Source organism: Bacillus sp. FAU20, assembly GCF_056033865.1.
In genome coordinates this window covers 1-41,561 of sequence record NZ_JBVYHY010000014.1, presented here as the reverse complement: position 1 = coordinate 41,561, position 41,561 = coordinate 1, and the positions used below count along the sequence as shown (strand labels likewise).

Genomic DNA, 41,561 nt, shown 5'->3' with positions numbered 1-41,561 from the left:
GCCGACACAAAGTGTTGAAGGGGCTCGAAGAAGTTTTGAAATAGATAGTGAGTTGACAAAGAACCTTAATAGAATTGCAAAAGAAAATGGGGTTACCATGTATATGCTTCTGTTAGCTGGATATACAACTTTACTTTCAAGATATACGGGTCAAGATGATATTGTGGTAGGATCTCCAATTGCAGGAAGAAGCCATCATGATTTTGAAAATATTGTCGGAATGTTTGTGAATACCCTTGCGATGAGAAATTATCCAAATGAAGATAAAACATTTCGTAATTATTTAAGAGAAGTAAAAGAAAATGCATTAAAGGCTTATGAAAATCAAGATTATCCTTTGGATGAACTGGTTGAAAAGTTGGACTTACAAAGAGATATGAGTAGAAGTGCATTATTTGATACGATGTTTGTGCTACAAAACTTAGATACCTCTAATGAAGAGATTAAAGGGTTAAGTTTTGAAACATATGATAGTGAACTTAATATAGCAAATTTTGATTTAACATTATCAGCAGTAGAAACTAATAACATCATAAAATTTGATTTAGAATATTGTACAAAATTGTTTAAGAAAGAGACAATAGCTAAAATATCAGAGCACTTTGTTAGTATTTTAAGAGAAATTACTAATAATCAGGAAGTTTGTTTAGGTCAAATAGATATGCTTTCGGGAGAAGAAAAGCACATTCTTTTGAATGAATTTAATGAAACTTATATGGATTATCCAAAGAATAAAACCATTTATCAATTATTTGAGGAGCAGGTAGAGAGAACTCCAAACAAGGTTGCCGTAGAATTTGAGGGGCAACAAGTTACTTATAAGGAGCTCAATGAAAAATCCAATCAAGTAGCTAGAGTACTTTATGATAAGGGTGTTCATCCAGAAATGATTGTAGGAATTATGGTGGAACGTTCTTTAGATATGATTGTCGGTATCATGGGTATATTAAAATCAGGGGCAGCGTATTTACCAATAGACCCTGAATATCCTGAAGAGCGAATTAAATATATGGTAGAAGATAGTAACGCAAAATTCGTATTAACGCAGACTCATTTATACGATAAACTTCATTTTATCAATAATGAATGTATAACTAAAATCTCAATTAATGATGAAACAATAAAAAATCAAGAGCAAATTAATATGGAAAGGCGTAATAATAGAAATGATTTAGCCTATGTCATTTATACGTCTGGTTCCACGGGTTTACCAAAAGGGGTGTTAGTGGAACATCATTCCTTAGTCAATTTATGTAATTGGTATGTAGATTTTCATAAAATAACAGAAAGAGATCGAATTACAAACTATTTGAAAGTCTCATTTGATGCATCTATTGGAGAAATTTTCCCTTGTTTAATCACCGGAGCTACTTTGCACGTTTTAGGCAAAGATATGAGGCTTGATCTAGATAAATTAAATGAATATATGAATAGTAAAGACATAACAGTTGCAACATTCCCATCTAAGGTAAGTGAACAATTTATATTACAAGATAATCATTCTTTAAGAATGTTAGTATCCGGTGGCGAAAAGTTAATTTTAAATAAGAATACTCGCTATCAACTTGTAAATGCCTACGGTCCAACCGAAAATACAGTAGTAACTACAAGTTTCTTAATGAATAAAAATGATGATAATATTCCAATTGGAAAACCGGTGTATAATACTAAAGTTTATATAGTAAATAAGTATAATCAGCTTTGTCCAATTGGAGTAACAGGAGAGTTATGTATATCTGGAGTTGGATTGGCAAGAGGTTATTTAAATAATCCAGCCTTAACTGCCGAGAAATTTGTGGGAAATCCTTTCGTCAGTGGAGAAAAAATGTATCGTACAGGTGATCTTGTAAGATGGATGCCCGATGGAAATGTTGAATTCATAGGAAGAATTGACCATCAAGTAAAAATACGCGGGTATAGAATAGAACTTGGTGAAATAGAGAGCCAGTTGTTAAAACATCAAGATATAAAAGAGGTCGTAGTAGTAGCAAAAGAGGATAAGAAAAATCATACGTATATAAGTGCTTATATTGTGTCTGAAAAAGCAATATCTTCAGCCAAGATAAGAGAATTTTTAGAAAAGGAACTTCCTGATTACATGATTCCCTCTTATTTTGTTCAACTTGACCAGTTACCACTTACATCAAACGATAAAGTGGATCGAAAAGCACTTCTAGAACCAGATAGAAGTAGTCAATCAGGGGTAGAATATGAGGCACCAAGAAATGAAGTTGAAACACATCTTGTTGAGATTTGGAGGGATATCCTAGGCATAGAGGATATAGGGATAAATCATCATTTCTTTGTATCAGGTGGAGATTCTATTAAGGCTCTGCAAATTGTGTCCAGATTGTCTAGAATAAATCTTAAGTTAGAAGTGAAAGATCTATTTGCAAACCCTAAAATTAAAGATCTTAGTAAGTATGTAAAAAAGCAAAACAAACGGTTAAAACCTTATGAAATAGTTACAGGAGAAGTAATATTATCTCCAATTCAAAAATGGTATTTTGAGAAAAATAAAGAAGAACTAGATCATTTTAATCAATCATTTATGCTGTTTAGGGAAGATGGATTTGATCAAAAGAGAATAGAGAGAGTCTTTAATAAGATATTAGAGCAGCATGATGCCCTGAGAATGATTTATAGAGAAAATGATGGAGAGATCATTCAGTATAATAGAGGCTATAAGGATAACCTCTTTGATTTATACGTTCATGATGTTGAGGGAGTAGAGAATAAGGAAGAGAAAATATATGAATTAGCGACAAATATCCAAAAGAAATCTTCCATCAAAAATGGTAAACTCGTTAATCTTTGTTTATTTAAAACGAATCAAGGTGATCATCTGCTTATTACCATTCATCATCTTGTAGTAGATGGAGTATCATGGAGAATAATATTAGAAGATTTTGAAACTCTATATTCTCAGGATTTAAGAGGTGAGAAGTTAGACGTTGGATTCAAGACTGAATCCTTTAAAGAATTTTCCTCTAAGCTGAGGGAGTATGCTAGTAGCAATAAATTATTAAAGGAAAAAGAGTATTGGCAAGAGATAGCAAATACTGAGGTTGCATTTATACCTAGAAAAAAAGAGCTCAAAAGTGACACATTCGAAAATAGTAAAACAGTTAGTATTTCTTTAAATAAGGAAAAGACTATAAGTTTATTAAGAAAATCCAATAGAGCATACAATACAGAAATAAATGATATATTGTTAACTTCCTTATTATTAGGTGCTAGAGAGATAACAAGTGAAAATTGTATAAAAATAAATATGGAGGGACATGGAAGAGAAGATATCTTAGAAAATGTAGATATTAGTAGGACTGTAGGTTGGTTTACAACTATGTATCCAGTACTTATAGATTTAGGCAATGAGACCGATCTTGCTACTAATATAAAAATGGTAAAAGAAACTTTAAGGAAAATTCCTAACAAGGGAATCGGATTTGGTATACTAAAATATTTATCAAAAGAGAAGTATCTATTAAATGAACAAAAAGCACCAATTTCATTTAACTATTTAGGTGAAATGGATAATGATGTTAACAGAAATGAATTTTCTGAATCAAAATTTTCTTATGGGGAAACAATTGGAGGAAAGATTTCAAGAAATAATTCGATAGAAATCAATTCGATAATTATTAATAATGAATTGGTTATAAATACTACCTTTAATGAGCTAGAGTTTGATGAACTAACAATCAGGAAATTAAATGATAAGTTTAAAGAAAGTCTTGAAACTATAATTGATCATTGTGTTAGTCAAATAGAGGTGGAAAAAACGCCTTATGACTATGGGGATACTAAATTAACTCTAAGTGAACTTAAGGATATTAAAGAAAAGTATAAAGATTTCGAAATTGAAAAGATTTACCCGTTAGCAAATATGCAAAAAGGAATGCTGTTCCATGCTTTGGAAAACAAAAATTCAAAAGCATATTTTGAACAAACTGTCATGGATATAACAGGATACATTGATGTAGAGATATTAAAAACAAGTTTTAATAAAATCATGCAAAGATACGAAATACTAAGAGCATCATTTGAATATGAAATAGTTGGGGAGCCTAGACAAATAATAATAGCGGATAGAGAAATAGGTGTTCAATATTGCGATATAAGTGAAAGAGGAACTATAGAAAAAGAGTTATTCATAAAAAATTATAGAGAAGAAGATACAGAAAAGGGATTTAACTTAAGTAAAGATACTTTAATGAGAGTATGTTTGATTAGAACAGATGAAAACTTATATAAATTGGTATGGAGTCATCACCATATTTTATTGGACGGTTGGTGTCTTGGAATCGTATTAGGTGAGTTATTCACTGTATATGGAAAATTAATAAATGGTGAAGAATATGAGTTAGAAGAAACGAAACCTTATAGCGATTATATAAAATGGCTGGAAGAGCAAGATAAAGAAGAAGGTAAAAGTTATTGGGAGCAATATTTAGATGGTTATGAAGAGAAAGCGCAAATACCAAAATTACAGATTACTAAGAATAATAGTGAGTATTTAAGAAGAGAAAAAGTAATTGAATTTTCGAACGAATTAACAAATAAGATTACACAGCTTGCTAATAGGAATAGCGTAACCTTTAATACAGTATTCCAGAGTATTTGGGGTATTATTTTGGCGAAGTATAATAATACAGACGAAGTAGTATTTGGAACTATTGTATCGGGAAGGGAAGCACCAGTAGACGGAATTGAAAAGATGATTGGTTTATTTATTAATGCCATTCCAACTAGAATAAACCTTGGAAAGAATCAGAAGTTTAAAGAGGTTTTAACGGTTGTACAGAGTGAAGCTATAGCTAGTAATAATTATAACTATATGAATTTAGCTGAAGTTCAAGCAATGAGTAAATTAAAGAATGATCTTATAGATCATATAATTGTGTTTGAGAACTATGCTGTTGATAAACGTATTGCCGGAAATGAAAAAATGGATATAGGTTTTGAGGTAGAAGATATACATGCAGAAGAGCAGAGCAATTATAGTTTTAGTATTGCTGCAACTCCAGGTGAGCGGTTAAATTTAGTTTTGACTTATGATGGAAATATTTATGATGACAAAATAATAGATAATATCGAAATGCACATTAAAAAAGTAACTGAACAAGTGATTGCAGATGAGAATAAGAAAATAAATGAAATAGACATAATTGCAGAAAAAGAAAGAACAACTTTATTGTATGAATTTAATGATACAAAAGTAGATTACCCAAAAGAGAAGACGATCCATCAATTGTTCCAAGAACAGGTAGAAAGGACACCTGAAAATATTGCAGTTGTGTTTGAAAATAAACAATTGACTTATTGGGAACTTAACGAAAAATCTAATCAAGTCGCTGCTCTGCTAAGAGAAAAAGGTGTGAAATCTAATACTGTGGTTGGTATTATGGTTGAACGTTCGATTGAAATGATAGTTGGTATGATGGCGATATTAAAAGCCGGGGGAGCATACCTTCCAATTGATCCTGAGTATCCAGAGGATAGAAGAAGATATATGTTGGAAGACAGTGGTATAGAAATATTGTTAAAACAAGAAAATAAACAAGTAGATTATGATTTAACTTGTATTGATATAAATGTACAAAAGATTAAGGATAGATTTACAGAAAACTTGCCTAGTCTAAATAAGTCCGCTGACATGGCTTATATAATATACACTTCAGGTTCAACTGGAAAACCAAAGGGTGTAATGGTGAATCATAAATCTATTCTCAATACGTTATGTTGGAGAATAGAATCATATCAATATAGTGACAGTGATATTACGTTACAGATGCCTTCTTTCTCTTTTGACAGCTCTGTTGAAGATATTTTTACTACTTTGCTTTCTGGAGGTAAATTAATTTTAATAGAAGATATAAGAATGAATTTCAGTAAATTTATAAATATTATTCAAAATAATAAAGTAACTAATTTGTTAGCCGTTCCAAGCTATTATAATAATCTATTAAACACTATTGATAAGCCTTTATTAGATTTGAGATTTGTGACAATTGCAGGTGAAGGTTTTAATGAAAATCTAATTACAAAACATTTTCAGAAAATACCTCACGTAAAATTGTTTAATGAATATGGTCCAACAGAAAATAGTGTTTGTTCTACAATATGTGAATTAAAACAGGAAGATCAGAAGGTACTTATTGGTAAACCAATAAGTAATAACAGGGTTTATATCCTTGATATGGAAAATAATTTAGTGCCATTAGGAGTTGCAGGTGAACTTTGTGTAAGTGGGGAAGGTTTGGCACGTGGTTATTTAAACAGACCAGAGCTCACAGCGGAGAAGTTTGTTCCAAATCCATTCATTCCAGGGGAAAGGATGTACCGGACAGGAGATCTTGCAAGGTTATTGCCTAATGGGAATATCGAATTTTTAGGTAGAATTGACCATCAAGTGAAAATTCGAGGTTTCAGGATTGAACTTGGTGAGGTAGAGAATCAACTTTTCAAACAGAAAGAGATTAAAGAAGCCGTTGTCATCGCAAGAGAGGATAATAATGGTCAACCATATTTATGTGCTTATTTTACGTCTGAAACACGTAAGAAAGAATCCAAATTACAAGAAATTCGGAAGGATTTGGCGCAAGAGCTTCCAGAGTATATGATTCCTGCGTTTTTCGTTCAGTTGGATAAACTACCACTTACAGCAAATGGAAAAGTGGACCGAAAGGCCTTACCAGAACCTGATGAAAGTGCAGTTGTGGGAGTAGAGTATGAGGCACCAAGGAATGAAGTCGAAGAAAGACTTGTATCCATTTGGCAGGAAATTTTAGGAGTAGAAAAAATCGGTATCAACCAGCACTTTTTTGAAATAGGAGGTCATTCTCTTAAAGCAACTACGATGGTTTCTAAAATCCATAAGGAACTTATGGTGGAGATACCTTTACGACAAATCTTCCAAACACCTACTATAAAAGGGATTGGAGAATTTATTGACTCTACAAAAGAAAGTGTATATGCATCGATCAAAAAAGTAGAAGAACAAGATTATTATCCACTTTCATCTGCACAAAAAAGACTTTATATTTTAAACAAAATAGAGGGTAACGGAGTATCTTACAATATACCGTTCGCCATGAAGATAAAAGGTGATTTGGATGTTCAGCAACTTGAGAAGGCTTTCCATAAATTAATCGAAAGACATGAAGCTTTAAGAACTTCTTTTGTAATGGTAGATGGTGAATCAGTTCAAAAGATTGAGAAAGACATAGATTTCCAAGTGACGTATAGAGAAATGGGTACCAATAAGCTAGATGATATAATCAATGGATTTGTTAAACCGTTTGATTTGGAGAAGGCTCCTCTTTTACGGGTTGAAATCATACATGTTACAGATGATGAGCACGTAATTGTATTAGATATGCACCATATCATATCAGATGGTGTATCAATGGGGATCTTTACACAGGAATTAGCTGAGTTATACAACGGGAAAGAATTATCTCCATTAAGCATTCAATATAAAGATTATTCTGTATGGCAAAGAGAATTGTTTACTCAAGAAGAAATGAAAAAACAAGAAGAGTATTGGATGCATGTATTTAAAGAAGAAGTACCAGTACTAAATATGCCAACAGATTATAAAAGACCGCCAATTCAAAGTACAGAAGGTGACCTTGTACATTTTGAAATCGATAGTGACATATATGTTAATCTTAAGAAGATGGCGAAGGAACATGGTGTGACGCTGTACATGCTTCTGTTAGCGGGATACACAACACTGCTTTCAAAATATACGGGGCAAGAAGAAATCGTAGTGGGATCTCCAATCGCAGGAAGACCTCATGATGATTTGAAACAGATTATGGGTATTTTTGTTAATACTCTTGCAATGAGAAATTATCCAAAACGAGACGTTTCATTCCAGGATTATTTAAAAGAAGTTAAAGACAATGCTTTAAAAGCTTATGAAAATCAGGATTATCCATTTGATGAATTAGTTGAAAAATTAGATTTAAAGAGAGATATGAGCAGAAGTGCTTTGTTTGATACAATGCTCGTCTTACAAAACTTTGACTATGATGATTTTGAAATACAAGGTTTAACTTTCTCACCATATCAAATGAAGGCGCATGTTTCTAAATTTGATTTAACACTTACCGCTGTTGAAGAAGAGCGTAGTATCAAATGTGTATTAAATTACAGAACTAAATTATTTAAGAAGGAAACTGTAGAAAGATTAGCTAAACATTTAATCCAGGTTTTTAAAGAAATTATTGAGAAGCCAGAACAAAGCATTCAGGATATTATGTTGCTTTCAGAAGAAGAAGTGCAGATGCTATTGCAGGATGATAAAGATACAAAAGCTGATTATCCGAAAGATAAAACAATTTCACAATTATTTGAGGAACAGGTGAAACGAACACCTCACCATGTAGCCGTGGTATTTAAAAATCAGAAACTTACGTATCTGGAACTGAATGAAAGAGCGAATCAAATGGCAAGGTTGCTTCAAGAAAAAGGAGCAAAGCCAGGGATAACAGTAGGTATGTTAGTGGAAGAATCTCTTGAAATGATTATTGGAATTATGGCCGTATTAAAAGCAGGAGCTACTTACTTACCAATAGATCCTGAACAACTGGATAAAAGAACGAATGTCATTTTAAAGGACAGTAATGCTAGCCTATTGATAGTAAAAGGAGAAAGGAAAGAAACTCTCCAATTTAATGCAGAAGTAATCTCCATGGAAGATGATTCTATAAAAGAGAGGGATACATCAAATTTATTAGTCAATTATAAATGGAATCATAATGCATATATCATCTATACATCAGGTTCGACTGGTACACCTAAAGGTGTATGTGTTCAGCATAACAACGTTGTAAACTACATGACTTGGTTTACAAAGGAAGCGAATCTAAAAGAAACAGATAAGGCAATGTTAGTATCTTCCTATGCATTTGACTTGGGCTATACAAGTCTATATTCATCACTTTTAAATGGATGTGAACTGCATCTCGTTACAAAAGAAGTATATACTAATGCTCAGAAAGCATTACAGTATATAGAAGAACAAGGGATTTCTTATTTGAAATTAACACCGTCTCTCTTTAACGTCTTGGTGAATGATCCGAGTTTCTCAAATAATCAGAGCTGTAAAACTTTGAGATTAGTCGTGTTAGGTGGAGAGAAAATCAATCCAATAGATGTTGAAACATTCTATACACATTACCCAAATCATGCGGTAATGAATCACTATGGACCTACAGAGGCGACAATTGGTTCGGTATATCAAGTTATTGAATATGATACAATGGCAGCTTTCAAAGAATGCCCTGTTATTGGAAGACCAATTCAGAATATGAAGGCTTACGTAGTGGATCAACAAATGAAACTTGTCCCAGAAGGTGTTTATGGTGAATTATGCTTATCAGGAGATGGCGTAGCAAGTGGATATTTAAACAGAGCAGATTTGACCGAAGAAAAATTTGTTCAAAATCCGTTTGAACCAAATAAAAAAATGTATCGGACAGGGGATCTTGCTCGAAGACTATCAGATGGTAGAATTGAGCTTGCAGGTAGGATTGACGGTCAAGTGAAAATAAGAGGTTATCGAATTGAAACAGAAGAGATTAAGCGTCATTTAGTTAAACACGAACAAATTAAAGAAGCATTCGTGATTGACCGAGAAGGTCAGGACGAAAGAAGATATCTATGTGCATATATTACATCCCAGAGGGACCTATCATTTGAAGAATTAAGAGCGTACTTAAAAGTAGAAATCCCTGAATACATGATTCCATCTTATTTTGTTCAAATGGAGCGTATTCCACTTACGGCAAATGGAAAAGTAGACGAAAAAGCTTTACCAGAGCCAGATGTGGGTAAGGGAGTAGATTATGAAAAACCAAGAAATCAGGTAGAAGAAAAACTTGTGAAGGTATGGGAAGATATATTAGGAGTCAAGTCAATTGGGATTAGCCATAACTTTTTTGCTTCGGGTGGAGATTCTATTAAAGCTTTACAAATTATCTCACGTTTATCACGAGAAGGTATCACGTTAGAGATGAAAGATCTATTTACCTATCCGGAAATCAAGTTTTTAAGCAACTATGTCAATATTGAGACAATACAAGAAGGCTCTTATGAAATTGAAACAGGAGATGTGTTGCTCACTCCAATTCAAAAAGCGTATTTTATGAATGGAAAAGAAGATGTAAATCATTATAATCATGCAGTTATGTTGTATAGGAAAGATGGATTCCGTGAGGAAATGATACAAGAAGTTATGGAAGCAATTTTTGTACATCATGACGCTTTACGAATGATTTATAAAGAGGAGAATAATGAAGTACTTCAATTCAATCGAGAAGTGGAAAAGAATCAATTTGGTTTTTATGTTTATGACGTTTCGAGAGAAGATAATCCAGATGTGAAAATTCAAGAACTTGCGACAATATTACAGAAGAAAATTGATATACAAGAAGGACCGCTTGTAAATGTAGCACAGTTTAAGACGAATGTTGGAGACCATCTGTTACTTATTATTCATCACCTTGTGGTGGATGGAATCTCTTGGAGAGTCCTATTTGAAGATTTTGCACTTGGATACAGCCAGCTAATGAAAGGAGAACCAATAGCGTTTTATCCAAAAACGACTTCTTATAAAGAGTATGCCACTCAGCTCAACGAGTATGCTAAGAGTGCAAAAATCCTTAGAGAAAAGCAATATTGGGTGAACACATTAAAGGATAATGTTAACTTTTTAGAGAAAAAAGAGGAAGTTGGACTATTCCGATATGAGGATAGTGATACTTTTAGTACCGCTCTCGGAATAGAGGAAACAAGCCGATTGTTAAGAGAAACAAATCAAGCATATCATACTGAAATCAATGATTTACTGATTAGTGCTCTTTTAATAGCTACAAGGAGAGTAACTGGTGAAAATAAAATTAGGATTAATCTAGAGGGCCATGGTAGAGAACAGATTATAAAAAATGTAGATATTAGCCGAACAGTTGGATGGTTTACAACCAAATATCCTGTATACATCAATTTAGGAGATGAAAAGGACCTTTCAATGACTATTAAAACAGTGAAAGAGTCTCTTAGAAGAATTCCGAATAAGGGAATAGGCTATGGGGTTTTAAAACAATTGAGTGGAGATTCAGATTTATGGAGTATTGAACAGCCACCTATTTTGTTTAATTACTTAGGTCAAATGGATGCAGATCTCAATAATACAATCTTTTCTTCTTCTTGGATATCGGCAGGAGAGTCGATTGGAGGTAAACATACAAGAGAAACACCTATAGAAATCAATGCTATTGTCTTAGATGGAAAGCTCACTATTGATACGACTTATAATACAAAAGTATATGCAGAGGATGTCGTAGTGGAGTTTACGGAAGCTTTCAAGGCTGCTCTTCTTGATGTAATCCACCATTGCATTTCTAAGGAACAGGCTGAAAAAACACCATTTGACTACGGAGACAAAGAATTAAGCTTCGAACAACTAGAGGAAATAAAGGCGAAAAATAGGTGGGGAGAAATAGAAAAGATTTATCCATTAGCTAATATGCAGCAGGGTATGCTATTCCATGCATTAGAAGATCCACAATCAGGTGCATACTTTGAACAACTTGTCATTGATGTCAAAGGGTTTATTGATGTCAACTTATTCGAGGAAAGCTTGAACGATATTATGAAAAGACATGAAATCCTTCGGACAGCAATTGAATATGAAATTACAGAAAAACCAAAAAATGTAATTATAAAAGGTCGAAAGATTGGCTTTAGATATCGAGATATTAGACAGCAAGGAATAGATCAGCAAAAAGAAAGTATAACAACCTACATTGAACAAGATCGAGAAAAAGGTTTTGATTTTAGTAAAGATGTCTTAATTAGACTGGAACTTATTCAAACTGATGATAAGGCTTATACAATTATATGGAGTAATCATCACATCTTGTTCGATGGATGGGGCAGAGGTATTATTTTGGGAGAATTGTTCCATATCTATGGAAACAAACAAGTAGGACAGTATCCTAATTTAGAAGAGCCAAGACCATATAGTGATTATATTAGATGGTTAGGAGAACAGGAAAAAGAAGAGGGAATTCAATATTGGAAACAATATTTAGCAGGATATCAAAAACCTGCGAAAGTTCCATCGTTCAAAATTGATAGTACAAGAGAGTACCATGGACAAGAGACGCTCATTGAATTTTCAAGGGAACTTACGAAAAAAATGACTGAATTGGCTAATCAAAATAATGTTACGTTAAACACTGTGCTACAAACTTTATGGGGGATTATTTTAGCCAAGTATAATCATACAGACGATGTTGTATTTGGTTCTGTCGTTTCTGGTAGAGATGCCAAAGTAGCTGGAATTGAAAAAATGGTTGGATTATTCATTAATGCAATTCCAACGAGAATTAATATAAAAGAACAGAAGAGCTTTAAAAATATTTTAAAAGAGGTACAGCAACAAGCAATAGAAAGCCAAGCATACAACTATATGAATCTTTCAGATATACAGTCTCTTAGTGATTTGAAAAGGGATTTAATTGATCATGTAATGATTTTTGAGAATTATGCACTTGATGAACGTTTACTTCAGGAAGAAGAAAGTAAGAGTAGTTTCGTGTTTAAGGATATTAAAGGGATTGAACAAACCAACTATGGATTTACAATAGTTGTCGTTCCAGGTGAACAGCTTGTTCTCAAAATATCATATGATGGAAATCTCTATTCAGAAAAACTCATCCAGAACATAGCAAATCATCTAAAAAATATTATGGACGAAGTTGTGCAAGATGAAAATAAAAATGTGAATCAATTAGAAATCCTTTCAAAAGAAGAAAAGCATTATTTCTTGAATGAGTTTAATGAAACAAAGGCAGAGTATCCAAAAGAAAAAACAATTCATCGCTTATTTGAAGAACAGGTAGAACGGACTCCAAATAAGGTAGCTGTGGTATTTGATAAGCAGCAACTTACTTATAAAGAACTTAATGAAAAATCTAACCAAATAGCTAGGCTACTCCAGAATAAAGGAGTTCAACCAGACACAGTTGTAGGTATCATGCTTGAACGTTCTCTAGAGATGATTATAGGAATTATGGGGATTTTAAAATCTGGAGCAGCATATTTACCAATAGATCCTGAATATCCTGAAGAGCGAATTAAATATATAGTAGAGGATAGTGGAACAAATATAATACTTACAAAAGGTAAAGATGCAGTGAGGTTAAGTAAAGAAATAGTATTTTTAGATGAAGAGTATAATCATTATTCTACTGAAAATATAAAAGTAACAAGTAATACTAACAATCTGGCTTATATGATTTATACTTCGGGTTCTACAGGTATGCCAAAGGGAACTATGCTTAAGCAACGAGGCCTAGTCAATTATATAACATGGGCGAATAAGGAATATGTCAAAGGAGAGGCCTTAGATTTTGCCTTGTATTCATCTTTCTCATTTGACCTTACAATTACATCATTATTCACACCATTAATTTCTGGAAATAAAATAGTTATTTACAATAATGATGGGGATGAACCAATTATAAGAAAAATCTTTAAGGATAATAGAGTAGGTATAGTAAAATTGACACCATCCCATTTAAGGTTGATAAGAGATATTGATAACAGCAATTCAAGTATAAAACGATTAATAGTGGGTGGAGAAGATTTAAAGACTGAGTTAGCAAGAGAGATTTTAAAAAGTTTCAATCATAATGTTGAAATCTATAATGAGTATGGTCCAACAGAAACAACAATTGGCTGTATGATTTATAAATATAGCCTTAATGACGATAAACACATATCGGTACCTATTGGGAAGCCAATTGATAATGTTCAAATTTATATATTGGATGATAATCAAAAGATATTACCAGTAGGAATAGAAGGAGAACTTTATATAAGTGGAGATGGTGTTGCTACAGGTTATTTAAATAGACCTGAATTGACAGCAGAAAAATTTATATCAAATCCATATGTACCTGGAGCAAAGATGTATCGAACAGGGGATCTTGCAAGATGGTTGCCTAGTGGAAATATCGAATTTATAGGCAGAACTGACCATCAAGTCAAAATTCGTGGTTATAGAATTGAATTAGGAGAAATAGAGAATCAAATTCTAAAATTAGATAATATAAAAGAAACAAAAGTTGTTGCAAGAATAGACGGTGAGGATAGTCAGTATCTTTGTGCATATGTTGTTTTAGAGAATAAAGAAAAAGCAATTACTGTTACAGAGATGAGAAGATATTTATCAAAAGAACTTCCAAATTATATGATACCGGCATTTTTTACACAGCTTAAGGAATTGCCGTTGACAACAAATGGTAAAATAGATATAAATTCATTACCAGCACCAGATGGAAATGTCCAATATGGATTAGAATACGAACCGCCAAGAAATGATTTAGAAGAAAAAATTGTTAGCATATGGGAAGAAATTTTAAATATCAAAAAAATAGGTATGAATACTAATTTATTTGATATCGGAGCGAATTCTTTAAACGTTATGACATTTGTTTCAAGGATAGTTGCAGAGTTAAACTTTAGAGTACCGTTTAAAGATGTATTTGATAAACCTACAGTCCGAAGTTTTTCAGCGTTCTTAGAAGGTGCAAAAGAAATGTTAAAGGATTATACAGAGGATTGTATTCAACTTAGTAGCTCAACAAGCACCAATAAAAAACTATTTTGTTTCCCACCTGCTGCTTCAATAGGAATAGCATATATGGGGCTAGCAAAGCATATTGAGTCATATTCGGTTTACAGTTTTAATTTTATTAAATCTGAAAATAGAATTGCACAATATGTTAAAATAATAAAAGATATTCAATCAGAAGGACCGTACACATTAGTGGGATATTCAGCTGGTGGAATTCTTGCATTCGATGTGGCAAAAGAATTGAATAGACAAGGTTTTGAAGTAGAAAATCTTATTCTTATTGATTCAAAATACCGTACGATTGTAGAACAGAATCTTTATACAGAGGAAGAGTGTAAGAGAGAACTTCATGAAAAATTCAATCTGAAAAAATATAAAGATTTAGAAAAATTAGCTAGTGATTATTTGATAGAATTAATTATGAAGTCTTATATGTATGTACAGAGTACAACAACAAATGGCAGTATTGATGGAAATATAAGTTATATAAAATCAGTAAAAGAAAAAGAAGATGAAAATAATTTACTGTGGGAGAATGCTACTACGAAGAATTTCAGGATAATTCAAGGGTACGGAACCCATATGGAAATGTTATCAAATTCAAAGCTAGATATTCTTAAAAAGAATGCTAATATAATAAACGACATATTGGCGTTTGAAACAGTTTAATTTTTGAGAATTGGCATTTCTTTAAAGAAATGCCAATTTTCTTATTTTGATGACTTGTAAATTAAAGAGAATAAGCGCAATAATTTTGGACATGTATAATAGAAATTATGAAAGCAGGTGTTATTTTGCGAGAAATTAGAATTCTTATAGCGGATGATGAAAAAGAAATTAGAGATTTATTAAAAAAATATATGGAGCGAGAATTATATAAGGTTGATGTTGCTATAGATGGCGAGCACGCTCTTTCGTTATTTAATAAAAACAAATATGATCTGTTTATATTAGATCTTATGATGCCAAAAATTGATGGGATTGAGGTCTGCAGAAAGTTAAGAGAAAAAACGAATGTTCCTATTCTAATGCTCACTGCTAAAAATCATGAAACTGATAAGATATTAGGTTTAAGTATGGGCGCAGATGATTATATTACAAAACCTTTTAGTATAAATGAGGTAGTAGCTAGAGTTAAAGCTCTTATGAGGAGATTTTTAGTTTTAGGAAGTGAGGCAGGGGATAGAGAACAAACACGTATAGAGTTTAAAGAAATCTCAATTGATATGAAAAAATATACTGTTTTCAAAGAGGGGAAAGAGATTCCTTTGACTGCAAAAGAGATGGAACTACTAAGGTTTTTTGCCTCAAATCCGGAGCAAGTGTTTACTAAATCTCAGTTATTCCGTAATGTTTGGGGGGACAACTATTTAGAAGATGATAATACTGTCATGGTCCATATTCGAAAACTTAGAAAAAAAATAGAAGTGGATCCCTCTAATCCTCAATTAATACAAACAGTTTGGGGAATAGGATATAAGTTTGTAGGTGACCAAAATGTATAGCGATAAAATTATCTTACTTAATATTCTTCAATTATTATGTATTATAGGACTTTTTTTTACAGATTTAAATAATCAGCTATTAGGAATAAATAAACTTGTTTTGTACATAGTACTATTTTTCTTTACGACTTTTCTCTTACTGATAAGGTTTCACTTCGTTAATCGTTTGAAAATAATGATTGAGGGGTTACAACGTGTAATTAAAGGGAATTTAACAACAAGGTTAATTGTAAATGAAGATAATGTATTTAATAAAATGATATTTTCTGTGAATGAATTAATTGAACAGTTAGAGAGAGTTCAAATCGAATCCATTAAATCTCAAAATGCGAGAAAAAGGCTCTTATCAAGTATTTCTCATGATATCAGAACTCCTCTTACATCTATTATAGGATATATTGATGCTTTAAAAGATGATATAGCTGTTTCTCGAGAAGAAAAAAAAGAGTATCTTGAAATTATTTCAAAAAAATCCAGCAACTTAAAGCAATTAATCAATGAAATATTTAATATGGCAAAGTTAGATGCAGATGAAGTTTTAATAAATCCTGAATTTCTAGAGTTAACTGAAATTACCAGAGAAGTATTAATTGAGTATTTGCCTGAAATCAAGAAGAATAATTTGGAGTTAAAGCTTAGTTTACCAAAAACAAAATGTTTTATCACGGCTGATTATCTAAGTATTATAAGAATTATAGATAACCTAATAAAAAATGCTATTATATATGGGAAAGAAGGAAAAGTACTTGGGATAGAACTCATGGAATCAAATCAAGAATTCCAATTGCTTGTTTGGGATAAAGGACAGGGAATCGCGGAACATGATTTAGATCATGTATTTGAACGAATGTATCGTGGTGACCAATCAAGAAATTCTATTAATGGAGGTAGTGGATTAGGGCTTGCTATTGCTAAATCCTTAGTAGAAAAAAATCAGGGCAGGATATGGGTTGAAAGTAGTCCATGGAATAAAACAGTTTTTGGTATCTCTTTTCCAAAAACAGAAAAGGTTTAATAAATATAGATAATATATGGTTTAAATTAAAATTTGTCCCAAACAATGTAGTAAAATTGTTATACAATACAGGTTTACGTATTAGTGATATTTTAAGTTGCAAAAATAGTACGAATAGGATTAAAAAATTTATATAGAAATGCAAGAAACCAAAATAAAAAAGAGCAGTTAGTTGTAATAACTGCTCTTTTTAATACAACTTGAGTAACAAACAGATTGTATTGTGATTATTAGTAGAATATTGGATTTTATTTAGTTCTTTAACAAAGTCCTAATCTAGTTAGAAATAAAAAGCGCCATAAAAAGTGCTCAATGACTACTCTGAGTTGCTCATAATTATTCTAATGTTAAAATGGAAATCACAAAGGAGTGCTAGAAATTATTTATAAAGGTAATGAATAGTAAATAAGACAAAATATACTCATTGTAAATGAAGAAGCCCTAGAGTTTAGGGCTCTAGGGCTTCTAGTGCACATGGTTTTATAAAAAGAAAAAACGTAATGAAGATAACACATGAATGTTTCATAAATGTATCAAAAAAGTGAACAATATAACTATATTGCTCACTTTTTTAATTGTATATTTCACAACAGCAAAAGAAAAACATGCTATATTATTGCGAACAAAGCCTATGTGTATGTGAAATAAAGAGGAGCCGTCCTATTGGATAGCTCTTCTTGTTTGATGAATTAATATTACTATTCAAATAGTTTATCCAATAAATTTTGAATTTCACGTCTGCTTTTTTCTGTTTCCTTTTTATCAATTGCATATTTATTAAACTCAATAATAAGAACATCACCTTTTTTTACAGTAGAAGGGAGTGTGAGCCTTGGTACTTCAATTGTTATGTTGTTAATTATAATAGATACAGCTCAGATATTGCTGAATTAGATACGAAATCATAATTCGACTATGAAATAAGCAACTTAAGAAATTTTAACATAATCTGGAATTAAAAGAATGTGTAATAGTGTGTTTTTAGCTTTTAATTGCTTTATTGGGTATAGAGAAACAACGTAAATAAAAGGGCATGCAGTCGTATCTGCAGCCCTTTTTAGGAGGAATTCAAGACACCATTAGGACACGTATTGGTAAACAGGTTCAAAAATAGTATGTGTGAAAAGAAAAAGTTCTATACCAAAAGTAGACAGGATCTTATCTTTTTTACATTTTAAAAAATGAAATTCTGTCCTTTTGAAATCAGTACAGCACACACTTGGTTTGAAATGAAATTAGAAAAAGTATACATGAAAATGGCAGACAAATATTTTATTGCCTGCCGGTGCCAGTGGGGTGAATGAGTTAGTCAATTCAATAAATTGTGCTATCCCATTACCAGAAGAGTGAAGCCGCTAGTTCAAACGGTTTAGACATAGTTTGTCTAATAAAGAAAAAATTATGAGTAGAAATTTTGTTTGCTCTATATGAAAAGATAAATAGATATTCATCAGACAAGGATAATTTAGCATATCTTGAATAGGGTGTAGGAACGAATTAAAGAAAGGGATATTTGTTTAGGAAGGGACTGACTCAGGAGTGGGACTTTCGGACAGGGTTTGGAGAGCGGTGATTGCCTTTGGCATTGCGACTAATATCGTTGCTTGTATAATGGCAGTATACATTCAAAAATATGAGCTAATGATAAATCATCTTACAAATATTTTATTTTTAATAATTATCTCTTTAACGTTTATAAAGATGAAAATTAACAGATGGGTGGCTTTAGGATTTACATTAGTTGTAATAGAGAAAGGTATTAAAGCGGGCTATGACTTCTACACACATAATTATTATAGTGTCAGTTGGAGTTTAGCTATCATTGTCTATTGCATATACGAGATGGAAAAGTATCATATTGAAATAAACGAATAGGCGCAACAAAAAGGTGTTAGTAGGTGGAATTCTTTTTAAAATACTATAAAAAAGACACTACAAGAGTGTCTTTTTTTTGAAAATACTCTATAATTAACTTTGGGGAAGGTAATGTTAGAGTATTCGTTTAGCATTATCTTTATATTTGATAAACCATGAAATCGAAAGATTTTGTGGTTTATTTTATGAACAATAGATATTACAGTATTGGCAGTGAGTTATTAATCATTTTAAGCATTAGGGGAGAATGGATTAAAAGTCTAACATCGAATAACGGTTCCGGAATATAGTGTTGCGAAATGATCTCCCATATCCCAAACGGTACTTGCCTGTATATAGCCCTTAAAGCCTTCTGAAGAATAATAAATCTCTTTTGGTATACTTTCTTTAGTTTGGAAATGTGCTTTAGAGTACTTTACATAATGGTTTTTAACAACTTTTGCTTCTGGAACAATAGTGTTTTTTTGTTCCAATTTTGGCCTAGCACTAGAAGGTGGTATGAATTTTACATTGTCTTGGTAATTAGGATCTAAGGTGTCAGCTTGTACACTGTGTGACGAAACAAAGGTGCTTAGACTACTTCCCGCGATTAAAGTTGCAAATACTAACTTTGAGAATTTTGTTAATCTACTCATTCTATAATCTCCTTTTTATTATTTTGTAAGGTATCTCCTTACACCTCACAGTCTATATCCACTACAAAAGGGTGTACATACATATTGATAGACAAAATTCTACAAAATACCGCATGTTTTTGGGATTTATGTATAATAATCCAATGTCTAATAATCTATCAAAAGTAAAAAGGTAGGTCTTATATAAAAGAAAATGAATAATTTATGCAGGTAATGTATATGGAATTATTGTTTAAATATTCTAAAATGAGTTGATAAAGATGTTGGTAGGTTTTTTGGAAAACAAATAATTCCCTAGGTGAAATTTGGAAGGAAGATTCTCTGTTAGAGTTTTTATAAGGGAATTCATTTTCGTAGATTCAAAATGTAAAAATAACTAAAAGAGCAAGTGTTTCAATGGGTAAAAAGCTATGTTGAGTCTTTTTTCTCTGTCGGTGGTCGTCTAATCAATGAAATGACGGATGCTTATGATAGTTTGTGTCTAGCAACATTCGTGTATAAACGAATGAATTAAGAAAAGGGTGAAATATTGGATAACTCGAAATGGATGCCTTTAAGTAATGTTGATGATGATGAGGAAATTTGGGTAGGAGCAAGAGTTAGGTCGTACAATGTTGGTATGAATAGAGAAGATAAAGAAAATAATTTCTATGAATATATTATTTCTTATATCTACGACAACACTAACTACTTACAACTAACTAATTTAACAACAGGAAAAGCAGGTTATATTATTTGTGTCATTGAAAAAGAATTACCAAATAATTATGCTTTGGGCAGAACATTAAAGCAAAGAATAGGTTTAGAAAATACCTATTTTAGATTTGAATAATCAACAAATAAGGGAAGCACCAACTCTAAGGTGTCTTCCCTTATTTAATACTTTTTATCAATAATCAATATTAACAGAGCCTAAATAAAAAAGTGAGAAAAATGATAAACACTCTTCTCACTTTCATCAATTAGGGTGGCATATACATAAATATGCATGTGGATTTTGGATGAAAAATCCACATGCATAGTATAACAAAAAAATTATGGCTTTTCGCATGTAATATTGCATATAAAAAAAGAGTAAAGTTTTTAAATTTTAATATTAAAAACTTATATATATATGTTACAATATAATTCTCTAATTTATTTTATTCTCCTATTTAGAATTTATGGTTTAGTGATTCAATAAAATAAAAGTGGTTGTAATGAATAGATAAAACGATGAAGTAATACAGTTAGAATGGTTAAAAGACAGTTAAATATAAGTATTTAAAGAAATAAATGTACTTAGTTATATTGAGTGAATGTATTATGGTAAGAATTTCATCCGATTGGATTAGCGCTAAACTAGATTTTTATCCAAACAAATCCAATAATTATTTTTAAATGAAGTATATGTTGCATCCAGTTTATTTGGAATAATTCGTAGTCTAATAATTGCTGAATCTAGAAAAATAACATATTCGAAAGGAGGACAGATAAAACTCTGCCTGTGAAATTTAAATCGTTAAATGTTAAAGTGAAGATAATAGGATGTAATTGTGGTTTCATTTCGAATGGTACCATAAATGAATGTGGAAAAATAAAGGAGAAAAATTTAAATAAACTATATAAGTAGTAAAAATGAAAAGGAGAAGTATCTAGTGTTTAATATAAAAGAAAGATTGGGACAAATAAAGCTTAAAACGAAGTTGTCTATGGCATTTATAGCAATATTAATTATACCAAGCCTTATCGTAGGAGTATCATCTTATAATAAAGCAAAAACAGATCTTAATGAAACAATTCTACAATCAGCAAAAGATAATATAAGTATTTTAGATAAGATTGTTGATGATGAATTAGAAAATAAGCATATAGATGTCACTCATTTTGCAAAGGTACTTACACAAGGGGATTATAATCCTGAACAATCGCAAAATGTACAGAGTAAATTTGATCAATATATACAGTTACATCCAGAGATAGAAACGATTTATACGGCATCCAGTAACAATCAATTTATTCATGCACCGGTTGGTAAAATACCAGAAGGGTTTAATCCGTTAGAAAGTAGTTGGTATAAGGATGCAGTAAAAGCAAATGGAGAGATTATTGTTTCATCTCCCTATAAATCAAAGTCTACAGGAAATATGGTAATTGCAATTGCAAAGCAAAATGCAGATAAAAGTGGTGTCATTGGCGTAGATTTGAATATTACAGATATCGTAAAAACATCCAAAATGATAAAAATTGGTAAACAAGGATTTGTATCTATAGTTAGTCAAGATAAAACTATAGTTGTTCATCCATCACTAAAGCCTGGAGAGAAATTAGAGAAAACTTTAGCGGATGAATTGTATAAGACAGAAGATGGAGTAATTACTTATAGCCTCAATGGCGAAGATCGAAACATAAGCTTTAAGACAAACAAAAAAATAGGTTGGAAAATAGCTGGCGTAATGCCTACGAAAGAAATTGAAGAAGCTACTAATCCTATTTTTTATAAAACGCTCACTATAATAGGGGCTTCATTATTGTTAGGTGGGATTGTAATTCTATTCATACTCAGATCTATAATTACTCCACTAAGACAATTAGTCATTTCAGCTCAAAGAATTAGTCAAGGAGATTTAACCGAGAAAATAGATATTCGTTCAAAGGATGAACTTGGTCAATTGGGTGGTAGTTTCAATACAATGGCAGAGTCGTTACGTAATATTATTTCTCAAATTAACACATCGGCAGGACATGTAGCTGCGTCTTCTGAGGAACTAACTGCTAGTGTAGAGCAAGCAAGTGTTGCGACAGAACAAATTACAAAAGAGATGGAAGAAATTTCGAACAGTGCAGAGGTTCAAAATAATGAAGTTGAGTCTGGAGCTGAATTAATTGGTGAGGTAACACGAAATATTCAATATGTAGCTGAGAATGCATCTGAAGTATCGGCTTCATCCATATACACAAAACAAAAAGCCAATGAAGGAGAACAATTAGTAGAACAAACTGTAGCACAAATGCAATCTATCCATCACTCTGTTTCTCAATCCGATAATGTAATAAAATTATTAGATAAGAAATCGCAACAAATTGGAAGTATATTAGAAGCGATTCAAAATATTGCGGAACAAACAAATTTATTAGCATTGAATGCAGCAATTGAAGCAGCTAGAGCAGGAGAACAGGGGCGAGGGTTTGCAATTGTTGCTGATGAAGTTAGGAAACTAGCAGAGCAATCATCCGAATCTTCAATGGAAATTGGAAGTTTAATTAAGGAAATACAAGCAGACGTACATGAGACTGTAAAAGCTATGAATGAAGTAGGCGTAGAAGTACAGTCGGGAATTAAGGTTGCGAATGATACAAAACAAAGTTTTTATGAGATTTCAAAATCTGCAAATGATATCGTATCAAAAGTGCAGGGTATGGTAGAACTATCAAATAAAATGACAACTGATGCAATGAAAGTTGATACATCGATTAATCAAATAGCTATGGCTGTAAAAGAAAATTCTTCAAGTATGCAAACGATAGCTGGTTCATCTGAGGAACAACATGCTTCTATGGAAGAGATAAATTCTTCAGCAATACAATTAGCACAGATGGCGGAAGAACTTCAAGAGTTAATTGGTGGATTTAAGATTTAAGTTGAGATTCTAGGAGAGAATGCTAGAATCTTGTTACAGAGTGGAAATGAAAAATCTTATAACATAGTAAATAAGTATAATATGTAATCTCTATGCGTATTGAACAGGCAGATAAGCCATTTAAAAACCCTCCATTTGGAGGGTTTTTAAATACATTTACATTAAATTTGTGGTGGCGCACCACCATAATCGCCAAAACTATATGAAGGAGCAGGATAATGCCCATGAGTAGCAAGCTGATCTGTTTTAGAAAACTGAAAAATTCCCACCGTTAATACCCCAATAAAAGCAATGCCTGATAATAATAAGCTAATTTTTTTCATTATTTTAACACTCCTTTTGCGATTGATTTTTGTCTTGCTTGATAACAAATATGGAAATAGTCACTTACTTTTTGGTGGTTCTCTAATTGTCTACATTTTGTGGCAAATAATTCGGCGTATTCGACAACATATTCCCATAACTCTTCTTCCTCAAAGTATAAGATTCCTTCTTGAATGATTTTTTCTAATTCTTCCAATGGAATATTTTCGTTTAATCTTTTTAAAATAGAGAAGTGGTGTGTGTATTCTTCGTTATGAATTTTTCTGCAAATCTGTAATCCCTTATCAATGAGTTGGTTGGCCGTTGATTGTTCTCCTAATTTATAATGTTCCTTAGCTTGTAGGAAGATGGCCTTGAAGTGTGTAGGGATTTTCTCTGTTACTTCTGAAAGATGACGAATAGCTAAAGTAGACATACTTTGATCAGAATACAACCAACCCATCGTATTTTTTACGTATAACAAGGAATCTTCTTCCCCATTTTTTTGTAGTAAATCAATTGCACAATGTAGATATTCTTCTGCTTGTTCGTACTGTTTTAAATAGATACAGCAACCACCTAGCAAACTATTACCAAAGGCTGTTTTTACTTCATAACCTTCATACTTTGAAAAGATTGCTCTCGATTTATTTGCGTATTCGATAGAAGCGAGATTGTTATAGGTATGGTGATAGAAAGTAGCAATTCTATAGTAAAATTCGGCGTGTTCAATTTCATCTGGTATAGCTACCAATATTTTTTCTGCTAGTTTATAATGTTCCTCTGCCTCAGTATAATTTGATATAAAAGTGGAATGAATGGATTTGAAAAAATGATAATAGAATTGTAGAAATTGATCTGTAGGCATATCATAATCGCTAATAGTATCAAAACTATTTTGTTGAATACCAAGGCTATCTGTTAAGACCTTGTAACGAAATTCGAGTAGTGAATAGTATAGTAACAAATTTTGATCCTGATGCTCTTGATCCGGTTCAATGCTTAACTTATTAATTTTTTCATCAATTTTCTTTTTTAGATTAGTAGCTTTTATAACTTGCTGAGATAGCATAGATCGATACCAGTCGTTCAATAGAGAGGTTAATTGCTCATTTCCTTTTACTGAGACACTCATAATATACGCCCCCATTTTCTAAAAAAATCCTAATCCAATTTAATTATAAACATCATAACAAAATAGAAGAAAAAATGGAGTGATATTACAATATTTTTCAAGAAAATTCATAAAAAACAATCAATTTGTGTCGAATATACGTAGAATAAAACATCCAAAAATAATCAAAAGATGATATGAGTCTTTATACGTTCTATTAGGTGAACTAAGAAACTGTGATTGAAGATTTATGAAATTTCCTTATATATAAATTTAATAATGATTGGGGATTTAGAAAGTTCCATGGAAAGTACATATCAACCTGATTGGAAGATTGGAAATTTAATAACTAGTGATACATTTTACTTAACGCAACATTTTGGTGCGCAAATGAAAATTTTTAAAGTCCACACAAATGGTACCCTAGAACGATTCCAAACAATAGAACCAGAATTAAAATAAAATTTTTGCAGGATCGATTAAATTCATTCCTTGTTATGCAAACACATTTTCAGCGGAAATAACTTCTTTACTATTTTGCGCTAGACAGACTTTATAAAAAATGGTTACATTTCCTGATCTTGAAATAATCCTTTCAAATTACAATCCTACTTTTTCTAAAAATTTTACTGCATCAACAATATTTGTAGAAGTAATTGCTAAAAAATTTTTTCAAATAAAATTTATAAAAGCTTGATAGGCGATACCAAATGAAAATACCGTAGCTACTATATGTGCAGTCCATTTAGGCATATTTAATTTCAATACGGTACTGTACAAGATTCCATATACGATACAAATGATTAATATGAATGCAATGAATTGAAGAACTAATAAAAATAGCGGTTGTTCCATTTATTCTCACTTCCTTTATTTAATATATTAATATAATTTATTTAAATGTGAAAGTTATATTTCTATGAATTTCCAAAAAATGTGATATGAAAGGCATAGTAGTAATCACAAGAATTACTGCAAAACTATAATGGAACTAAAAGTATTATGACGAGATCAGTAAAATAGTAAAGAAGGTCGCGATTCACGGCGACCTTCTTTACTATGCGTTATACCCAAATAATTTTAAATCTTCTCCTGAATCTGAAATGATTTTCTCAAATCGTAATCCTACTTTTTCTAAAAGCTTTCCTGAGGCGATGTTATCTACAGAAGTAATTGCTACAATTCGTTTCATGCCGAGCTTTTGTACACCGTATTCGATTGTCGCAGAAGCTGACTCGTAGCCATATCCTTTTGAACGGAATGTCTCTAAAAAGGCAAATCCGATATCAACGTCTTCTAATGAATCTCTTTTAATAAGGCCACACATACCAAGTGGAGTGAGATCTTCTTTTCGTTCTACTAAGTAAAGGCCAAATCCGAGTTTGTTATACATATCGATGGGACCGTTTACAATATATTTTTTTGCATCTTCTAAGTTTCTAACTCCTTTGTCACCAATAAACTGAATCCATGCAGGATCGTTTACTAACTCAAGAATAAAAGGAGCGTCTTTTATATCAAACCAACGAAGGTTAAGACGCTCGGTTTCAAGAACTATCAATGATTACACCACCTTTAAAAAGTTATAACAATTAGTATGGATTGTGTAAAACAAAAGTGCAACATATTTTAGTGGGGCTTTGTTTGTTCACATAAAGTTCGTTTGTTTTGTATAGAGAGATATTTTATAATTAGGACTGATTGTAAAGAGTGAGATGCTTATACAATGACTCCTAGGTGACTAGGAGTTTTTACTATATAACTATCATTATTACTAAATATGACACACTACACATTCTACTCAAGGAGGTACATAATGAAGAAATTATATAATGCATCGTTTACGTATTTGATTATCGGTTTATTATCAGGGATTTTCGCTAGGGAGTATGGTAAGTATAAAGGGATTTTAGGATCTACTTTGTTAAATCTTTTGCATACACATACACTTGTACTTGGCTTTTTCTTCTTTTTAATTGCTTTAGGATTAGCAAAAGTATTCGCGTTTCATGAAGTGCAAGGGTTTAATAAGTGGTTTGTTTTACATAATATTGCATTAACATTAATGTTAGGTTCGCTAGCAGCGAGAGGGCTTCTTCAGTTAAATGGAGCTGACTTTAAAGGGTTAACTTATATTGTAGGATTTTCTCATTCGTTGATGGCAGTTACTTTAATTTGGTTTATGTTGTTAATAAAGAAATCGTTTAAAATGTAGTGAAAAAGAACTTGTAGCGTCTGCTGCAGGTTCTTTTTTGTATGTTCAGGTTTAATAATCTTATTTTTCTAATTATTTTGTATAAAGATGGTATACTTGTTTTAAAATTAAAAAGGAGAGTTGATTATGGAAATAACAATTGAACATGTAGTAAATGAATTAAAAGGCATACTTCCTGAAGATCGAGTAGTAATAAATATGACAGTACGAGAGTTACATAGTAAAGATGAATCTTACCATAGTAGTAGTTTACCTGATGTAGTTGTTTTTCCAAAAACGACCGAAGAAGTTAGCGCGATAATGAAAATAGCGATTCAGCACGGAACAGCTGTCGTTCCATTTGGAGTAGGGTCCAGTTTAGAGGGACATGTAATTCCTTACGAAAAAGGAATTACAATGGACTTTTCTCTTATGAACAAAATACTTGAAATAAGAGAAAAGGATTTTCTTGTGAGAGTACAGCCAGGGGTGACGCGCTCTCAGCTTAATAAAGAATTGAAAAAGTATGGATTATTTTTTAGTGTAGACCCAGGAGCTGATGCAACGTTAGGAGGAATGGCTGCTACAAATGCGAGCGGAACGACAGCGGTAAAGTATGGGGTAATGCGTGATCAAGTTCGAGATTTAGAAGTCGTTCTTGCTGATGGAGGAGTAATACATACCGGGAATTTAGCGGCGAAGTCATCATCAGGTTATCATTTAAATGGTATTTTCGTAGGCTCAGAAGGAACACTTGGATGTTTCACGGAGTTAACTTTAAAAGTATATGGTATACCAGAACATGTTATGGCTGCGAGGGCATCGTTTCCAACTATAAATGATGCAGTAGAAGCTGTAATTAACATATTACAAGCAGGTATTCCAATTGCGAGAATTGAACTCGTTGATGAATTATCTATGAAACAAGTAAATTATTACAATGAAACAAGTTACAGAGAAGAACCGACACTGTTTTTAGAGTTTCACGGCAATGAAGCAGGGTTAAAGCAAGATATTGAATTTACGAAAGAAATCGTTCTTGATCATAAATGTATAGAAATTGCGTTTGAGACGGAAACAGCAGCGAGAAATAAACTGTGGGATGCAAGACATAACTTAGCGTACTCTTACGTGCATAGTTATCCTGGTAAAAAGCTAATGAGTACAGACGTATGTGTGCCAATTTCGGAATTAGCTGGAGCGATTCAACATGCGAAAGAGGTATTAGATAAAGTAGGGCTTATTGGCGGTATTCTAGGTCATGTTGGAGATGGGAATTTCCATGTACTCTTAATGATTGACACAAATGATAAAGAGGAAGTAAAGAAGGCGGACGAAATAAACGAAAGTATCGTTCTGTATGCTCTTAAACGAGGAGGAACGTGTACAGGAGAACATGGCGTTGGAATCGGAAAACGAAAGTATCAAGAAGAAGAACATGGGGCGGCATTATTTGTAATGGAGAAAATAAAGAAAGCTCTTGATCCGCAAAATATTTTGAATCCGAATAAGGTGTTTCAATTAAAAGATAGGGGCTGATTGGATGAAAGTACTAGAAGCGATAAGTAATATAGCTGGAAAGTATTTTGCATTTTGGGTTATTTGTATGGCAGCTATTGCATACTTCATTCCCGTGCCATTTCTAGGGTTAACTAGTTACATAACGATTTTACTTGGGATTGTAATGTTTGGGATGGGATTAACATTAAAGGCTGTTGATTTTAAAATCATCGCTACAAAACCATTGCCAGTTATTATCGGTGTATGTGCTCAGTTTATTATTATGCCACTTGTCGCATACGTACTAGCCTACGTTATGAATTTACCAGCGGAATTAGCAGCTGGATTAGTGTTGCTCGGTTCAGTACCGGGTGGCACTGCATCAAATGTTATGGTTTATTTAGCAAAAGGGAACTTAGCGTTGTCTATTGCAATGACTTCATTATCAACATTACTAGCACCAATTGCTACACCACTCATTTTACTATTACTTGCAGGGCAATGGATGCCAGTACATGCTATGTCCATGTTTCTTTCTATCGTACAAGTCATTATTGTGCCTATTATTTTAGGACTAGTAGTGAAAAAGTTTTTCCCTCGTATCGTTAATAAAGGAATGACTGTTATTCCTTTAATATCGGTTGTAGCAATTATTATTATTGTTTCCGCAGTTGTTTCAGCAAATGTAAGTAGCATTACTTCTTCAGGACTTCTTATTTTTATTGCAGTGATGCTCCATAATGCTTTCGGTTTTTTGCTCGGATATATAACTGCGTTCGTACTTGGACTAGACGAAGGGACAAGAAGGGCTATTTCAATAGAAGTAGGAATGCAAAATTCTGGCTTAGGTGTTGCACTGGCGACAGCGCATTTTGGACCTGCTGCTGCACTCCCAAGTGTATTAGCGGCGGTATGGCATAACATTGCAGGACCAATTTTAGCAACCATCTGGTCAAAAAATGCAAAGAATACTTTCAGCGATGAAAATGTATTAATAAATATAGAAAAATAGGAATGATAAATAATGCAAAAACGTATTGTACATTTTGAAGGAATGGTTGTATTTTTAGCCACGATTTATATGTATTTGATATATGAGTTTAGTTGGATTATATTTTTTGTATTCCTTTTAGCGCCAGATTTATCCATGTTAGCGTATGGGATCAATAATCACGTTGGTGCGAAAATATATAATGTATGTCACACATATATCATATCCATATTAATTGTTCTAATAGGTGTCTATTTTAAGATAGATACCGTTATAATGATTGGCTTAATATGGACAGCACATATTGGAATGGATCGAATGTTTGGATATGGATTGAAATATGAGACGGATTTTAAGGATACTCATATTCAACGGTTATAATTTGTTTTGAGAAGAGGGGTACGTTGAAGCAGAGAATTGCTATCGAAGAATATAATGTCAAATGGGAAAGTGAATTTAATAAAATACACACTCTTATTAACAATGTAATGGAAGACAGCATTGTATCTATTGAACATGTTGGGAGTACATCTGTTAAAGGGCTTGCATCAAAACCAATACTAGATATTGATGTTGTAATAGAAGAGTTCGAAATTTTTCATGAGGTAGTAAAAAAACTTGAGAAGATAGGGTACTATCATCAGTTAGAATGGAGATTTAAAGGAAGAGAGGCGTTTGGAAGAAAGGATGCGTTCGTTCCATGGAACGAGGGAAATACAGTTTGGATGGAACATCATTTATATGTGTGTGATAAAAATAGTGAAGAGTTGAGAAGGCATATAGCGTTTCGAGATTACCTTCGTGAACATGACGATGTTGCTGCTGAATATGGACGTTTAAAGGAAGAGTTAGCGAGAGAGATGAAAAATCGATCTAGTTATATTGAGGGTAAGACCGTATTTATTACAAATATATTAGAAAAAATAAACTAAAGCAGCATGGAATACATGCTGCCTATTGTTTTGAAATAGAAAGCTGCCATTATAAAACAAATACAAACTGGCCCTGTTGATTGATGCGGTTACTAAATATAATAGGAAATAAAATAGAAAAGAGCGGAAAAGAGGGAGCTTATGTACATACCAAAATATTTCGCAATACAAGATGAAGAGATGGAGTACGAAATAATGGAACAAAATAGCTTTGCGACATTATTTTCTCAACATAACGGAGAACCATATGCAACGCACTTGCCGTTGTTATTAAATAGGGAGACCCTTACTTTACATGGTCACTTCGCACGGCCGAATGAACAGTGGAAAGATATTGGGACTCAGCAAGTACTAGCTATATTTCAAGGACCACATAGTTACATCTCTCCGTCATGGTATGAAACAAACAATGCAGTACCAACATGGAATTACGTTGCAGTGCATGTATATGGTGAATTAGAAATTGTTGAAGATGAGAAGACATTAGTAGATTCTCTTCAAGATTTAGTAAATAAATATGAAGATCCAGAGAGCACCTACTCACTTAATGATGTAGATCCGAATTATATGGGAGGATTAAGTAAGGGAATAGTTGGATTCAAAATAAAGATAAATAAAATAGAAGGAAAAGCGAAGTTAAGTCAAAATCATTCTGTAGAGAGACAGAATTTAGTTGTGGAGAAACTTGAGAAAGTTGGTAGTGAGGAGAGTAAGAGGATTGCGGAGTTGATGAGAAAATAAAGCCTACATGAAAGGGAAATATTCTAAATAAGCGTATTTAAAAAGACCTTCTTAATTGAAGGTCTTCCGTTTTTTAAAGTGCTTTTTCAGTTGTTGTTGAGTTGTAGTCTTTACTTACGTCAACGGATTGAACAAGGTCAGGTCTTTGTGGTGCAGGGGTGTCCCCAATGTTTAATGCTACATATCCTAACTGTGTTTTCGGTGTTTCTGAGGTGAAGCTTAATCCAAGAGTTGTGATGCTAATAACAGCTAAGCCAATGATGCTCAATTTAATCTTTTTCATTATATCAAAGCTCCCTTTTCTTCATGTTTTTTTCTTGCTTGATTGGCCATGTAAAAGTATTGACTAGCTTTTATATGGTCTTCTTTTTCATAAAACATATTTGCTAGAACATCAGTGTACTCTTGTATACATTCCCAAAGGTTTTCTGTTTTAAAGTAAGAAATTCCTTCCAAAATTATCATTTCTAAATCATTTATAGAAGTTTTATTATTTAGTTCTCTTAAAATCATGAAACGATATTGAAACTCTTTGTTTTCTAGTTTATTTGAAATGTTTAATCCTTTTTTTATAAGTTCTTTAGCCTGAGTATATTCTCCAAGCTTGTAGTATTCACGTGCTTCAACAAAAAGTGCTTTAAAGTGATTTGGTTGCTTAGTTGTAACCTCTGAAATATGACGCATTGCTAACTCTGAAAGGTTTTGACTTGCATATAGCCAAGCTAAATTATGTCGTACTCTTAATGATAAAGTCTCCTCTGAATACTTCTGTAGAATATTTAATGCTGAATTAAGTCTAATTTCAGCTTGTTCAAACTGTTTTAAATCAATACAAGATAAACCAAAGATGTTATCACACAAAGCAACATTAATTTCACAGTTTATATGTTTTGAAAAAATCGCTTTAGCTTCATTTGCAGATTGGATTGCTACTAGTGGTTGATATGTTTGATAATAATAGGAAGCTAAGCGGTAGTTAAATTCAGCATTCTCTAGTTCGTCAGATACGTGTATTAGCAGCTTTTTAGCGTTCTCGAAAAGGTGTTTTGCTGCATTGTAGTTTCCAATAATTGTATTGTGAATAGCCTTGAAAAAATGATAATAATAAGAAAATAGCCCATTCTCTGGAAGTGGGAAAGAATCAATTTTATTAAAATCATCTTTATTAATATTTAAACCATCTGTTAAAATTTTGTATCTGAAATTAAAAAGTGAATAATACAATTGTAGGTTTGTATCTTCTTCTGAATTAGAGATGATATTTTCAATATCTTTTTTTATTTTTGTTGCATGGGTAGTTTGATGCTGTAACATAGCTCTATACCAGTCATTAAATAATTTTGTAATTTGTTCATTACCTTGTAGTTGAACGTTCATGAAATCCCCTCACTTTTTGAATATTCTTATAAAATATAGTATCAAAAATAAAAATATTTAGAAATGATGTTTTATATTTCTCAATATTTGTTTAACAAGCTTACGAGTAAGTCTATTGGAATAGTGTAGAATTTATTTTGGATTAAAGAAATGGCATCGGGGGATGTGCATTTTAAAGTTTTAGTTGAGTAGGGGGATATAAAAAGGGTGCGTTCACACAATTTATATGAACGCACCTTTTTATATATTAAACAATCAAGTCCCACAAAAAGTACGATAAGGGCGATTCGTCGGTGCAGGCGGAATGCAGTATTCTTCTTGATCTGTAGAATACGCATAAGGGTTTGATAAAGCTTCAAGAAGTTTCTCCATTACGCTATAGTCGTCATTTGTAACAGCTGCTTCTAGTGCTTCTTCTACACGGTGGTTCCTCGGGATGATTGATGGGTTATTATTTTTCATCATCTCGTAGGCGTTTTCTTTCGATTCTTCTTGTTTTTCTAATCGAGATTGCCACAGTTTGTACCATTCTTTAAATTCAGGACTATCGAATAGAGGGGTATTTTCTAACGTATCAAGAGTTAATGAACGGAATGTATTAGTGTAATCTGCTTTATATTTCTCCATCATTTTTAAAAGTTGCTCAATAAGTGATTGATCTTGTTCTTCGTTGCTAAATAGTCCTAATTTCTTTTTCATTCCAAGGAACCAATTGTTTTCATACTGTACGCTAAATTTCGAAATTTCGTCTTGAGCGATTTTTAGTGCTTCTTCATCATCTTCGTGCAGAATCGGTATTAAAGATTCTGCTAGTCGTGCGAGATCCCATGCGGCCATATATGGTTGATTTCCATATGCATAACGGCCTTGTGTGTCAATAGAGCTAAATACGGTTCCTTGATCGTAATTGTCCATAAATGCACAAGGACCGTAATCAATTGTTTCGCCACTAATCGTTATATTGTCAGTGTTCATTACACCGTGGATAAATCCAACAAGTTGCCATTTTGCGATAAGACTGGCTTGTCTTTTAATGACTGCTTGTAGTAATGCAGTATATCGGTTTTCATGGGATTCAATTTCTGGGTAATGCCTTTTTATCGTATAGTCAGCTAGTGATTTCAGGTCCTCTATTGAACCACGAGCTGCAGCATATTGAAATGTACCGACGCGTATATGGCTACTAGCTACTCTAGTTAAAATTGCTCCAGGTAACTTTGTTTCACGATATGTTGCTTCACCAGTTGTGACAACTGCTAAACTGCGAGTAGTCGGAATATCAAGTGCATACATTGCCTCACTAATGATATATTCACGTAGCATCGGACCGAGTGCAGCACGGCCATCTCCTCGGCGTGAATAGGGAGTAGGGCCAGAACCTTTCAGTTGAATATCGAAACGCTCACCTGAAGGAGTAATTTGTTCGCCAATTAAAAGAGCACGACCGTCGCCTAACATATTAAAATGTCCGAATTGATGACCAGCATATGCTTGAGCTAATGGATGAGCTCCTTCTGGGAGTGCATTACCAGCGAAAATAGCAATTTCAGCTTCCTTTTTCAGTTCTTCAGGGGTCAAGCCAAGAGATATCGCTAATGAATGGTTTAGTTTAACTAACTCCGGTGAACTTACGGGAGTAGGGGGGATTTCTGTATAAAATGATTGTGGTAAAGTCGTATAACTATTATCTAAATTCCAACCTGTTTCATTAATTTTAGTCATTGTATCTCCTCCTTTTTATATTTTAAGTTATGTATTTGTACGTATGTATTCTTTGTAAAGTTAACTAAAAGTATAATATAATATTTCCCCTTGCAATCTATTGTAAGGACTTCATTGCACTATGTCTATTTAACAGCAAATTAAAAACCTCCATTTTAAGAAAATGGAGGTTTTTATTATTATTTAATTTTTACAATTATTTTTCCTTTTGCTCTTCCAGACTCTGAATATTCCATTGCTTTTTGCGCATCTTCAAAAGGGAAAACTCGATCGATTACCGGTTTGATTTTTCTGGCTTCAATATAGTTTGCAATAGTACGTAATTGATCCCCGCTTGGCTTCATAAATAAAAATGAATATTGAGCATTATGCTTTTTTTCAAGTGCAGTAAGTTTTTTGCTGGCTAATGAAAATAAGAGAGTTTTAAAGAATCCTGAACCAAATTCTTTACCGAAGCGAGCATTCGGCATACCTGAAACGGAAACGATGTTGCCGCCGCTTTTTATAATATCGAATGATTTTTCAAGTGTTGTTCCGCCGATTGTATCAAATACTGCATCATAATTTTTGAGTATTTCTTCAAATTTTTCTGTTTTGTAATTAATAATTTGATCTGCGCCAAGAGACTTTACTAAATCGGAACCAGCTTCACTAGCAGTTGTTGTAACGGTAGCGCCCATTATTTTTGCTAACTGAATTGCGAAAGTACCAACACCACCAGACCCAGCGTGAATTAATATTTTTTGTCCTTTTTGTAAATGCATAATATCATGTAGTGCTTGATAGGATGTTAAGCCAACGAGTGGAATCGACGCCGCTTCCTCAAAACTTAAATTTTTTGGTTTTAAAGCTATATCATCCTCATGAATGGCTATATATTCCGCGAAAGTACCGATCTTATTTTTTCTTGGACGTGCATATATTGCATCGCCGACTTTAAATCGAGTTACTTGCGATCCAACCTTCACGATGACACCGGAAAAGTCATTACCAAGGATTAGGGGCATTTCATATTTAAGTAACATCTTTACTTTTCCATCACGTATTTTAAAGTCAATTGGGTTAATACTAGCTGCATGAATTTCTGCGAGCACTTCATGCTCATTTATTTCAGGAGTAGGTACCTCTGCCATACGCATTGGAACTTTCCCGTATTTATCAATTATCATTGCTTTCATTTCTTATACCTCCACATTTCAATAAAAGTTGTGTAATAGCTTTTCGATATCTAATACAAGATTTTTTAATAAACTTAATTTTGTACGTATATCAATATAATAAAAGTTTTTTGTACCTTCTTTTCGCATTAAAATAATACCAGCTTCTCGTAAAATCCGAAGGTGATGCGATACCGCTGGTCGAGAAAGGTGTGTTTGTTTCGTGATTTCTCCTACACGTAATCCGGTTTGACATTCCGTTTCCATGAGAACTAACAAAATAGCTTGACGTGTTTCATCGCCAATTGCCAATAATACTTTTTGAGAATCAATAAAATCTTTTTTTATAACATTTAATTGTTCTTGTTTATTCATTTCAATCACTTTACCTCCTGGTAATTAGTCGAAAGGTTTAAGATGATGAACCATTACATCGATACGGTAATGCTACATGATTGTTGTATGAGGTGCAATATTGGGAAAGAAAATCGAGACGAATGAATTTTTTATTTTTGAAAATTATAGGGAGATAGAAAAGGGATTGGAAGGACTATATAACACAATAGATGAAGTTTTAAAAACAAAAAATGATGTAACAATAAAATAAGCGGTCGTAACCTTGTATAATCGATAAGGTTACGACCGCTTATAATGTTTGCATTATTTTTGATTTTTACGATAGAACATAGTTCAACGTAAAGTACGTTCTTTTGTTTTACACTTTCATACAGACACAATTCAGGTGGATTATAGATGTATGAAAAGGTAAAAAGGATTTTGGGGCGTAATCTATCTATATGATAATTCAAAATGAAATATAAGTCTATATTTTAATGTTTTTTTTGATTATATTTATGACACTGAGCTCAGAACAATGATGTGGAGGGTAAATATATGAAATCGAATTATGTACCAGTTTTAATTGTTGGAGGGGGATTATCTGGGTTAGCGTCTGCGTTATTTCTTGCAAAACATAACATTGAGTACTTACTTATTGAAAAGCATCCGTCTACTGCCATTCATCCGAAAGCAGGCGGCCTTACTTTACGTACAATGGAGTTATTTCGAGAATTAGGTTTGGAACAAAAAATTAAATTGGCAGGTAAAGCATTAGAGAACTGCCGAGGAAGAATAGCAGTTCATACAATAGCTGAGGCGAATAAAGAAGAATTGGAACAAATGAGAGCGACGCAATACGGAAACGATGAAGAATTACTTCAAAAAATAGAAAAGATTAGTCCATCAAAACAAACTGCGTGTTATCAAATTATTTTAGAAGAAATGATGTTACAAGAAGCGAAAACGCTAGGCGGGCAACTATCTTTTTATCATGAATTAGTTTCATTTGAACAAAATGAAAACGGGGTAAAAGCAACGATTCGAAATCGTGAAACAGAAAAAGAAAGTGTCATACATTGTGACTATGTAATTGCAGCGGATGGAGCGAAAAGTAAAATACGTGAGCAGTTAGGGATTAAAGCTGAGGGTCGTGGAACCATTGGTGGCTATTATATGAATATTTATTTTGAAGCTGATTTAAGTGAGTTTATACAAGGATATGCATTCGGTTTTTCGATGGTACTTCATCCGGAGGTTCTTGGTGCACTTATCCCCGTTGATAACGTAAAAAAATGGATTTATCATGTAGCCTACGATCCATTAAAAGGAGAGGGGTTAGAGGACTTCACTATAGAACGTTGTAAACAAATTATTCAAATAGCAATTGGAAGTACAAATATTGAGTCAGAAATATTAAGTGTTTTACCGTGGGAAGCGGCCGAAAGTACAGCGGTGAAATTTCAAGAAAATCGAATCTTTTTAGTTGGAGATTCAGCACATATTATGCCGCCAACAGGAGGGTTTGGTTCAAATACAGGAATACAAGATGCACATAACTTAGCTTGGAAATTAGCGGCTGTTATAAAAGGGAAGGCAAAACCAAAATTGTTAGAAACATATCACGAGGAGAGACACTCTGTTGCAAAATTAACGACAGCTTATGCAAGTAGTTTACTGTTTCGTGCTGCGAATAGAGAGGAAGGTAGTTTGAATAATATGGATGGTTTAGCTGTTACAGTTGGATATCAGTATTGTTCAGAGGCGATTATAGATGATTCAGTAACTCCGTATAGAATGGATAGCATAGAGTTGAACGGAAGACCTGGAACGCGAGCGCCACATTTATGGGGAACGTATGAAGGGAAGAAAGTTTCTACATTAGACTTATTCGGTAACAGTTTTGTATTACTTACAGGAGTAGAAAATAGTTCTTGGGCTGAGGCAGCACATACTGTTTCAGCTAAATTAGGAATAAATATAAAAGGGTATCGTGTTGGTTTAAGTGGAGACTTTGTTGCTCCAGAAGATATTTTTAGCAAATTATATGGTATAGAGAATGGAGGTGCTGTATTAATTAGACCAGATGGCTTTATCGGATGGCGTTCGGAAAAAACGGTAGTAAATCCAGATATAGTATTGGAAGAGGTAATGAGAAATTTATTATGTGATTTTTAAGTAACTACAGAAATATTGTTTTATGTGCTTCACTGTACTGAAAAAAATATTCACAAATTTCAATAGGTTTGATATGATTAAATTCGACAAGTTAATAGAGGCCGGAGATATTTGAGAAAAGCCATAAATTTATTTAGGGACACAGGAGTGTATTCTAAATAATTTATGGCTTTTTTTATTGAATGAACCGTACAAAATAGGGAGTTACATGTGAAAAGGAGGGCTATAAAAATTAAATAGGATAATACTAGTTTTCTATATTAATAATATAGATAAAGTATATTTGTAAGATTGGAATTTTAATATAGGTTTATAAAAATAATGAAAGTGTGTCTTCTATTTCGTGTAAATCTCATTAGCTTGTTGAAATTTGCAACGTAGGAAGGGTTAGAAGGATGAGAAAGATTATTAGCGTTTTAGTTATTTTCTTTATGACGGGAAGTATCTTTGCTGGGGGAGCTGTTCATGCGAAAGCAGAAGGGAAGCATGAATGGAATACGAATAAGTTTTTAAATATTGCACATCGCGGAGCAAGTGGACATGCACCTGAGCATACTTTTGCTTCTTATGATTTAGTGAAAAAAATGAAAGCGGATTATTTAGAGTTAGATATTCAATTAACAAAGGATGGCCAATTAATTGCAATGCATGATACAGCAGTTGATCGCACTACAAATGGAACAGGCGAAGTACGTGATAAAACGTTAAGCGAAATAAAGAGTTTAGATGCAGGAACGTGGTTTAATAAAGCGTATCCAGAAAAGGCTAAGCAAGAGTATGTTGGGCAAAAAGTTCCGACTCTTGAAGAAATCTTCCAAAAGTATGGAAGAAGCATGAAGTATTACATTGAAACAAAATCACCAGATGTGTATCCAGGAATGGAAGAGAAATTGTTAGCATTGTTAAATAAATATAATTTAGTAGGTCCAAACATGTCATCTAGCCGTGTTATGATTCAATCATTTAGTAAAGATAGTTTGAAAAAGATTCATAGTATGAATGAAAATATTCCGTTAGTTCAATTGCTTTGGTATTATCCAAATGAAAACAATGAAATTGTTGAATGGTCTGGCATTACACATGAACCGAAAAGTGTAACGAATGATGATTTTCAAGAAATTAAAAAGTATGCAGCTGGTATTGGACCAAACTTACGTAATGATAACGGAGAACTAATTATTGATGAGTCATATATGAAAATGGCTAGGAAAAATGGACTGTTAATTCACCCTTATACAATTAATGAGAAACCAGATATGAGACTGTTAATCAAATGGGGTGCTACAGGAATGTTTACAAATTATCCGGATCGATTACATAGTGTATTGAAGGAAAAATAAGTGGAAAAGGGTATACCAGTGTTTTAGGTATACCCTTTTTAATCTAACTCCCCGATAAACGTAATCTCTTTTTCATAGCATTCATCTGCATCATAAATAATTTCTTGAAAGTGAAGCGTTTTGAAGGAATGATAAACTGAAATTTCCCATGTCTCCCAAAAATCAATTTCATTTGAAAGAAGAATCCATTTTTGAAATTCACTATCTCTATTAAAGAAATTATGAAAGTAGTCCTCATTTTTAAATATAATGATTTGCGAATCCCACAAATTATTTATAGAAATCAAAACAACAACTCGATATGTATGTGTATCGCTCGGTTTCATATTTATTAAATGATTTGCTTGATTTAATAAGGTTTGAATACATAACCGTTTTACTTTTCTAGGTGTTTTACGAGAGTCAATAAAAGCTTGCGAAACTGGCAATAGCATATTCCAATATTCATCGTTATAGAAAGTAGAAGGGAACGTTTTTGTATGTTCCTCAATTTGCTTTATCACAGTGTTTGTTTTTCGTTTCATACCACGTATTTTCTTTTCACGCATTGTGAGTCATCTCCATAAATTTTTGTAATGCAGCAGAGTGATATATATCTTTTCTAGTAATAAAAGTAGTAGGAACTTTTTTGAAGCTATTTGGTAAAGGGTTGAATGATATGTCATGTTGATGACCATTTAAAATAGACTTCATCATAATTGCTATGCCCATACCTGATTTTACACATGCGAGTATCGCTTCAATTGTTCCAAACTCTAATACTCGCTTAGGTGAAATTCCTTCTTCTTGAAGCCAATCTTCTAATAAATTTCTATAATAGCACCCGTGACTAAATGCAAGTAAATTCATGTCTCCTATGTCTTTAAAGGAAGATAAAGGCTTTTTGCTAATGAGAACTAATTCTTCTTCACGAAATATATTTGTATGAAGTTCGGCATGCTGAGTAGAGCCAGCTATAAACGCTCCGTCCAGTTTTCGTTCTAGTACAAGCCTAATCAATTGTTCCGTCGTATTTGATTCTAAAATCAATTCGATTTTTGGATATTTTTCATAATAGGCCGTTAATATAGATGGAAGTCTTACAGCGGTTGTAGATTCTGTACATCCAATTTTTAAAGTGCCTCTTGGTTCGATCCCATTACTTTGAACTGCTTTAACAGATTGATCCATTAAGTGGATAATTTGTTTGGCGTATGTTAATAAAATCTCACCGTTAGAAGTTAAAGTTACACCTTTTCCGTTTCGGTAAAATAAAGGCACACCTAATTCGTTTTCTAGTTGTTTCATACGCATTGTTACGCCAGACTGTACATAGTTTAAATTTTTAGCTGCGTGAGATATGTTTTCTTCTTTCGCAACTTCGTAAAATACAGTTAAATCTTTTATATCCAAGTATCATCCCTCCAGAAAAGGTATCATTTTTTTTGATGGATCACATGATAAATCTTTATTTTATATGATATCAGAACTTTCATACAATGGAAGGGGGTGGAGGGATTATTGTGTTAATGGAAGAAAGGGTGAATAGTACTTATAAGTGGGTTATGTTAATTTTTGCGACGGTTGCTCAAAACAACAGCGACACTTATAACGTATGGTGTTGGAGCGTTTGCTTTATTTTGGAAAGAAGAATATGCACTTACGAATACGGAGATTGGATTGTTAGTAAGTGTTGTAAATATAGGACCGCTATTTTGTATGCTTTTTGTCGGGCGGCTACTTGATCAATACAATGAAAAGTTGTTAATTTCGATAAGTTCATTTTTACTAGGAGGTTCGTTTTTACTGACTAATATGGTCAATGGATTTAATGGGTTACTTTTTCGTACTTTTATTAGTAGGAACGTTTTATAGTGTTTCGCAGCCAGGAGGAAGTAAGGTGATAATGAAGTGGTTCTCAAAAGAAAATCGCGGGTTAGCGATGGGGATTAGACAAGCCGGTATACCGATTGGTGGTACATTAGCGGGAGTATTGATCCCGTTTCTTACAATAAAATATAATATGGCCTATGCGGTAAATAGTATTGCATGCATTTGTATAATTGGAGGGCTTTTATTTTTTATATTTTATAAGGAACCATATACTCAAGAGAAAGTTAAACAAGAACGTAGTAAACTTTCTTTTTGGATGCAGTTAAAAGAAGTGATGTGTAAAAAAGAGTTGTATGCAATTTATATAACTGGCATTTGTATGATTTCATTGCAAATGGTTCTAGTTGCACACTTTATAAAATTTTTAGTATTCGGGGCATTAAGCGCGCACGAAAAACGCGAAAAGCGTTTCACGATAAATGCGAAAACCGTACTTTGATACATGGCAGTGTGTGTTAAACACCCGGTTCGATTAACCAAGTAATAAAAAAACAT

Annotated in this window: 28 protein-coding genes and 1 pseudogene; 16 read left to right on the top strand and 13 right to left on the bottom strand. The window is 32.7% G+C overall.

Features of this window, described 5'->3' with window-relative positions; translation table 11 throughout:
• From AC0OM3_RS12035 to AC0OM3_RS12025, 3 genes are all read left to right on the top strand, one after another.
• Positions 1-15,328, top strand: a 15,328-nt coding sequence (locus AC0OM3_RS12035) for an amino acid adenylation domain-containing protein (RefSeq protein ID WP_474211976.1), incomplete at its 5' end; no start/stop codon positions are given.
• Positions 15,329-15,453: 125 nt separating this feature from the next.
• Positions 15,454-16,164: a response regulator transcription factor gene (locus AC0OM3_RS12030; RefSeq protein WP_001206989.1), complete on the top strand. Its 711-nt coding sequence runs from the start codon at positions 15,454-15,456 to the stop codon at positions 16,162-16,164.
• Positions 16,157-17,179, top strand: a complete 1,023-nt coding sequence (locus tag AC0OM3_RS12025) for a sensor histidine kinase (RefSeq protein ID WP_000286658.1) — start codon at positions 16,157-16,159, stop codon at positions 17,177-17,179. Before AC0OM3_RS12030 ends, AC0OM3_RS12025 begins: the two co-directional genes overlap by 8 nt.
• Before the next feature lie 698 nt (positions 17,180-17,877).
• On the opposite strand, the gene AC0OM3_RS12020 is transcribed toward AC0OM3_RS12025, so the two are convergent.
• Positions 17,878-18,045 carry a DUF3006 domain-containing protein gene (locus AC0OM3_RS12020; RefSeq protein ID WP_046945785.1) on the bottom strand — a complete coding sequence of 56 codons (168 nt, stop codon included), beginning with the start codon at positions 18,043-18,045 and terminating at the stop codon, positions 17,878-17,880.
• 673 nt (positions 18,046-18,718) lie between these two features.
• On the opposite strand from AC0OM3_RS12020, the gene AC0OM3_RS12015 reads away from it, so the two are divergent.
• Entirely contained in the window at positions 18,719-19,054 is a 336-nt protein-coding gene (locus tag AC0OM3_RS12015; protein ID WP_000524436.1) for a hypothetical protein, read from the top strand.
• Positions 19,055-19,314: 260 nt separating this feature from the next.
• Here AC0OM3_RS12015 and AC0OM3_RS12010 read toward each other — a convergent pair whose 3' ends face one another.
• On the bottom strand, positions 19,315-19,689 hold the full coding sequence (locus AC0OM3_RS12010; RefSeq protein WP_000088960.1) for a hypothetical protein: 375 nt from the start codon (positions 19,687-19,689) through the stop codon (positions 19,315-19,317).
• A 547-nt stretch (positions 19,690-20,236) separates the two neighbouring features.
• Between AC0OM3_RS12010 and AC0OM3_RS12005 the strand changes: the two genes are divergently transcribed.
• The gene (locus AC0OM3_RS12005; RefSeq protein ID WP_474211978.1) at positions 20,237-20,521 is read left to right on the top strand and encodes a hypothetical protein; all 285 of its coding nucleotides are present in this window, start codon (positions 20,237-20,239) and stop codon (positions 20,519-20,521) included.
• An 805-nt stretch (positions 20,522-21,326) separates the two neighbouring features.
• Entirely contained in the window at positions 21,327-23,309 is a 1,983-nt protein-coding gene (locus AC0OM3_RS12000; RefSeq protein WP_000481854.1) for a methyl-accepting chemotaxis protein, read from the top strand.
• 161 nt (positions 23,310-23,470) lie between these two features.
• Here the strand turns inward: AC0OM3_RS12000 and AC0OM3_RS11995 are convergent, their stop codons facing one another.
• Positions 23,471-23,632, bottom strand: coding sequence for a hypothetical protein (locus tag AC0OM3_RS11995; protein WP_474211973.1), 162 nt, complete (start codon positions 23,630-23,632; stop codon positions 23,471-23,473).
• Positions 23,632-24,747, bottom strand: coding sequence for a response regulator aspartate phosphatase (locus AC0OM3_RS11990; protein ID WP_474211971.1), 1,116 nt, complete (start codon positions 24,745-24,747; stop codon positions 23,632-23,634). Before AC0OM3_RS11990 ends, AC0OM3_RS11995 begins: the two co-directional genes overlap by 1 nt.
• Positions 24,748-25,005: 258 nt before the next feature.
• Between AC0OM3_RS11990 and AC0OM3_RS11985 the strand changes: the two genes are divergently transcribed.
• The gene (locus AC0OM3_RS11985) at positions 25,006-25,188 is read left to right on the top strand and encodes a DUF5065 family protein (protein ID WP_003302152.1); all 183 of its coding nucleotides are present in this window, start codon (positions 25,006-25,008) and stop codon (positions 25,186-25,188) included.
• A gap of 210 nt (positions 25,189-25,398) precedes the next feature.
• Here the strand turns inward: AC0OM3_RS11985 and AC0OM3_RS11980 are convergent, their stop codons facing one another.
• Positions 25,399-25,581, bottom strand: coding sequence for a hypothetical protein (locus AC0OM3_RS11980; protein ID WP_000437510.1), 183 nt, complete (start codon positions 25,579-25,581; stop codon positions 25,399-25,401).
• A 202-nt stretch (positions 25,582-25,783) separates the two neighbouring features.
• The gene (locus tag AC0OM3_RS11975; protein ID WP_000636202.1) at positions 25,784-26,287 is read right to left on the bottom strand and encodes a GNAT family N-acetyltransferase; all 504 of its coding nucleotides are present in this window, start codon (positions 26,285-26,287) and stop codon (positions 25,784-25,786) included.
• Between the two features lie 255 nt (positions 26,288-26,542).
• Here AC0OM3_RS11975 and AC0OM3_RS11970 point away from each other — a divergent pair, with 255 nt between their 5' ends.
• The 6 genes from AC0OM3_RS11970 to AC0OM3_RS11945 all read left to right on the top strand — a co-directional run bounded on the left by AC0OM3_RS11970 (position 26,543) and on the right by AC0OM3_RS11945 (position 31,084).
• Positions 26,543-26,941: a DUF2871 family protein gene (locus tag AC0OM3_RS11970; protein WP_000737896.1), complete on the top strand. Its 399-nt coding sequence runs from the start codon at positions 26,543-26,545 to the stop codon at positions 26,939-26,941.
• Between the two features lie 126 nt (positions 26,942-27,067).
• On the top strand, positions 27,068-28,459 hold the full coding sequence (locus tag AC0OM3_RS11965; RefSeq protein ID WP_095022011.1) for an FAD-binding oxidoreductase: 1,392 nt from the start codon (positions 27,068-27,070) through the stop codon (positions 28,457-28,459).
• A 4-nt stretch (positions 28,460-28,463) separates the two neighbouring features.
• Complete coding sequence (locus AC0OM3_RS11960; protein WP_000865850.1) at positions 28,464-29,432, top strand: bile acid:sodium symporter family protein; 969 nt, start codon at positions 28,464-28,466, stop codon at positions 29,430-29,432.
• A gap of 12 nt (positions 29,433-29,444) precedes the next feature.
• Positions 29,445-29,792, top strand: a complete 348-nt coding sequence (locus AC0OM3_RS11955; RefSeq protein ID WP_001172059.1) for a DUF4260 domain-containing protein — start codon at positions 29,445-29,447, stop codon at positions 29,790-29,792.
• 23 nt (positions 29,793-29,815) lie between these two features.
• On the top strand, positions 29,816-30,343 hold the full coding sequence (locus AC0OM3_RS11950) for a GrpB family protein (protein ID WP_061884448.1): 528 nt from the start codon (positions 29,816-29,818) through the stop codon (positions 30,341-30,343).
• A 141-nt stretch (positions 30,344-30,484) separates the two neighbouring features.
• Complete coding sequence (locus AC0OM3_RS11945) at positions 30,485-31,084, top strand: FMN-binding negative transcriptional regulator (protein ID WP_474211967.1); 600 nt, start codon at positions 30,485-30,487, stop codon at positions 31,082-31,084.
• Positions 31,085-31,157: 73 nt separating this feature from the next.
• Here the strand turns inward: AC0OM3_RS11945 and AC0OM3_RS11940 are convergent, their stop codons facing one another.
• The 5 genes from AC0OM3_RS11940 to AC0OM3_RS11920 all read right to left on the bottom strand — a co-directional run bounded on the left by AC0OM3_RS11940 (position 31,158) and on the right by AC0OM3_RS11920 (position 35,724).
• Entirely contained in the window at positions 31,158-31,367 is a 210-nt protein-coding gene (locus tag AC0OM3_RS11940) for a hypothetical protein (protein ID WP_000721431.1), read from the bottom strand.
• Positions 31,367-32,461, bottom strand: coding sequence for a response regulator aspartate phosphatase (locus tag AC0OM3_RS11935; RefSeq protein WP_001102730.1), 1,095 nt, complete (start codon positions 32,459-32,461; stop codon positions 31,367-31,369). Before AC0OM3_RS11935 ends, AC0OM3_RS11940 begins: the two co-directional genes overlap by 1 nt.
• A 255-nt stretch (positions 32,462-32,716) precedes the next feature.
• Positions 32,717-34,183, bottom strand: coding sequence for a protein adenylyltransferase SelO (locus tag AC0OM3_RS11930; protein ID WP_061884446.1), 1,467 nt, complete (start codon positions 34,181-34,183; stop codon positions 32,717-32,719).
• 179 nt (positions 34,184-34,362) lie between these two features.
• Positions 34,363-35,361: an NADP-dependent oxidoreductase gene (locus AC0OM3_RS11925; RefSeq protein ID WP_474211964.1), complete on the bottom strand. Its 999-nt coding sequence runs from the start codon at positions 35,359-35,361 to the stop codon at positions 34,363-34,365.
• Positions 35,362-35,379: 18 nt separating this feature from the next.
• On the bottom strand, positions 35,380-35,724 hold the full coding sequence (locus AC0OM3_RS11920; protein WP_000571881.1) for an ArsR/SmtB family transcription factor: 345 nt from the start codon (positions 35,722-35,724) through the stop codon (positions 35,380-35,382).
• 510 nt (positions 35,725-36,234) lie between these two features.
• Here AC0OM3_RS11920 and AC0OM3_RS11915 point away from each other — a divergent pair.
• Complete coding sequence (locus tag AC0OM3_RS11915) at positions 36,235-37,854, top strand: FAD-dependent oxidoreductase (RefSeq protein WP_000841671.1); 1,620 nt, start codon at positions 36,235-36,237, stop codon at positions 37,852-37,854.
• Positions 37,855-38,249: 395 nt separating this feature from the next.
• Positions 38,250-39,194, top strand: a complete 945-nt coding sequence (locus AC0OM3_RS11910) for a glycerophosphodiester phosphodiesterase (RefSeq protein ID WP_001226346.1) — start codon at positions 38,250-38,252, stop codon at positions 39,192-39,194.
• Positions 39,195-39,232: 38 nt separating this feature from the next.
• Here AC0OM3_RS11910 and AC0OM3_RS11905 read toward each other — a convergent pair whose 3' ends face one another.
• Positions 39,233-39,742 carry a DUF3916 domain-containing protein gene (locus tag AC0OM3_RS11905; protein WP_001208344.1) on the bottom strand — a complete coding sequence of 170 codons (510 nt, stop codon included), beginning with the start codon at positions 39,740-39,742 and terminating at the stop codon, positions 39,233-39,235.
• Positions 39,735-40,586: a LysR family transcriptional regulator gene (locus tag AC0OM3_RS11900; RefSeq protein WP_000351674.1), complete on the bottom strand. Its 852-nt coding sequence runs from the start codon at positions 40,584-40,586 to the stop codon at positions 39,735-39,737. The genes AC0OM3_RS11905 and AC0OM3_RS11900 overlap by 8 nt, the downstream gene beginning before the upstream one ends.
• An 86-nt stretch (positions 40,587-40,672) precedes the next feature.
• Between AC0OM3_RS11900 and AC0OM3_RS11895 the strand changes: the two are divergent.
• Positions 40,673-41,436: pseudogene (locus AC0OM3_RS11895) on the top strand (MFS transporter); the annotation flags it as partial.
• Positions 41,437-41,561: the final 125 nt, after the last annotated feature.

What these genes read in the sequence shown, in the direction of transcription:
- AC0OM3_RS11990 (WP_474211971.1), bottom strand. Translation starts at nt 24,747, where the DNA reads ATGAGTGTCTCAGTAAAAGGAAATGAGCAATTAACCTCTCTATTGAAC.
- AC0OM3_RS11910 (WP_001226346.1), top strand. Translation starts at nt 38,250, where the DNA reads ATGAGAAAGATTATTAGCGTTTTAGTTATTTTCTTTATGACGGGAAGT.
- AC0OM3_RS11905 (WP_001208344.1), bottom strand. Translation starts at nt 39,742, where the DNA reads ATGCGTGAAAAGAAAATACGTGGTATGAAACGAAAAACAAACACTGTG.
- AC0OM3_RS12005 (WP_474211978.1), top strand. Translation starts at nt 20,237, where the DNA reads ATGCCTTTAAGTAATGTTGATGATGATGAGGAAATTTGGGTAGGAGCA.
- AC0OM3_RS11940 (WP_000721431.1), bottom strand. Translation starts at nt 31,367, where the DNA reads ATGAAAAAGATTAAATTGAGCATCATTGGCTTAGCTGTTATTAGCATC.
- AC0OM3_RS11965 (WP_095022011.1), top strand. Translation starts at nt 27,068, where the DNA reads ATGGAAATAACAATTGAACATGTAGTAAATGAATTAAAAGGCATACTT.
- AC0OM3_RS11980 (WP_000437510.1), bottom strand. Translation starts at nt 25,581, where the DNA reads ATGGAACAACCGCTATTTTTATTAGTTCTTCAATTCATTGCATTCATA.
- AC0OM3_RS11915 (WP_000841671.1), top strand. Translation starts at nt 36,235, where the DNA reads ATGAAATCGAATTATGTACCAGTTTTAATTGTTGGAGGGGGATTATCT.
- AC0OM3_RS11945 (WP_474211967.1), top strand. Translation starts at nt 30,485, where the DNA reads ATGTACATACCAAAATATTTCGCAATACAAGATGAAGAGATGGAGTAC.
- AC0OM3_RS11985 (WP_003302152.1), top strand. Translation starts at nt 25,006, where the DNA reads ATGATTGGGGATTTAGAAAGTTCCATGGAAAGTACATATCAACCTGAT.
- AC0OM3_RS11930 (WP_061884446.1), bottom strand. Translation starts at nt 34,183, where the DNA reads ATGACTAAAATTAATGAAACAGGTTGGAATTTAGATAATAGTTATACG.
- AC0OM3_RS11970 (WP_000737896.1), top strand. Translation starts at nt 26,543, where the DNA reads ATGAAGAAATTATATAATGCATCGTTTACGTATTTGATTATCGGTTTA.
- AC0OM3_RS11995 (WP_474211973.1), bottom strand. Translation starts at nt 23,632, where the DNA reads ATGAAAAAAATTAGCTTATTATTATCAGGCATTGCTTTTATTGGGGTA.
- AC0OM3_RS12010 (WP_000088960.1), bottom strand. Translation starts at nt 19,689, where the DNA reads ATGAGTAGATTAACAAAATTCTCAAAGTTAGTATTTGCAACTTTAATC.
- AC0OM3_RS11960 (WP_000865850.1), top strand. Translation starts at nt 28,464, where the DNA reads ATGAAAGTACTAGAAGCGATAAGTAATATAGCTGGAAAGTATTTTGCA.
- AC0OM3_RS11925 (WP_474211964.1), bottom strand. Translation starts at nt 35,361, where the DNA reads ATGAAAGCAATGATAATTGATAAATACGGGAAAGTTCCAATGCGTATG.
- AC0OM3_RS11935 (WP_001102730.1), bottom strand. Translation starts at nt 32,461, where the DNA reads ATGAACGTTCAACTACAAGGTAATGAACAAATTACAAAATTATTTAAT.
- AC0OM3_RS12025 (WP_000286658.1), top strand. Translation starts at nt 16,157, where the DNA reads ATGTATAGCGATAAAATTATCTTACTTAATATTCTTCAATTATTATGT.
- AC0OM3_RS11955 (WP_001172059.1), top strand. Translation starts at nt 29,445, where the DNA reads ATGCAAAAACGTATTGTACATTTTGAAGGAATGGTTGTATTTTTAGCC.